Here is a 57,069-nt window from a genome sequence, read left to right on the forward strand (position 1 = left end):
GGCGCCTGACAGCCCCTAAGTGACCCGACGGTAACCGTGCTGGCTTACCGGTGGTAATAGGCCGGTAAGTTACGCGTGGGTAACGATCGGCGGCTCCGCCCCCGCCGTCCGCCCGTCCGGCAGGGTGACCCGGAAGACCGTCTTCCCCGGCCTGCTCGTCACCTCGATCGCCCCGCCGTGCGCAGACACCACGGCGCGCACGATGGCCAGCCCCAGACCGGTGCCGCCCGCGGCCCGCGCGCGGCCGGGGTCGGCGCGCGCGAAGCGCTCGAACACCTCCGGCAGCAGCGCCTCGGGGATGCCAGGACCGTCGTCCGTCACCGTCAGCTCCGCCGGCTCCGTTCGCCCCGCGCGCGCCGCCAGACGGATCGCCACCTCGGTGCCCGGCGGCGTGTGCGTACGGGCGTTGGCCAGCAGATTGGCCACCACCTGCTGTAGCCGGTGCTCATCACCCACGACGGTCACCGGCTCCTCGGACAGCTCCAGCGTCCAGCGGTGTTCCGGCCCCGCCGCCCGCGCGTCGCCCGCCGCGTCCAGCACCAGCCGCGTCAGGTCGACGGGGTCGCGGGCCAGCGGCCGGCCCGCGTCGAGCCGCGCGAGCAGCAGCAGATCGTCGACGAGCGTGCTCATCCGCTCCGACTCCGACTGGATCCGCTCCAGCGCGTGGCGCACCTCGCCGGGCACCGGCCCGGGGTGGCGCAGCGCCAGCTCGGCGTGGCCGCGCACCGAGGCCACCGGGGTGCGCAGCTCATGGCTGGCGTCCGCGGCGAACTGGCGCAGCCGCTCCTCGCTGGCGTGGCGGCTGGCCAGCGCGTCGCCGACATGCCCGAGCATCCGGTTCAGCGCGGCGCCCACCTGGCCGACCTCGGTGCGCGGATCGGTGTCCGGCACCGGCGCCGGCATCGCCACCTCGCCGCTGGCCAGCGGCAGCCGCGCCACCCCGGCCGCGGTGGCGGTCACCCGCCGCAGCGGGCGCAGCGACAGCCGCACCCACAGCGCCCCCGCCACGCCCGTCACCGCGAGCGCGGACCCGAAGACCACCGCCTCCACCAGCTCCACCCGGTGCACGGTCTCCTCCACCGGGCGCAGCGGCAGGCCGGTGATCAGGACGTCGCCGTCGTCCCCGCGCACCGCCAGCACCCGGTACTCGCCGATCGCCGACAGCCGGACGCCGTGCCCGCGGCCGTCGGCCGGCACCCCGGCCAGGGTGCGCCGATCGGCGCCGGTGAGCGGCACCGTGACATCCGTGTCGTCCCGCACCACCGCCGCCTGCGTGGCCTCGCCGCCCTTCAGCCGGGCGCCGAACGTGTACGCGGACTGGCCGCGCGTATCGGGCCGGTTGTCGGCGTCCGGCCGCCGCTCGCCGTGCTCCAGGCTCGCCGGGAAGCGCCCGCCCGCCGCGGTGAGCTGCTGGTCCAGGCGGCGCACCAGAAAGCCCTCCAGAGCGAGCACCGTGGCCAGGCCCACGGCCACGGAAGCGACCGCGAGCAGCACCACGAGGCCGGTGGTCAGCCGGGCCCGCAGGGTGCGGGGGAGCGCGGCGCGCAGCGCGCGCGGAAGCGACGGGCGGCTCAAGGTGTCTCCGATGCGCCGGGTTCGTTCGGCTTGAGCACATACCCGACCCCGCGCACGGTGTGGATCAGCGGGGTCCGCCCCGCGTCGATCTTCTTCCGCAGATAGCTGATGTAGAGCTCCACCACATGGGCCTGGCCGCCGAAGTCGTACGACCACACCCGGTCCAGGATCTGCGCCTTCGACAGCACCCGGCGCGGATTGCGCATCAGGAACCGCAGCAGCTCGAACTCGGTGCGGGACAGCTCGACCACCACCCCGCCACGGGTGACCTCCCGCGCCTTCTCGTCCATCACCAGATCGCCCACCACCAGCCGGTCGGCCTGGTGGACGTCTCGCCCGCGCGCCATCCCGGCCCGGCGCAGCACCCCGCGCAGCCTGGCCAGGACCTCCTCCAGGCTGAACGGCTTGGTCACATAGTCGTCGCCGCCCGCCGTGATCCCCGCGATCCGGTCCTCCACGGAGTCGCGCGCGGTGAGAAACAGCACACACACGCCCTCCAGCTCGGCCCGCAGCGCGCGCAGCACGGTCAGCCCGTCGGTGTCCGGAAGCATCCAGTCCAGCACGACCGCGTCGGGGCGGAACGCGCGCGCCTCGGCCAGCGCGGACGCGCCGTCGGCCGCCGTACGGACCCGCCAGCCCTCGCCGCGCAGGGCGCCCGACAGCACCTCCGTCAGATCGGGCTCGTCGTCGACGACGAGCACGCGGACGGGGGTGCCGTCCGGCCGACGGAGGAGGAAGGGGTCCGTGGTGTGGTTTTCCATGACACATCCAGCATCCCCCGGCGCGCGAAGCGGCGGGCCCCGGGGTCCCTCTGAGTTCGCTCTGAGTTTCCTCTGAATCGTGTCCGGAACCTCCCCTTCAAAGCCTTTTCAGAGGGTCTTCAGAAGTTGGCCTGTGAGGCTGAGCGCCCTGACCGCACCGTAACCCGGCTGTGCATCGCACGCCCCGCCGCGAAAGGACGACCCCGTGGCCACCACCGTCCACGACCGCCGCGCCACCGCGCCGCGCGCCCGGCCGCCCGCCCCGGGGGCGCCCCCGCACCCGCCCCTTTCCGTCGCGGCCCTCTCGCAGCTCGCGATCTGGGCGGGCGCCGCCGCCGTCCTGGCCCTGTGGTGGAGCGACACCACCTCCGTCGTCGGCACGGCGGGCTGGCTGACCGGCGCCGGGCGCATCACCGGGCTGCTCGCCGGATACGCGTGCGCCGTCCTGCTGCTGCTCATGGCCCGGGTGCCGGTGCTGGACCGCACCATCGGCAGCGACCGGCTGGCGCGCTGGCACGCGATGGGCGGCCGGTACGTCGTCTCCCTCGCCCTCGCGCACACCCTGCTGATCATCTGGGGCTATGCGCTGACCTCGCACACCGGCGTCGTGGACCAGACCACCACCCTGGTCTTCCACTACCCCGACCTCCTCAAGGGCACCATCGGCTTCCTGCTCTTCCTGGCCACCGGCGTCCTGTCCGCGCGCGCCGCCCGCCGCCGCCTCTCGTACGAGACCTGGCACCTGCTGCACTTCGCCACCTACCTGGCGGTCTTCCTGGTCTTCGGCCACCAGCTGTCCAACGGCGCCGACTTCGTCGGCAACCGCCCGGCCCAGCTGGCCTGGTACGCGCTGTACGGCGGGGTGGCGGCGCTGCTGCTGTGGTTCCGGTTCGCGGTGCCCGCGCGGCGGGCGCTGCGCCACCGGCTGTGGGTCTCGGAGGTCCGGCCCGAGGCGCCCGGCGTCGTCTCGGTGTATGTGACCGGGGACCGGCTGGACGAGCTGCGCGCCGAGCCCGGCCAGTTCTTCCGCTGGCGCTTTCTGGCGCCGGGCCTGTGGTGGGCCGCCAACCCGTACTCCCTCTCGGCCGCCGCCCACCCCTCCTTCCTGCGGATCACGGTGAAGGCGGCCGGCGGTCACAGCGAGGCGCTGGCCCGGCTCAAGCCCGGCACCCGGGTGCTCGCCGAGGGGCCGTACGGGGCGCTCACCGCCCGCCGCCGGCGCGCGGAGAAGGTGCTGCTGCTGGGCGGCGGGGTCGGCATCACCCCGCTGCGGGCGCTGTTCGAGACCCTGCCCGGCGAGGTGACGCTCATCTACCGCGCCCGGCGGCCCGAGGACCTGGCGCTGCGCGCGGAGCTCGACCAGCTGGCGGTGGCGCGCGGGGCGATCGTCCACTACGTCGTCGACGAGCCGGTCGAGTACTCCTCCCCGCTGACCACGCGCGCCCTGCGCCGGCTGGTCCCGGACCTCGCCGAGCGCGATGTGTACCTGTGCGGCCCGCCGGGGATGGCGGAGGCCGCCCAGCGGGCCCTGCGGGGGGCGGGGGTGCCGCGCCGCCGCATCCACCACGAGTCGTTCGCCTTCTGACCCGAACCGCAAAGGAGCCCCGGCCGTGCGAAAGGCCGCCCTCACCACCGCCTCGACCGTCGCGGGAGTGGTCCTGCTGCTGTCCCTCAAACCGCACCACACCCCCACAGTGGCGGTCGCGGCCCAGCCGCCGTCCCCGTCCCCCTCCTCGTCCTCCCCTTCTCCGTCCTCCCCTTCTCCGTCTTCTTCGTCCTCCTCCTCAAGCGGCTCGGCGGCGCCGTCGCCCTCGTCGCCGTCCGCCGCGCACACCACCCCGGCGGGCCCCACCGGCACCTACACCGGTTCCACGATCAACACCCGCTACGGCCCCGTGCAGCTCGCCGTCACCTTCTCCAAGGGGAAGATCACCGCGGTCAGGGCGGTGCAGACCCCGTCCGGCGACGGCCGCTCCCAGCAGATCGCCTCGTACGCGGTGCCGCAGCTCACCAGCGAGACGCTCACCGCCCAGAGCGCGCAGATCGACGCGGTGTCCGGCGCCACCTACACCAGCGAGGGCTATGTCCAGTCCTTGCAGAGCGCCCTGGACAAGGCCGGTGTCTGAGCCGCGGCACGGTGTGCGTCACGCCGAGCACGCCATGGGCACCGTCTTCTCCTTCGACATCCGCGACCCGGCCACGCCCGCCATCGGCCGGGCCCTGGAGGAGGCCGTGGCGTGGCTGCACCACGTGGACGAGGTCTTCTCCACCTACCGCCCGGCCAGCGCCATCAGCCGGCTCGGCCGCGGCGAGCTCGCCCCCGAACGGTGCGGGCCCGAGGTGGCGGAGGTGCTGGGCCTGTGCGAGGCGGCGGCGCGCGCCACCGACGGCTGGTTCAGCCACACGCCGGGCGGCCGGCTCGACCCGTCCGGGATGGTCAAGGGCTGGGCGGTGGAACGGGCCTCGGAGATCCTTTACGCGGCGGGGGCGCACAACACCTGCGTGAACGGGGGCGGGGACATCCAGCTGCGGGGCGAGGCGGCCCCGGGCGTCCCCTGGCGCATCGGCATCGCCCACCCGCTGCGCCCCGGGGCCCTGTGCGCCGTCGTCACGGGCCGCGACCACCTGGCCGTCGCCACCTCCGGCACGGCCGAGCGCGGGTCCCACGTCCTCGACCCGCACACCGGCGAACCCGCCACCGCCCTGGCCTCCCTCACCCTGACCGGCCACGGCCTCACCTGGACCGACGCCCTGGCCACGGCCGCCTTCGCCATGGGCGCGGGCGCCCACGCCTGGACCGAGGCCCTCGACGGGCACGAGGCCCTGGCGGTCACCGCGGCCGGCGAGATCTGGCGGACGCCCGGCTTCCCCGTCTGAGTTTGTGGTGATTATGGGACAGCGACACGCCGAAGCCACGGTGTGTCGCTGTCCCATATCCACCGCAAACGCGGTCAGTCCGCCTTGTGCGCGGCGCGCGGGCGCGAGGGCGGCGAGGTGGCGGCCTTGGTGACGTCCGCGACGACCTCGACCACGTCCGGGCCGTACGCCTGCGAGTTGACGATCTTCAGCAGCAGGCAGAAGGAGCCCTGCGTGCCGTACTTGCGGGCCAGCCGGGTGCGGTTGCGTACGAGGTGGCGGATCGCGGCGCGATGGGTGACCGGGCGCTGGCCGGCGGCCAGGAAGACGGGGCGGCCGCCCTCGGCCGCCGTGAGCCGGGCCAGCAGTACGTACTCCACCTCGCCGGGCTCCGGCCGGTACTCGGTGCCGCCTATCGTGAACGAGCCCCGCTCCTGGGTCTCGTCTCCCTGGTGGACCGCGACCCCCGGCAGCAGATTCGTCATATGGGCGGCGAGGCGGCGGTGCGCGGTCGGGTCGCCGACGCAGAACTCGGTGCGCGCGCCGAAGCCCTGGAGCCCGGTGTCGTGCGGGGCCACCTCCGCGTGCGCCCCGCAGTTCTCGACGACGGCGGCGATCCCGAGCAGCGCGAGCGCGTCATGGCGCGGGATGCTCCAGTGAGCGGAGGTGCTGTCCCGGTGCGTGACCAGGACGCACTCCGAGCCGTCGGGCAGCCCGAAGAAGAGTTGTTCGCGGGCGCGCTTGCGGCGCGTCTGGGCTGAGTGCACGGCCCATCCGAGGGCCAGGCCCACGACCAGGGCCGCGCCGGCGGCGATCAGGTCCTGCACTGTGTCATTCATGGCCGCGCATCGTAGCCTTGATGCGGGTGTTTGTTCGAGCTTGTGGGCGTGTTCGCCTTCTGTGCGCCCCCTGTCGTTTCCCGGACGCTCACCGGTAGGCTCCGGCCCCCGCCGTTAGCTTGGAGGCCCGGATGGCGCACCCCGCAAGACCAGCCGTAACGCCCGCAACGTCAGCCACGACACCAGCTCTTACCACCGCGCTGCGCCGACTCCCGGCCCTCGCCGCGACAGCCGGTCTCGTCGTGGCGCTCGGTGTCGCCCCGGCGGGGGCGCGAGGCGGCGCACCGGCCGGGGAGGCCCCGGCCGCGACGCCCGCCAAGTCCCCAGTGGCCGAGGGCTACGGCGGCGCGGTCGCCAGCGTGGACGCGGACGCCTCGGCGGCCGGAATCGAGGTGCTGCGACGCGGCGGCAACGCGGTGGACGCGGCCGTGGCCACCGCGGCCGCGCTCGGCGTCACCGAGCCGTACTCGGCGGGCGTCGGCGGTGGCGGATACTTCGTCTACTACAACGCCAAGCAGCACAAGGTGTTCACTCTCGACGGGCGCGAGACCGCGCCGCGCAGCGCGGACGAGAAGCTCTTCCTCGACAAGGACGGCAAGCCGATCCCCTTCGCCGACGCCGTCACCAGCGGCCTCAGCATCGGCACCCCCGGCACCCCCGGCACCTGGGACACCGCGCTCGACACCTGGGGCACCCGCTCACTCGCCCAGGTGCTGAAGCCCGCCGAGCGCATCGCCCGCGACGGCTTCACCGTCGACGCGACGTTCCGTCAGCAGACCGCCGACAACCAGGCCCGCTTCAAGGACTTCCCGGCCACCGCCGAGCTGTTCCTGCCCGGCGGCGAACTGCCGGTCGTCGGCTCCACCTTCACCAACCCCGACCTGGCCCGCACCTACGCCCTGCTGGCCAAGAAGGGCGTTGGCGCCGTCTACAAGGGCGAGCTGGGCCGCGACATCGTCCGTACGGTGCGCAAGCCGCCCGTGGACCCCGCCGCGCAGCGCACCGTACGGCCCGGCGATCTGACCGAGCAGGACCTGCGGGCGTACAAGGTCAAGCGCCAGGCCCCGACCAGGACCTCGTACCGCGGCCTCGACGTGTACGGCATGGCCCCGTCCTCCTCCGGCGGCACCTCGGTGGCCGAGGCGCTCAACATCCTGGAGAAGACCGACCTCACCAAGCTCAGCGACCGCGACTATCTGCACCGCTACATCGAGGCGAGCCGGATAGCCTTCGCCGACCGCGGGCGCTGGGTCGGCGACCCGGCCTTCGAGGACGTGCCGACCAAGGGGCTCACCTCGCAGCGGTTCGCCGACTCGCGGGCCTGCCTGATCAAGGCCGACGCGGTGCTGAGCAGCCCGCTCGCGCCCGGTGACCCCAGCCGGCCCACCGGCTGCGACACCGGCGGGACCGCGGCCCCCACCACGTACGAGGGCGAGAACACCACCCACCTGACGGTCGCCGACAAGTGGGGCAACGTCGTCGCCTACACCCTGACGATCGAGCAGACCGGCGGCAGCGGCATCACCGTGCCCGGCCGTGGCTTCCTGCTCAACAACGAGCTGACCGACTTCTCCTTCGCGCCCGCCAACCCCGCCGTCCACGACCCGAACCTGCCCGGCCCCGGCAAGCGGCCGCGCTCGTCCATGTCGCCGACGATCGTGACGGACAAGGGCCGCCCGGTGCTCGCGCTCGGCTCGCCCGGCGGCGCCACCATCATCACCACCGTGCTCCAGACCCTGCTGAACCACGTGGACCGCGGCATGCCACTGGTCGACGCGATCGCCGCGCCCCGCGCCAGCCAGCGCAACGCCGCGCAGACCGAGCTGGAGCCGGGGCTGTGGAACAGCCCGCTGCGCGGGCAGCTCACGGCGCTGGGCCACTCCTTCAAGCAGAACCCGGAGATCGGGGCGGCGACCGGCGTGCAGCGGCTGCCCGACGGGCGCTGGCTGGCTGCGGCGGAGACCGTACGGCGCGGCGGCGGCTCGGCGATGGTGGTGCGCCCGGCGAAGTGACGCCCCGCGGCGGCCGACCGTGATTCGGTCACGGTCGGCCGCCGTCGGCCGTGATCGGACGTGGTCGGGCGGTGTGTGCGGAGCCGGAAAAACTCCCGTAGCACGTTCGTAACCGTTCCCGTAACACAAAGGGTGTCGAATGCGTGCCCACTGGAGGGGGAATCGTCCACGGGTCCACGGGGAGAGGGATGACCATGTCCGGCGGTCAACTCCCGGCTGAGGTTGCGGAGTTCGCGCGCTATCTGCGTGCGCTGACGAGGCGTCTGGACGCGGAGAAGGGCTGGTACGGCGTCTTCGCGCAGCGCGACCCGGAGGGCATACGGGCCTGTCTGGACGGGCGGGAGGTGCCGCCCTGGGACGTGGTCCAGGCCCTGCTCCAGGACCTCTCCGCCCAGCGCGGCCCCGAGGTGGCCCAAGAGGCCGCCGCCCGCGCCGCGGGCCTCTACCGCGCGTCCGTCACCGCGTACGACACCACGGTCGGCGGCCGCCCCGCCCTCCGCGACCGGCTCGAGGCGATGCTCCGCGAGCAGCGGCAGGCGGCGCAGCGCGAACGCGAACTGCATGCCGCCGTACGCGACGCCACCGCCGAGGATGACGGTGATGCCGACGCCCGGGAGCGGCTCTCGACGGACCTTGCATGGGCCCGCGACGACTGGGAGCGGGCCACCGCCCGCTGCGAGGAGCTCCGCGCCCGCCTGGCCGCGCTGCCGCCTTCCGCGGGCGCGCCGGGTGGTCTCGCCGTGCCCGAGGGGTGGTTCCGCGACGAGGCGGCGGCAACGGGCTCCGGGCAGGGCGGGCCGGCGGGCGGAGCCGCGGCACGGATGCGGCGGCCGCGCGGGTCGCGGTTCGCCGCGGCGTACGAGGAGACGGGCGGCGGGCAGGAGCCCGCCGAGCCCGGCGGTCCCGGGGCCGCGCGCCCGGCGGGCATGCCCGGCGCGCCGGGCGGTCCTGGGAGCGGGGGGCCAGGCCAGGTCGGGGCGGCGGGAGCCGGACGGGGCGAGTGGGCCGCCGGGTCGGCGGAGCCGGGACGGACCTCACCCATGGGCGGTCGCTGGGCGGCCGGCGGCGGTCCCGGGGCCGCGGCGCCCGCCGGACCCGCCCCGTCGGCCGGGCACGGGCGCGTCCCGCGAGTGGGTGACGCCTGGGCGGTCGGCAGCGGTCCCGGGGTCACGGCTGACGCGCCGGGCGGTCCTGGGAGCGGGGGGCCCGGCCAGGTCGGGGCGGCGGGAGCCGGACGGGGTGAGTGGGCCGCCGGGTCGGCGGAGCCGGGACGGACCTCGCCCATGGGCGGCCGCTGGGCGGCCGATGGCGGCCCGGGAGGCGCGGCGGCTGAGGAATGGGGCGCTGGCGGTGGCGGTGGCGCACCTGCGACCGGGGCGGGCACGGAGTCCGGTGGCATGAGGGCCGCCGCAGGACCCGGGGGCGGCCCGGCCGGACCGGCTGCGGCGGCGGCAGGTGCGGGGCCCGGCGGCGCCGGACCCGCCCCGGGCGGGCGGGCCCGGCCGCGCGGGGCGCGGTTCGCGGGGCTGGAGGAGTCCGCGCCCGTGTCGCGGCCGCGCGGGGCCCGGTTCGCCGGGGCCGCGCCGGTCGAGGCCACCGCGGTCGAGGCCACCGCGGTCGAGGCCACCGCGGTCGAGGCCACCGCGGTCGAGGCCACCGCGGTCGAGGCCGCAGAAGTCGCCGAGGCCGGGGAGGCCGCCGAGCCGGGAGACAGGGCCACGCCCCGGGGCGCCCGGTTCGCCGGGGCGTACGAGGGCGGGGACGGCGCGAAGCGCCGCAGGCGTCTCAAGGCGCAGGAGGAGGACGCGCGGCGCGCCGCGCAGGAGGCGGCGCGGACCGCCGAGGCGCGGCAGGCCGCCGCCGAGGCCGTGGCCCGGCTGGCGCGGCTGCGCGCGACGGGCCGGGGCGGGGAGGCGCATGTCCTGCTGTGCGAGGCCGCCGCCTGGCCCGCACCCTGGCTCCCTTTACTGGCCGCCGAGCTGGAGCGCGCCGGTCTCGAGGCGGATGTGGCCACCCTGCTGTGGGAGGTGGCCTGTCTGCCGCCCACCGCCCTGGCCGCCGCCGCCGACGCGCTGGTCGCCTCGGGGCGCGGCGCGGACGGCGCGCGGCTGCTGCGGCAGAGCGTCGCCCGCCCCGTCACCGAGGTGGCGCAGACGGTGCTCGCGCTGCTGGCCGCGGGCAGCAGCGCGGAGGCCGCGTTTCTGCTGGAGGCCCTGGTGAGGGCCCGTAAGCCCGACGAGGCCGCGCAGGCCGCGGTGAACGCGCCGGCCGAGCTGGTGCCGCTGCTGCTGGACGCCGCGAGCGGCGTGTCGTCCAGCAGCCACCACGACCTGGCGCACGCGCTGCGCGTCGCGGGGCTGCCGGGAGTGCCCGGCCTTGCCTGACATAACACGAAACGTGAACGTCTTCGTTGAGTAACGGCCGCGGTATTGCCAGAGTGGTCGGTGCGCTTTTACGTTCTTTCCACAGCCGGAATCTACGTGCGTAGACGCCTGCGAAGGCGAAGGAGCTGACCATGCCCAACGTCGTACGTGCCGCGCTCGTCCAGTGCACCTGGACCGGCGATACCGAATCGATGATCGCGAAGCATGAGGAGTACGCCCGGCAGGCGGCCGCCCAGGGCGCCCAGGTGATCGGCTTCCAGGAGGTGTTCAACGCCCCGTACTTCTGCCAGGTGCAGGAGGCCGAGCACTACCGCTGGGCGGAGCCGGTCCCGGACGGGCCGACGGTCCGGCGCATGCGGGAGCTGGCCCGGGAGACCGGCATGGTGATGGTGGTGCCGGTCTTCGAGGAGGAGCAGTCCGGCTTCTACTACAACACCGCGGCGGTGATCGACGCGGACGGCAGCTTCCTCGGCAAGTACCGCAAGCACCACATCCCGCAGGTCAAGGGGTTCTGGGAGAAGTACTACTTCAAACCGGGGAACCTGGGCTGGCCGGTGTTCGACACGGCCGTCGGCAAGGTCGGCGTGTACATCTGCTACGACCGTCACTTCCCGGAGGGCTGGCGGGAGCTGGGCCTGGCCGGCGCCCAGCTGGTCTACAACCCCTCGGCCACCTCGCGCGGCCTCTCGGCGTATCTGTGGCAGCTGGAACAGCCCGCGGCCGCCGTCGCCAACGAGTACTTCATCGCCGCGATCAACCGCGTGGGCGTGGAGGAGTACGGCGACAACGACTTCTACGGCACCAGCTACTTCGTGGACCCGCGCGGCCAGTTGGTCGGCGAGGCGGCCGGCGACAAGGAAGAGGCGCTGGTCGTCCGGGACCTGGACTTCGGCCTGATCGACGAGGTGCGCCGGCAGTGGGCGTTCTACCGGGATCGGCGGCCTGACGCCTACGAGGGGCTGGTGAAGCCGTGAGTGACGATCTGTACGCCCGGCACAAGGCCGTGCTGCCCGACTGGCTCGCCCTCTACTACGAGCGGCCGATCGAGCTGACACACGGCGAGGGCCGCCACGTCTGGGACGCCGACGGCCACCGCTACCTCGACTTCTTCGGCGGCATCCTCACCACCATGACCGCCCACGCCCTCCCCGAGGTCACCAAGGCGGTCGGCGAGCAGGCGGCGCGGATCATCCACAGCTCCACGCTCTATCTCGACCGCCCCATGGTGGAGCTCGCCGAGCGCGTCGCCGAGCTGTCCGGCATCCCCGACCCGCGCGTCTTCTTCACCACCTCCGGCACCGAGGCCAATGACACGGCCCTGCTCCTGGCCACCACGCTCCGGCGCTCCAACCAGATCCTGGCGATGCGCAACAGCTACCACGGCCGGTCGTTCTCGACCGTCGGCATCACCGGCAACCGCTCGTGGTCGCCGACCAGCCTGTCCCCGCTTCAGACGCTGTACGTGCACGGCGGGGTGCGCGGCCGCGGCCCGTACGCCGGGTTGTCGGACGCCGAGTTCATCAAGGGGTGTGTCGCGGACCTGGAGGACGTCCTGGGCCAGGCGTACGGCCAGGTGGCGGCGCTGATCGCGGAGCCCGTGCAGGGCGTCGGCGGCTTCACCTCCCCGCCGGACGGGCTGTTCGCCGCCTTCCGTGAGGTCCTGGACCGGCACGGCATCCTGTGGATCAGCGACGAGGTGCAGACCGGCTGGGGGCGCACCGGCGACCACTTCTGGGGCTGGCAGGCGCACGCCGCCTCCGGCCCGCCCGACGTCCTCACCTTCGCCAAGGGCATCGGCAACGGCATGTCCATCGGCGGGGTCGTCGCCCGCGCAGAGGTCATGAACTGCCTGGACGCCAACTCCATCTCCACCTTCGGCGGCAGCCCGGTCACCATGGCCGCCGGCCTCGCCAACCTCACCTACCTCCTCGAACACGACCTCCAGGGCAACGCGCGACGCGTCGGCGGGCTGCTCATGGACCGGCTGCGCGCCGCGGCCGCCGGGCTCGACGTCGTACGCGAGGTGCGCGGCCGGGGGCTGATGATCGGCATCGAGATGGTCGAGCCGGGCAGCGGCCGGCCGTCGCCCGAGGCGGCCTCGGCCGTCCTGGAGGTGGCCCGCGAGGAGGGGCTGCTGCTCGGCAAGGGCGGCGGCCACAACAGCAGCGTGCTGCGCGTCGCCCCGCCGCTGAGCCTGACCGCCGCCGAGGCGGAGGAGGGCGCGGAGATCCTCGCGACGGCGCTCCGCGCGGCGCAGGCCATGGCGGACGGATCGGCGGAAGTGGCCGGCGAGGTCGGAAGGAGCGCACGCTGATGTCCCGCACCGTGATCCGTGGCGGCCTGGTCGTCACCGCCGCCGAGGAGACCCGGGCCGACGTCCTTGTCGAGGACGGCCGCGTCGCCGCCCTCGCGGCGCCCGACAGCGCGTACGCCCAGGGCTGGACGGCCGACCGTACAATCGACGCGACCGACAAGTACGTCATCCCGGGCGGGGTCGACGCGCACACCCACATGGAGCTGCCGTTCGGCGGCACGTCCGCCTCCGACACGTTCGAGACGGGCACCCGCGCCGCCGCCTGGGGCGGCACGACGACCATCGTGGACTTCGCGGTCCAGTCCGTGGGCCACTCGCTGCGCGAGGGCCTCGACGCCTGGCACGCCAAGGCGGCCGACCGGTGCGCGATCGACTACGCCTTCCACATGATCCTCTCCGACGTCAACGAGGGCTCGCTGAAGGAGATGGACCTCCTCGTCGGGGAAGGCGTCACGTCCTTCAAGCTCTTCATGGCCTACCCGGGCGTCTTCTACAGCGACGACGGGCAGATCCTGCGGGCCATGCAGCGCGGTGCCGTGGGCGGCGGGCTGATCATGATGCACGCCGAGAACGGCATCGCCATCGATGTCCTGGTCGAGCAGGCCCTCGCCGAGGGCAGGACCGACCCCCGCTACCACGGCGAGGTCCGCAAGGCGCTGCTGGAGGCGGAGGCGACCCACCGCGCGATCCAGCTGGCCCGGGTGGCCGGGGCCCCGCTGTATGTCGTCCACGTCTCGGCCGAGGAGGCCGTCGCGGAGCTGACCCAGGCCCGCGACAAGGGGCTTCCCGTCTTCGGCGAGACCTGTCCCCAGTACCTCTTCCTGTCCACGGACAACCTCGCCGAGCCGGACTTCGAGGGCGCCAAGTACGTCTGCTCCACCCCGCTGCGGCCCCGCGAGCACCAGGCCGCGCTGTGGCGGGGCTTGCGCACCAACGACCTTCAGGTCGTCTCCACCGACCACTGCCCCTTCTGCTTCGCGGGCCAGAAGGAGCTGGGCCGCGGCGACTTCTCCAAGATCCCCAACGGGCTGCCGGGCGTGGAGAACCGGATGGACCTCCTCCATCAGGCGGTCGTGGACGGTCATATCTCGCGCCGCCGCTGGATCGAGATCGCCTGTGCCGCCCCGGCCCGGATGTTCGGCCTCTACCCGAAGAAGGGCACCATCGCCCCCGGCACGGACGCGGACATCGTCGTCTACGACCCGCGGGCCGAGCAGACGATGTCCGCCGAGACCCACCACATGAACGTCGACTACTCGGCGTACGAGGGGAAGCGGATCACCGGACAGGTGGAGACCGTGCTCTCGCGCGGCGAAACCGTCATCGACCGGCGGCGGTTCACGGGGCGTGCGGGGCACGGCCAGTACATCGCGCGCGACACCTGCCAGTACCTGGACTGACCCGTATCCGGGCTGACCCTTACCTGGACTGACCTGGGAGCGAGTATGGACTTCGGACTCGTCCTTCAGACCGATCCGCCGGCGTCGGGGGTCGTCGATCTGATGAGGCGCGCGGAGGGCGCCGGCTTCACCTATGGCTGGACGTTCGACTCGGCCGTGCTGTGGCAGGAGCCGTTCGTCATCTACAGCCGCATCCTGGAACACACCGAGCGGCTGATCGTCGGCCCCATGGTGACCAACCCCGGGACCCGCACCTGGGAGGTCACCGCCTCCACCTTCGCCACCCTCAACGAGATGTACGGCAACCGCACCGTGTGCGGCATCGGCCGCGGCGACTCCGCCATGCGGGTGGCGGGCCGCAAGCCGAACACCCTCGCCCGCCTCGGCGAGGCCATCGACGCCATCCGCGACCTGGCCGAGGGGCGGGAGGCGGTCGTCGACGGCACCCCCGTGCAGCTCCCCTGGGTCGAGGGCGGCAGGCTGCCCGTCTGGATGGCCGCCTACGGACCCAAGGCGCTCGCCCTCACCGGCCGCAAGGCCGACGGCTTCATCCTCCAGCTCGCCGACCCGTATCTGACGGGGTGGATGGTCAAGGCGGTGCGGGACGCCGCCGCGGACGCCGGGCGCGACCCGGACTCCCTCACCATCTGCGTCGCCGCCCCCGCGTACATCGGGGACGACCTCGACCACGCGCGTGAGCAGTGCCGCTGGTTCGGCGGCATGGTCGGCAACCACGTCGCCGACCTGGTGAGCCGCTACGGCGAACACTCCGACGCCGTCCCCGAGGCGCTGACCGCGTACATCAAGGGACGCGCGGGCTACGACTACGGCCACCACGGCCGCACGGGGCACCCCAGCACGGGCTTCGTCCCCGACGAGATCGTCGACCACTTCTGTCTGCTCGGCCCGGCCGAGGCCCATATCGACAAACTGCGCGTGCTGCGCGGGCTGGGGGTCGACCAGTTCGCGATCTACGCCATGCACGACGCGAAGGAGGCGACCATCGACGCGTACGGCGAACGCGTCATCCCGGCGCTGACCAGCTGACCGTCCCCCTCCCCCTCCCCCTCCCCCCGACACCCGCACATGGTTCCCGTCCTCCTCACCGCTGTCGAAACCGCTGTCGAACGAAGAGGGGCCCCATGACCGCTGCCCAGATGACCCACCCGGACGGCCGCGTCGAGCTGCCCGTGGGCGCCGCTGCCCCCACCGGGCCGTACGCCAACGCGGACCTGCTGCCCGTACCCGTCGCCGGACGCACCTGGAACACCTACAACTTCACCGCCCTATGGGTCGGCATGGCCCACAACGCGGCCACCTGGACGCTAGCCTCCGGCCTCATCCAGCTCGGCATGGACTGGAAGCAGGCGGTGCTGACCATCGCCGTGGCCAATGTGATCGTGCTGGTGCCGATGCTGCTCACCGGCCATGCCGGCCCGCGCTACGGCATCCCGTTCCCCGTCTTCGCCCGCGCTTCCTTCGGCGTGCGGGGCGCGAACTTCCCGGCGCTGATCCGCGCGGCCGTGGCGTGCGCGTGGTTCGGCATCCAGACGTGGATCGGCGGGGCGGCCATCTTCCTCCTCGCGGGGAAGCTGTTCGGCGACCGGTGGACCGGCGCCGCCTCCTTCGGCGGCTATCCATGGACCCATTGGCTGTCCTTCGCGCTCTTCTGGGCCCTCCAGATCGCGATCATCGTGCGCGGCATGGAGACCCTGCGGCGCTTCGAGAACTGGGCCGCGCCGTTCGTCATCATCGGCGCGATCGCCCTGCTGATCTGGATATCGAACAAGGCCGGGGGCCTGGGCCCGCTGCTGGACCAGCCTTCCCGGCTCGGCTGGGGCGGCGACTTCTGGTCGGTGTTCTTCCCCGCCCTGATGCCGATGATCGGTTTCTGGTCGACCCTGTCGCTCAACATCCCCGACTTCACGCGCTACGGGGCCAACCAGCGCTCCCAGTTCTGGGGCCAGTCGCTGGGCCTGCCCACCACCATGACACTCTTCACCCTGCTCTCGGTCCTGGTGACCTCCGGTACACAGGCGGTCTACGGCGCCCCCATCTGGCAGCCGGAGCAGGTGGCCGCCAAGATCGACAACGGGGCGGGCGTCCTGTTCGCGCTGATCACGATCCTGATCGCCACCGTGTCCGTGAACATCGCGGCGAATGTCGTCTCGCCCGCCTTCGACCTGTCCAACATGGCGCCCGGAAAGATCACCTTCCGGGTGGGCGCGATCATCGCCGCGGTCGTCGGGGTCGTCATCTTCCCCTGGAAGCTGTACTCCAGCCCCGATGTGTACATCTTCACCTGGCTCGACACGGTCGGCGCGCTCCTCGGCACCGTCGCGGGCATCCTGATCGCCGACTACTGGATCATCCGCCGCACCTTCCTCCACCTCCCCGACCTCTACCGCGAGGGCGGCCGCTACTGGTACTCGGGCGGCTGGAACCGGCGGGCGCTCGCCGCCTTCGCGGCGGGCGGGCTGCTCGCGATCGGCGGCGCGCACACCGACCCCGGCACGGCGGGCCCGTTCCCGGCGGACGGGCTGATCCCGTTTCTGAAGCCGCTGGGCGACTACGGCTGGGCGGTCGGGCTCGGGACCTCCCTCGTCCTCTACACGCTGCTGATGCTGGGGCGGCGAGAGAGGCGGCGAGAGGAAACGGCCTCCGAGGCGTAATCCTCGGACCTTTTCAGGATAAGTCCTTGACCCTTGCCGCGGTCGCTCCCATCATCTGACGGCATGAAGCGACGACAGGCACTCACATTGCTCGGAGGTCTTGGCTTAGCCGGACCACTCGCCACTCTCACGCCCTCCGGCAGGGCATCGGCCGCCGATGACTTGCCGGAGGGCGTGTACTTCCAGAACCGAGGCAGCGTCGAGGGCTGGGACTACAGCTACGCCCAGAAACAGGGGTCGATCAGCACCATCGACACCCCGACCTACAAGGGCGCGCACTCACTGGACGCGACCCAGACCTACATCGACGAAACCGGGGGCTATCACTCCGAAGTCCTCCGGCGGGGCGCGCAGAGCGTCGGCCAGGACCGCTACTACGGCCAGGCCATCCGGCTGGCCCCCGACTGGCGGTTCCACGACCAGAACGTCACCTTCCAGCAGTGGTCCCCCGAGGACCCGGAGGGCCCCTGGCTGCTGATGTTCGTCCAGGGGGACGAGATCCGGTACGGCGGCCGCGCGGTCTCCGGGACGGTCGGAGCGATCACCGACCTGCGGGGCGCCTGGATCAGGCTGGTCGTACGGCTCAAGCTGGCCGGGGACGGCCAGGGCGCGTACGAGGTGTGGCTCAACGGCAGGAAGACCGTGAGCTCGACCGGCATCACCCTGCTGCCCTCCACCTCGCAGACCATCCGCTGGTCCAGCGGCATCTACTGCACGGCCTGGCGGGACGGCACACCCGCCGGGGCGTCCACGCTGACGATCCTCCACGACCAGCACCGGATCGCCTCGTCGTACGCCCTGGCGGAGCCGGCCAACTGGACCTGACCCCGCCGTCGTCACGGCACCCGGGTGGTCCACTCGCGCGAGCCGAACTTGTCCTCCGCCAGCCGCCGCGCCCGCGCCGCCTCCGCCTCCGTCACCGCGCCCTCCGCGAGCCCGTACCGCTCACGGAACGAGGCGATCATCCGGTCGATGACGGCGGCGCGCGCCAGCCCGGTCTGCCGGCGCAGCGGGTCCACGCGCTTCTTCGCGCTCCTGGTCCCCTTGTCGGACAGCTTCTCCCGGCCGATGCGCAGCACCTCCACCATCTTGTCCGCGTCGATGTCGTACGACATCGTCACGTGGTGCAGCACCGCCCCTGACCCGGTCACCACCCGCTTCTGCGCGGCGCCGCCGATCTTCCCGGCGTCGGTCGCGATGTCGTTGAGCGGCTGGTACCAGGCAGCGATACCCATGTCGCCGAGCGCGCCCAGCACCCAGTCGTCGAGGTACGCGTACGAGTCGGCGAAGGACAGTCCGGACACCAGCGACTCGGGCACATACAGCGAGTACGTGATGGTGTTGCCGGGCTCCACGAACATCGCCCCGCCGCCGCTGATCCGCCGCACCACCTCGACGCCGTGGCGCTCCGCGCCCTCGGGGTCCACCTCGTTGCGCAGCGACTGGAAGCTGCCGATGATCACGGCGGGGGAGGCCCACTCCCACACCCGCAGCGTCGGCGGCCGCCGCCCCAGCGCGACCTCCTCGGTCAGCACCTCGTCCAGCGCCATGTGCAGGGCGGGCGACTGCGGGCCCTCGTGGATCAGCTGCCAGTCGTAGTCCGTCCAGTCGGTGGCATGCGCCAGCGCCCGCCGCACCGCGACGCCCACGGCGTCGGCGGTGAACCCGAACATGACCGTGCCCTCCGGCAGCGCCGCCTCGACCCGGGCCGCGAGCCCGCGCGCGTCGGTGTCCGCGGGCGCGCCCTCCAGCGCGCGGTTCATGGCGAGCAGCGCCTCGTCGGGCTCCAGGAAGAAGTCACCGGCGACCCGGACGTCCCGCAGCCTCCCGTCCTCGACCTCGAGGTCCACGACCACGAGCTTTCCGCCCGGCACCTTGTACTCACCGTGCATTCGCGCACCTTCGTTCTTGTTGCTGCCTCTGTGTCCCCAGCTCCGGCGGCACCGAGGATTATTCCGCCACGGTGGGCTCAGCCGAGCGGGTGCGGCCGGGACAGGGGGTGTGGCGGGGCGAAGGACAGGCCGTTCTCGTCGAGGGCGTTGTAGACGGTGATCCGGCCGTGCGGAAAGACGAAGCCGACATCGACGGTTCCTCGGGCCGCGTCGGTGCCGGTCCATTCGAGGAGCTCGACGTTGCGCACGGGTTGGCCCAGGAGAGGCGCCGCCTCGGGGATGGCGTCGTCACGCCATCGGAGGGCGAAGCCCGGCCACTCGACGGGGCGGCGCGGATCGATGGCGTTCCAGGTGAGGGAGAGCTCGTCGAGCTTCCAGTGGTTGATCTCCACCTGCTCGCCGTCGAAGTCGAGCAACACGGGGCAGTCCGGAAACCACTCGTCGTCCTCCAGATCCCACACCACCCATAGCCGGGTCAGGGGGCGGCTGATGAGGGTCCGCAGCCGGGCTCCGTGGACCTGCCCGACCGCGCGGGGGCCGCTCATCCAGCGCGGCCGGTAGTCCTGGATCCCGAAGTCGAACACGCGATCAGTGTGGCAGTCGCCCGCCACGTCCTTTATGCGAGGCCGGAACTCGGGTCGACGCCGGTCAGCTCCCGGCTCGCGTCCCACAGGCGTGCCGCGACCGTGGTGTCGGCCAGGTGGTCCCAGAGGGGTTCGACCCGGGGCAGGCCACGCAGTCCGAACACCCGGGGAGCCCACAGCTGCCCGCCGGTCACGGACGGGTCGAGCACGGCGCGCACCGCGGGCCACGCGGCGGCCTCCTTGCCCTGGACGAGCAGGCCGGCGGGCAGGCCGCGCAGCCGGGCGGCGGTGGTGCGGAGGTGGACGGGTGGGCGCGAGGGGGTGAGGGAGTCCAGCGCGCCGCCGGGGTGGGTGACCACACTCAGCGCCGTGCCGCCCGCCGCCCGCAGGCGGCGGTCGAGCTCCAGGCCGAAGAGCATCTGCGCCAGCTTGGACCGTCCGTAGGCGCGTTTGGGCCGGTAGTCCCGGGTGCTCTGGAGGTCGTCGAGGTCCAGCCGCTCGGACTTCGCCGCGAAGCTGCCGGTGGTGACGATACGGGCCGCGGGGGCGGCCGCGAGCAGCGGCGCGAGCCACCACGTCAGCGCGAAGTGCCCGAGGTGGTTGGTCGCGAACATCAGCTCATGGCCGTCCTGGCTCTCGCGGCGCGGCGGGTGGTCGAACATCACCCCGGCGTTGTGGACGACCGCGTCGAGACGGTCCAGCGGCAGTGCGGCCACGGCGGCCTTGAGCGAGGAGAGATCGGCAAGGTCCAGCCGCAGGGAGCGCACCCGCGCGCCGGGGACCCGCGACCGGATCGAGGCCATCGCGGTCTCGGCCTTCGCCATGTCCCGGCTGCCGAGCACGACGGTGGCCCCCGCACCGGCGAGTTGCTCGGCCACGAAGTAGCCGATACCCGCGTTGCCGCCGGTGACCAGGACATTCCTGTCCTGGGCGGACGGCAGTCGATGAACGTCCCACGGCTGGGTCTGGGCTGCGGAGGGCATACGGGCTCCTTGCGCTCGGGATGATGCCGGACGCGTCCAGCGTCACGGCCGTCACCGATACGCCGCCGACAGATCGCCGATCGCGCTCTGTGCACACCCGAACAGTAGGGTCGCCTCATCTGTCTGCTCTTCTTCTTCCGAGGCGGCCCGATGAGTGACACATACTCACCGATACCCGAGCTGAATCTGCTCAAAGAGTTCGACGATCAATGCGCGGACTTCTACTCACCAGGGTTCGAACTGCGGGAGTACAACAACGACTCGTCCTGGCTGGAATCGGAGAATCCGGAGTTCGACGACCGCGTGATCCCCTTCGCCAAGGCCACCACATCCGGTTCCTTCTACGCGCTGTGGCGCTGCGACGACCGGGCGGACCTCGCCACCCTGCCCGTGCTCTTCTTCGGTGACGAGGGCGATCTCTACGTCGCCGCGCACGATCTGCGGGACCTGTTCTGGGACCTCCTCGACGAGGAGTTCGACGGCCCGCCTCCCACGCGCCAGACGTACGTCGACACGCGCCAGGCGTACCTCACCTGGCTGAAGCGGCACTTCGGTCCCGCACACCCCACCTACGACCACAGCCCCATGGAGGAGCACGGCCGGCGGTTCGCCGACTGGCTGCTGAGCGTGGGAGAAGAGGACGCTGCCGACGTCGTGATCGAGAATCTTGAGCCGATCAGGGGGGCGGCTGAACGCCCTCTTTAGTCAAAAGCCAACAAATCGGTCAAGTAATTGATGCATATAGTATCTCGGGTGTTGTCGCGAATAAATTGCAGAATCAACTTCGCCGCGTGGCGCCAACCGCGGACGATGCTGTGGGTCACGGCGGGTGTGGTGACCCTTGGATTCCTCATCGCGCTGGAGATCGTCGCGCGTCACTACGGCCTGCCGGGGCCGATGACCAGCCAAGCGCGCGAGGTCATATTTCCGCCCAAACCGGGGCCGCTGTATGCCGGTATGGCATTGATGATGGTGGTGCTCACCTGGCGGCAACGGTTTATCGCGGCCGGCGCCGCGATCGGCATCGACGTCGTCTTCGTGCTGGTGCGGTGGGCGGCCGGCGTCAAGGTGCCCGCTGATCATTTCTTCGGCAACGGCGCGTTGTGGGTGATGCTGGGCTGTGCGGTGATCGCCGTCACACGCCGCACCGGCCGGGAGCGTGTCCTGCTGCTGAAGGGGGTCGGTCTCGGCCTGCTGCTGGTGGCCGGCCGCAAGACCGGCGATACCTGGCTGCTCATCACGTCGAAGGCCCGCCCGGAGGTGCTCGACCAGTACGTGGCAACCGCCGATCACGCGCTGGGCAACCCGTCGTGGCTGGCGGGCCGGATCCTCAGGGCCACCGACCCGATCGGCACCCATCTTCTCGACTGGGTCTACGGTGAGCTCGCGGTGGCCGCGGTCGTCGTCGCGCTGTACCAGCTGCGCAACGTGGCGGCAGAGCGCCGCTTCCCGACCCACCATCTGGTGCGCACCTTTCTGGTGATCGGCCTCCTCGGGCCGGCCTTCTACATGATCTTCCCGGTGGTCGGGCCGATCTTCGCCTACGGCCCGGGCACCTCCGGCACCGGCGGCCTTCAGTGGGCGGTGGCCGACCTGTGGCCGCACACGTTGCCGACGATCAGTACCCCGCACCCGTTCACCTACGACGGGATCACCCCGCGGAACTGCATGCCCAGCCTGCACACGGCATGGGCCACCGCGATCTTCATCCATACCCGCAAGGGCCCACGGACTCTGCGCTACGCGGGCACCTTCTGGCTGATCGCCACGCTCGGCGCGACGCTGGGCTTCGGCTACCACTACGGCGTGGATCTCATCGCCGGCGTGGTGTTCGCGCTCACGATCGAGGCAGCGCTGCGCACGTTCGACCGCGGCTGGGACCGGTCGGGAATCCAGCTGGTCGCCTACGGCACCGTGGTCTTCGCCGCGCTCCTGGTGTCGTATCGCTATCTGCCGATGCAGATGGCCGCACATCCGTGGGTGTTTGGACCACTGCTCATGCTGGCGATGATCTCCGTGATCTACGGCTACGTACGGACCACCAGACTGTGGGAACCGAAGGCCGCACCCGCGCGCCAACCGGAACCGCAACCCGAACCGGCGTGAGTCACCCGGACGACACCGCCCGCAGCGCGCCCGGCCGGCGGCCCGTGAGGAGGTCGAGGGCGGCGGAGGTGGCGTCGTCGGCGGGGAGGTGGACGATGAGCCGCTGGTCGTCGTCGGCGGGCAGTTCGAGGGTCTCGTACGCCAGGCGCAGGTCGCCCACCTCGGGGTGGCGCAGCCGGGTAACCCCGCTGGACCTGGGGAGGCCGGGCAGGGTGGCCACCCGGCCGGTGAAGGCGTCTCCGGTCGTGACGGTCAACTCGTCGGCGAGCTGGGCGATATGGGGGTCGGCGCGGAACGGGCCCTGCTTGAGCGCGGCGACCTGTTCGTCGGCGACGGCGGCCCAGTCGGGGTAGGCGGTGCGGGCGCGCAGGTCGGTGAAGACGAAGCGGGCGACGTTCGGCGGGCTGCCGTCCAGCAGGCCGATGGGGCCCGCCAGCCGCTCGTAGCCCGCCGTGTGGGCGAGGATCTCGCTGAGGCGGTTGAGGAGTACGGCCGGGGCGGGCTCCAGGCGGTCGAGCAGGGCCCGCACGGTGGGGCGCACCGTACGGCCCGGGAGCGCGTCGCCCATGCAGCTGTAGCCGGGCTCGGCGCCCTTGGTCAGGCGGTGCAGATGGATGCGCTCGGCCGGGGTGAGGCGGAGCGCGTCGGCCAGCGCGGCGATCACCTGCGCGGAGGGGCGGCGGTCCCGGCCCTGCTCCAGCCGGGTCACGTACTCGACGCTCACCCCGGCCAGCGTGGCCAGCTCGGCCCGGCGCAGCCCCGGCGTACGGCGGCGGGGGCCGGTGGGCAGCCCCACCTCGGCGGGGGAGACCGCTTCCCGGCGCAGGCGCAGGAACATGCCCAGCTCGTTGTCGCTCACCGTACGAACTTAACAGCCGGGTTGAACGGGATCGTGGCCCTGCCACTACCAGTCTTGGCCCGGCCTTCCTGGCACTGGCGCGGCCCGGCAGGTTGGACGTCGTGGCCCTCACGGCCACTTCGTCACTTCACAAGGAGCGATCCCAGCCATGTCCAGCCAGACCCTCAAGCTCGCGGTGATCCTCGGCAGTGTCCGGGAAGGGCGGTTCGGCCCGACGGTCGCCAACTGGTTCGTCGAACAGGCCGAGGCGCACGGCCGGTTCGCCGTGGACCTCATCGACCTGGCCGATACGCCACTGCCGCTCGCCCTGCCGCCCATGCCCCCCGCCATTGACCCGAACCTGCCCCGCCCAGCCGAGATGGCGGACCTCACCGCGCGGCTCGCCGCGGCCGACGCGTTCGTCGTCGTGACGCCGGACTACAACCGCTCCTACCCGGCCGCGCTGAAGGCCGCGATCGACTGGCACTACGTCGAGTGGCAGACCAAGCCGATCGGCTTCGTCGGCTACAGCGGGGCCAGCGGCGGCCTGCTGGCCATCGAGGGCCTGCGGCAGGTCTTCAACGAGCTACAGGCCCACACGGTCCGCGACTACGTCTCCTTCCCCCGGTACTACGAGCTGTTCGGCCCCGACGGCACGCTCAAGAACCCCGAGGGCCCGAACACCGCGGCGAAGACGATGCTGGACCAGCTCGACTGGTGGGGCTCGGTGCTCCACGACGCCCGTCGCGACCGGCCGTTCGCGGCGTAGGCGGCCCGGCTCGCCTGAGGGATCAGCGGGTGCCGGGCGTCCCAGCCCCGGCCCTGGTCCCAGGGGCGGGCCCCGGCTCGCGCTCGGTCTCCGGCTCCGTGAGCGTGCCCGCGACGAGCCAGGCCAGGGCGCACAGGGCGATCAGCGGAGCCAGCGCGGTGCGCAGCCCCGCGGCATCGGCGAGGGCGCCGATGCCCGGGCTGGCCACGCCCCCGACGCTGACGGCCAGCCCCAGCGTGACGCCGCTGGCCGTGCCGATCCGGTTCGGCAGATAGTCCTGGCCCAGAGTGACGTGCAGCGAGAACGGCACGTACAGCGCGGCGGCCGTCAGGGCGGCGAAGGCGTAGAGCGCCGGTCCGGGGACGAACACCAGCCCGGCGACGGCGGGTACGGCCGCCCCGTAGGCGATGCGCAGCGTGCGGACCCGCCCCCAGCGCGCGGCCAGCGGCCCGCCCAGTACGGTGCCGACGGCGCCCCCGGCGAACAGCGTGAACAGCGCCGCGGACCCCGTCGCCGAGCCTCCGGGCACGCGCTCCTGGGCGTACAGGGCGATGAACGCGCTCAGGCCCACGAAGACGATCGAACGGCAGACGATGATCGCCGAGAGCCGCAGAAACACCGGCCAGTCGTCGCGGCCCGCGCCCCGCGCGGCGGCCTGCTCGGCCGCCGCGCGCCGGGCGAGGGACCGGATCACGGAGGCCGTCAGCACCACCCCGGCCACCGCGGGCGCCACCAGCCACGGAGACGCGCCCAGCCCGCCGGTGGACAGGACGGGGGCCACGGCGACCGGTGCCAGGGCGAAGCCGATGTTGCCGCCGAGGGAGTACCAGCCCATTGCCACATGGCTGCCGCGGCTCGCCGTCCGGGCCAGCCGGGCCGACTCGGGGTGGTAGGCGGCCACCCCGATGCCCGAGAGGGCCACCGCCAGCCAGGTGAGCAGATACGAGTCGCCGGGCCCGGACAGGGCGATGCCAAGACCCGCGCCGAGCGAACTCGCGGGGATCAGCCACGGCATCGTCCACCGGTCCGTCAGCGCCCCGAACAAGGGCTGCACGATCGAGGACAGCAGGGTGGCCGCCAGCACGATGCCGGACGCCGCCACATAGCCGTAGTGGCGCTCGGCCACCAGGAACGGCACCAGCGTGGGCACAGCGCCCTGGTAGAAGTCCACGGTCGCGTGGCCGATGGCCATCATCGTGATCGGTCGGGACACGGAGCGGTCGCGGGAGTGGTTTTTCGGGGTCACGCCGACGATCCTCCAGGCGCCGCGGGCTGGCGGGCTTCCGATAAACTGCCAAGTGATGTCGGTATCCCGCCAAGCGTCCCGCCGGACCATCCCGGCCCGCGCACACACGCCGACGACCACCCGCTTCCTGGACCCGGGCACCGGGCTGTCCGCACACCGCCATGACGTGCACCAGGTCGTCTACGCGGGGCGCGGCGTGCTCTCGGTCACCACCGAGGCCGGGAGCTGGGTCGCCCCGGCCACCCGGGCCATCTGGATCCCCGTCGGCACCCTGCACGAACACCGGGCCTTCGGGCACACCGTGCTGCACGGCGTCGGCCTGCCGGTGGACGTCAACCCGCTGGGACTTGACCGGCCCGCCGTGCTGGCCGTCGGGCCGCTGCTGCGCGAGCTGATCGTCGCGTACAGCCGCCCGGAGGCCGACCCGGGGACCGCCGAGTCCCGCCGGCTGCTCGCGGTCCTGCTCGACCAGTTGCGGCAGGCTCCGCAGCAGCCCCTGCATCTGCCCACGGCCCGGGATCCGCGGCTGGCCGCCGTGTGCGCGCTCCTCCAGCACGACCCCGCGGATCCTCGGCCGCTCGCCGAGCTGGGCGCCCGGGCCGGGGCGAGCGCCCGCACGCTCACCCGTCTCTTCCGCACCGAGATGGGGATGACGTTTCCCCAATGGCGCGCCCAACTACGGCTGCACCACGCGCTGCTGCTGCTCTCCGACGGCCTCACCGTCACCGCGGTCGCCCACCGCTGCGGCTGGGCCTCGGCCAGCGCGTTCATCGATGTCTTCCGCCGCGCGTTCGGCTGCACCCCCGGCGACTACCGCGCGCGGACCTGACGCTCAGCGGACCTGACGCTCAGCCGCAGCCGATCCGCGCGGTCCCGACGGCGACGTCGTCGTACCAGAGCGTGTCGTCGCCCTCGCCGTAGCTCTCCCAGCCCAGCCGCAGATCCGTGGGCGCCGGCCGCCAGCCGCCCCGGGCCAGCCACTGCTGGTCGACGTCCTGGGTCGGGGTGCCGTCCACGACCAGGCCGGTGACCAGGGAGCCGTTGACCCAGGTGTCGAGGCGGCCCGCGGAGCGGTCGAGCCGGAACTCCAGACAGGTCCAGGTGTTGAGCGGCAGCGGCGTGGACAGCGCCACGCCCGCCGGGCTCTGGGCGGGCAGGGTGGCGTCGTCGGACTCGCGGTTCCACTGGAGGGCCTTGTTCTGCCCGCCCATCCGCAGGTCCTTCGCGTTGTCGTTGGTGTCGCGCAGGGCGGCGAACGTGACGTGCTGGGCGGGCAGCGCGGTGGTGTGTCGGACCCAGAAGCGCGCGTACAGCTCCGAGCCGGCCGGGACGTCGGACAGGGAGGTGCCGGCGAAGGCGTGGTTGCAGTACCCGGCCTTGCCGGTGACCCGGACGGACTTGGTGCCGCCGTGGGCGACGGTGGAGTCCACGGTCGCGGTGCCGGTGCCGGAGCAGTTGGCCACCGTTGTGTTCCAGCGGCCCGCGGGGGCGGTGCCGGTCTGCGACTCGAAGTCCTCGCAGAAGCCGTTCGCCGAACACGCGGCGGCCGCGCGGGCGGGTGCGGACGAGGCGGTGGCGGTGGCGGTGGCGGTGGCGGTGGCGGTGGGGGTGATGGCCGCCGCCGCGGCCAGCGCGGCGGTCGCCGCCGCGAGGGCGCGGATGCGCTTGGACGTACGGGGGAGGGGGTGCGGGTCGGGTGCCATGGAGATCCTCCTAGAGGGTATGGGAGCGCTCCCATTGCCGAATGTAGCCGTGGGCATGACAGTCGGGAAGTCAACGGGAGGTCAACTCATCGGCCCTGTGGAAGCGGAGTTGAACTGAAGCCGCCGACCAGCCGTAAGGCATAACGGCGGACCCGACCTCCCGAGCCTGGTCCGCCGTGCCACCATCAGGCTTCGCAAGCACGGAAGGATCTTCGGGGTGTCGCTCTTCACGCGCTCTCGTCAACTGCCGGACAGGGACAAGGCGGACGCCGAGGAGGGCCCGGCCCCGGACGTCCCCTCAGCGCGGCCCGCGCCGGGTGAGGCCGCGAAGGGGGCGGCCGACGGTGACGCCGCCCCAGCCGCGAAGGGTGACGCCGACGACGGCGCCGCCAAGAGCGGCACCGACGGTGACGTCGCTGAACGCGACGCGACCGGCGACACCCCGCCGGACGCCGCTCCCTCCGCCGATAACGCCGCCGAACACTCCCCGGCCGACGCCCATGACGCCCGCGACGGCCGTGGCTGGCGGGACAAGTACCCCGTCGCGGCGCGGGCCTTGGCGTGGGGGACCACCGGCGTGTCCGTCGCGCTCGTGGTCATCGCGCTGCTGCTGCCGAACCAGCTGCCACTCATCACGCCCGGCGCGTTCATACGCATCCCCGTTGAGGCGGTCCTCGGCGCCGGTGCGGTGCTCCTTCTGACGCAGCTGCCGACGCCGGTGCCGAGGCGGGTGGCGGCGGTGTTCGCCGGGGTGTTCCTCGGGCTGCTGACGATCCTCAACCTCCTCGACATAGGCTTCAACGAATTCCTCGGACGCGGGTTCAACCTGGTGCTCGACTGGATCCTGCTCGACGACGCCCAGTCGTACCTCGAGGACTCGCTCGGCTCGACGACCGCGACGTTCGCCGTGGTCGGGGTCGTGGTGCTCGCCGTCGCGCTGCTCGCCGTGATGACGCTGGCGTGTCTGCGCATCAGCAACGTCATGGCCCGGAACAACGCCGTCGCGACCCGCGCCACCTTGGTGCTCGGGACCGCCTGGATCGTCAGCGCGGCGTTCGGGCTCCAGCTGTCGCACCTCCCGCTGGCGTCCCGGAGCACGGTCGCGCTCGTCGAGAACCGGGTGGACCGGGTGAAGGCGACGATGAGGGACGAGCGGGAGTTCGCCAAGGTGGCCGCCGTCGACTCGTACGGGGACACCCCGGGCGATCAGCTGCTGACCGGGCTGCGCGGCAAGGACGTCATTTTCACCTTCATCGAGAGCTACGGCCGCAGCGCCATCGAGGACCCGGTGATCGCGCCCGGGGTCGACGCGGTGCTCGACGAGAAGACCGAGGAGCTGCGCGACGCCGGGTACGCCGCCAAGAGCGGCTGGCTCACCTCCGCGACATACGGCGGCTCCAGCTGGCTCGGCCACTCCACTTTCCTCTCCGGCCTGTGGATCAACAACCAGAACCGCTACCGCACCGTGACCGCGAGCGACCATCTGTCCCTCACCCGCGCCTTCAAGCGCACCGGCGCCTGGCGGACGGTCGGCATCATGCCTGGGGTCACCAAGGAGTGGCCGGAGGGCAAGTTCTACGGCCTCGACCACGTCTACGACTCCCGGGACCTCGGCTACAAGGGCCCCAAGTTCAGCTGGTCGACCATGCCCGACCAGTACGCCCTGACGGCCTTCGAGCGGCTGGAGCACGGCAAGCGGCACGACAAGCCGCTGATGTCGGAGATCATCCTGACCTCCAGCCACCAGCCCTGGGCGCCCATCCCCAAGATGATCGGCTGGGACGAGGTCGGCGACGGCTCGGTCTACGGCGACATCAAGAAGGAGGGCAAGGACCCCAAGGACGTGTTCACGGACTCCACCGAGGTGCGCGAGGAGTACGGCAAGTCCGTTCAGTACTCGCTGAACAGCCTCATCGACTACGTGGTGAAGTACGGCAACAAGAACACCGTGCTCGTCTTCCTCGGGGACCACCAGCCCCTCGCGCGGGTGAGCGGAAACCACGCCAGCCGGGATGTGCCGGTCGCGATCGTCGCGCACGACCCGGATGTGCTGAAGCGGATATCCGACTGGGGCTGGCAGGACGGCCTGAAGCCCGGTCAGGACACCCCGGTCTGGCGGATGGACACCTTCCGGGACCGCTTCCTGAACGCCTACGGCCCGCAGCCGGGCTCCGAGGCGCCCAACTCGGGGTCACCCAACTCGGGGTCACCCGGCTCGGGTTCGTCCGGTTCCAAGCCGTCCGGTTCCGAGTCGTCCGGCTCCAAGGCCTCCGGTTCGTCCCGCTGACCGGATCAGCCCCCGATGTCGAGCACGGCCTTCCCCCGCACGCGCCGCCCCAGCAGCGCCGCCACCGCCTCCGGCGCCCGCTCCCACGAGCCGCGCCAGCCGATCTGCGGGTCGAGCCGGCCCGTGGCCAGCAGGCTCACCAGATACGCGAGGTCCGGGCCGAAGGGCGACCGTACGACGAAGGGTTCGAGGCGCCTGTCGCCGCCCGTCAGCCGCTCGCGCTCGAAGTCGATGGTGGTCGGTTCGAGCGACGCCTTGCCGATGGACTGGGCCGAGCCTCCGGGCTCGACCAGGGCGAACGCCTCGGCCAGCAGCGGGCCGCCCACGTTGTCGAGGACGCCGAAGACCGGCGCGGTGATGTGCTCGAGGCCGACGACGACCTCGTCGGCTCCGAGTTCGCGCAGCCCCTCGCCGCGCTGCGGGCTGCCCACCGCCGCGATGACGTACGCGCCGGCGAGGGCGGCCAGCTGCACCGCGAAGCGCCCCAGGCCGCCCGAGGCGCCGGTGATCAGCACCCGGCGGCCGATCACGGGGCCCAGCCGGCGCACGGCCTGGAGCGCGGAGACCCCCGCGCCCGGCAGGGCGGACGCCGCGCCGAGGTCGACCGCGTCCGGGACGACGGTGAGCTCGGCGGTGTCGACCGCCCGCCGCTCGGCCCACGCTCCCGGTGGTCCGAAGGACACCACGCGGGTGCCGGCCGCGGGACCGGTGCCGTCGGCGGCGGCGCGGACGACGATCCCCGCCGAGTCCCAGCCGAGCAGCTGCCCGGGGCGCGCTCGCTCTTCCCGGTAGGCGAGTTCGCCGAAGTTGAGGGAGGCCGCGTGGACCTCGACGAGGGCCTGCGCGTCGTGTGGCACCGGCTCCGGGGCCTCGCCGAGCCGCAGGCCTTGCGGGGCCCCGGGGTCGTACAGCAGAGCGCGCATCGCGGTCGCGTCCTTTCTGTTCGCTTGGCCCGGCGCCGGAGTCGGCGCCGTCGCGATTCACGCTGCCTCAGGGGTCGGGCCGTCGTCCAAGACCTGTCGTTATAGCCATCGGCTATCAAGGCGGCGGGGCGACTGCCGTCGGCCGTCCGGCATTCCGTCCATCCCCGGATTCGTCCCCAAGTGTCCGACCGGCCGGGTGAGTCCGAGTCCTCCGGCGCCCCTGCCCGGATGCGATTAAGTTCAGGTAACACCTATTTCTGCGGGCTGTTCCCCCGCTTGACCCTGCCTTTAGGTTCGGCGAGATCGTGATCTTCAAGCGGAGGGTACGGCTGTGGGCATATCACGCAGAAAGCTGATCCGGCGCGGCGGGCAGGCGGCTGCCGGCGCCGGAGGTCTGTGGCTGAGCGGCGGGCTGACCGGGCTCGCGCCGGCGGCGAACGCGGCCGAGCACGGAGAGAAGGCCGACAGCACGGGCAGCGCCGCGGACGAAGCCACCCGGCGGATCACCGTCACCCAGGCGACCAACGCCTCGGCCGCGCTCTCCCCGGACGGCCGGACGGTCGTCCTCGATCTGCTCAATCTGCTCTGGACGGTCCCGGCCAAGGGCGGCGAGGCGGGCCGGCTCACCGATATCGACCAGGAGGCGACCGAGCCCGACTTCTCGCCCGACGGCCGCCACCTGGTCTACCAGTCGTACACCGACGGCAACTTCCACCTCTGGCTCGCCCGCGCCGACGGCACCGGGGCCCGGCAGCTCACCAAGGGTGCCTCCGACCACCGCGAGCCGCGGTTCTCCCCGGACGGCAAGCGGATCGCCTACGCCGGGGAGGCGGACGGCCGGTACGCGATCCACGTACTCGACCTCGACAGCGGCGCCACCAAGGTGTGGGCGCCGGGCAAGGACGCCACCGCCCAGGAGGCGCAGCCCTTCTGGCACCCGGACGGCACCGCCATCGCCTTCACCAGCGGCAAGGGCGACGCCCCGCAGTCCATCGTCCGCGTCGACGCCGACGGCAAGCGCACCACGCTCGTCGCCGTCACCGAGGGGCGGGTGGCGGGCCCCTCCTTCTCGCCGGACGGCTCCCGCTTCGCCTATGTCCACCTCGCCTCGGCCGCCACCGCCCTCGTGGTCGACGGCCGGACCGTGTCCGACCCGGCGGAGGACGTTTTTCCGTTCGCGGCCCGCTGGCCGTCCAAGGACGAGGTGTTCTACACGGCCGACGGAAAGGTGCGCCGCCGCAAGGTCCCCGGCGGCAAGGCACAGGCCGGCAAGGCGGAGGACATCCCCTTCGCCGCGCACCTCACCGTCCCCCGCGTCCAGGAGCGGCCCGCAGCCCGCGACGCCGACGCAGCCCCAGCCTCCACCGCGCCCCGCCCCGTCAAGGGCATCGTCTCCCCGTCCCTCTCGCCGGACGGCGAGCGGATCGCCTTCGCGGCTCTCGGCGACATCTGGATCGCACCTGCGAGCCCGCTCAGAGGTAAGGGCTCGCCCAAGGCCGTCGTCTCCGACGGACACCTGAACACCGACCCCGCCTGGTCCCCCGACGGCTCCACCCTCGTCTACGTCAGCGATCGAGGCGGCAGCGGCAACGGCGGCGCCGTCGACCTGTGGACGTACGACATCGCCGACGGCACGACCCGCCGGCTGACCGACCTCCAGGACGCGGCCTCGGGACCGACGTTCAGCCCCGACGGCGCGAGCGTCGCCTTCGGCCTCGGGTCGGGCACCCTGCACACCGTGGACGTGGCCACCGGCGCCGTACGCAAGGTCGCGGGCCCCCTCAACGCGCCCGGCAGGCCCACCTTCTCCGCCGACGGCCGCAAGCTCTCGCTGGCCGCCCTGGCGCCCGTCACCGCCCGCTACCGCGAGGGCTTCAACCGCGTCCTGACCGTCGACCTGGCCAGCGGCGAGGCGCACTACGACGACCCGGTCCCCGGCAAGTCCCTGGTCAACCGGATCGACGCCGGGCCCGTCCACTCGCCCGACGGCAAGCACACCGCGTACGTCGTCGGCGGCACCCTGCACCTCAGCGCCCTGGACGCCGCCGGGCGGCCGACCGGGACCGCCCGCCGGCTGAACGGCGAGACCGCCGACTGCCCGAGCTGGAGCGCCGACTCCAGCTCGCTGCTCTACCTCTCCAACGGCAGGCTGCGCCTGGCCGACGCCCGCACGGGCCGCGCGCGCACCGTCCCGGTCAAGCTGACCTGGCGCCCCGCCAAGCCGTCCGGCCGCACGGTGGTGCAGGTGGGCGCGGTGTGGGACGGCACGAGCGAGTCGCTGCGCCACGACGTCGACATCGTCATCAAGGACGACCGCATCGAGTCCGTGGTGGCGCGCGGATCGGTCCGCGCCGGAACCGGCGGCCGCACCGTCGACGCCCGCCACCTGACCGCGCTGCCCGGCCTGATCGCCGTCCATGAACACGGGCCCTGGCAGCGGGCCGACACCATGAAGCTGTGGCTGTCCTTCGGCATCACGGCGGTGCGCTCGCCCGGCACCGCCCACTACGCGGCCGTCGAGGCCAAGGAGGCCACCGCCTCCGGGCGCCGCGTCGGCCCCCGGGTCTTCGCGGCCGGCGATCTGATCGACGGCTCGCGCATCTACTACTCCTCCGGCCGCCCCGTGACCGACACCGAGGAGCTGGAGCGCGAGCTCGACAAGGCCGAGGCGCTGGGCCACGACCTGGTCAAGACGTATGTGCGGCTGCCGTACGCGATGCAGCGCGCCGCCATCCGGGGCGGCCACCGGCGCGGGATGCGCGCCACCTCGCACTACCTCTTCGGCCCGCTCGGCCTCGGCGCCGACGGCACCGAGCACCTCGGCGGCACCAGCCGCTACGGCCGCCGCCAGAAGGAGACCCACCTGGGCCACGCCTACGACGACATGACCGAGCCGCTGATCGCCTCCGGCATGTCCTTCACCCCGACCTTCGGCCTGTCCGGCGCCGGACTGCCCGCCACCCGCGCGGCGCTCTACCGCTACGCCGAGTGGGCGGTCGGCGACCGGCGGCTCACCTCGCTGATGAGCGAGGCGGAGTACGAGGAGTTCCGTACGGGCGTGGCGGACGCGCGGCAGACGGTCCCCACCGACCTGCTGGCCTTCGTCGCCCGGCACGGGGCGACGGTGCGCAGGCTGCTGGAGGGCGGGGCGCACGTCGGGGTGGGCACCGACAGCCCGCTGGTGCCCCCGGCCATCTACTACCACCTGAACCTCCAGGCCATGGTGCGCTACGGCGCCACCCCCCACCAGGCGCTGCGCTCCGCGACCGTCGAGGGCGCGCGGACGCTGGGCATGAGCGCGCGGATGGGCACCGTGGAGCCGGGGAAGCTCGCCGACCTGGTGCTGGTCGAGGGCGACCCGCTGAGCGACATCAAGGCGGCCGCGGCGGTGCGGCGCGTGGTGCTGGGGGGTGTGGTGCACTCGGTGGACGACCTGGCCGGCGGGAAGTCCGCAAAGGCCGCGTCCACGGGCACGGCGTCCGCACGTAGCGCCGCGGCCGTACGGACCGCTTCCGCCTCCGCGGAGGTGGCCGACGTACCGCAGGGCCCCGCCCGGGAGCAGTACTGGTGGCACCGTGAGGAGCACGCCCACCACACCTGCTGCTGAGGTCGTTCACGCGGCGGCCATCCCATGGCCGCCGCGTGGACACCGGCCGTCGCCGGGGCATGGTTCGATAAGGGCATGATCGAGCAGTTTCTCGCCGGTGATCTGTCCGACGTCGAGGAGGCGGTGCGCAAAGCGGCCGCCGCCGAGATCATGCCGCGGTTCCGGCAGCTCGCCGACCACGAGATCGTGGAGAAGAACGGCCCCCACGACCTGGTGACGGTCGCCGACCGGCTGGCCGAGGAGCACCTGACCGCCTCGCTGACCGCGCTGCTGCCCGGCTCGGCCGTGGTGGGCGAGGAGGCCGTGCACGCCGACCCGGCCGTGCTCGGCGCGCTGGGCGGCGACGCGCCGGTGTGGATCGTCGACCCGGTCGACGGCACCCGGCAGTTCGTGCACGGCGACCCCGGCTTCGCGACCCTCGTCAGCCTCGCCCACCACGGCGAGGTGCTCGCCTCGTGGACCCTCGCCCCGGCCCTCGACCAGATGGCCGTCGCGCGCCGCGGCGGGGGAGCGGTGCTGAACGGCGAGCCGATACGCGCCGGACACCCGGAGCCCGGCAGGGATCTCGAAGTCGCCATCTCCCACTACGACTTCACCACCGACGACGAGAAGCGCGCCCTGTCCGTACTGCGGACACCCGGGGTCGCGCCGCGCCCGTGCGGCTCGGCCGGGCTCGAGTATCTGAACGTGGCCCGGGGCCAGCTCGACGCGGTGGCCTTCACCTGGGAGAACGTCTGGGACCACGCCGCCGGGCTGCTGCTGGTCGCCGAGGCGGGCGGCGCGAGCGCGACCCTGACCGGCGATTCGTTCCGCATCACGGGCGGAAACGCGCTTCCTTTCACCGCGGCGCGGGACGCGGCGACCGTACGGCATATCCTGAGCCTGCTGGCTGCCCCGGCCGACCGGGTCGCCGGCTGACCGATCCTCAGAAACCCTCGGGACGGGGAGGAGAGCCGACGTGCCGTCCATGCTCGACGCGGTCGTGGTGGGTGCCGGGCCGAACGGGCTGACCGCGGCCGTCGAACTGGCCCGCCGCGGCTTTGCGGTGGAGGTCTTCGAGGCCGCCGACACGATCGGCGGCGGCGCGCGCACCGAAGAGCTCACCCTCCCCGGCTACCGGCACGACCCCTGCTCCGCGGTGCACCCGCTGGGCGTGGGCTCCCCGGCCTTCCGCGCCATGCCGCTCGCCCGGCACGGCCTGGAGTGGCTGCACCCCGAGCTGCCGCTGGCCCACCCCTTCCCGGACGGCACCGCCGCCGTCCTGGCCCGCTCGGTCGGTGAGACGGCCATGTCGCTGGGTCCGCGCGACGCCGGTACGTACCGCCGGCTGGTCGCCCCGTACATCGGGAAGTGGGACACCCTCGCCCGCGACTTTCTGCGCACCGCGTGGGACGGGGTGCCCGCCGACCCGCTGACCTGGGCGCGCTTCGGGCTGCACGCCATCCAGCCCGTCACCCTCCTGGGCCGCCGCTTCCGCGACGAGAAGGCGCGCGCGATACTCGCCGGGATGGCGGGCCACGCCATCTCCCCGACCAGCGGCATCGCCACGGCAGGCCTCGCGCTGTTCTTCGCGCTCGCGGGCCACGAGGTGGGCTGGCCGGTCCCGCGCGGCGGCTCGCAGGCCATCTCGGACGCGCTCGGGTCGTATCTGCGCGAGCAGGGCGGCGCGATCCATGTGGGGGTGGAGGTCAAGCGGCTCGACGAACTGCCGCCCGCCCGCGCGTACATCTTCGACACCTCGCCGACCGCCCTGGCCCGGATCGCCGGGCTCGGCCACGCGTACCACCACTTCCGCTACGGGGCCAGCGTCTTCAAGGTCGACTACGCCCTGGACGGCCCGGTGCCCTGGACCGCGCCGGAGGCCCGGCGGGCCGGCACCGTCCACGTCGGCCCCACCGCCGGCGAGATCGCCACCGCACTGCGGGCCGCCACCGGGGGGCGCGCCCCCGACACCCCCTTCCTGATCACCGCCCAGCCCGGCGTGGTCGACGACTCGCGCGCCCCGGCGGGCAAGCATGTCTTCTGGGCCTACGGCCATGTGCCCCGCGGCTGGGACGGGGACGCGACCGACGCCATAGAGCGGCAGATAGAGCGCTTCGCGCCCGGCTTCCGGGACCTGGTGCTCGCGCGCGCGGTGGCCGGGCCGCCGCAGCTCGCCGCGCGCAACGCGAACTACGTCGAAGGCGACATCGCGTGCGGCGCCTTCGCGGGCCTCCAGACGGTGATCCGCCCCAAGCTGGCGCGTGTCCCGTACGCCACGGCGCACCCGTCGGTCTTCCTGTGCTCCTCGGCCACCCCGCCGGGGCCCGGGGTGCACGGGATGTCCGGGCACCACGCGGCGCGGGCGGTGTGGCGGCGGCTGAGCGGCCGCGACTGACCCCGGCCCCGCCGGAATGCTGAAGCCGCGGCCCGGCGTTGCACCCTGAAAGCCGTGGCCGAACCGACGATGGGACAGGAAGCCATGCCTCTACAGGGTGAGTACGAGCCGAGCCCCGAGAAGTGGGTGCGCGATCAGGTCGAGCGGATCGAGAGCTCTGGTGGCACCAAGGGAATGTCGATCCGCGGGCTGCCGGTCATCCTCCTGACCACCCGGGGCGCGAAGTCCGGCAAGATCCGCAAGTCCCCGCTCATGCGGGTGGAGCACGAGGGCGCCTACGCCGCGGTCGCCTCGCTGGGCGGCTCGCCCAAGAACCCCGTCTGGTACTACAACGTCGTGGCCGACCCCCGGGTCGAGCTGCGGGACGGCACGGTGAGCCGGGACATGACGGCCCGCGAGGTCCACGGGGAGGAGAAGGCCCAGTGGTGGGCGCGCGCGGTCGAGGCGTACCCCGACTACGCCGACTACCAGAAGAAGACGGACCGCGAGATCCCCGTCTTCGTGCTGGAGCCCGCGGCCGAGGACCACTGACGGACCGCTAGCCGTCTCCGTCTCCGAGGAGACGCGTCAGCTCGTCGGCGACCAGTTGGGCGGCGGGCGAGGTCCAGCGCCTGCGGTGCCGGGTGAGCTGCACCGGCACGGGCGGCACCGCGGGCCCGTCGACCCGGGCCAGCAGGCCGTCGCGCAGCTGCCGCTCCACGGTCGCCTCGGGCAGCAGCGTGAGCCCGAGCCCGGCGGCCACACAGGCGCGGGCGGCCTCGATGCTCCCGAACCGGGTCAGCCGGGGCGGCGGGCCGGGCAGCGCGAGCAGGGAGCGCGCCAGCCGGTCGCTGTACGAGCAGCCCTCCTCGTGGACGAAGAAGCTCTCCCCGGCCAGCTCCGCCCACCCCGCCTCGCGCCCGGCCAGCCGGTGGCCGGGCGCGGCCACGTACACCAGCGGTTCGTGTGCGATGGGCCGCGTCACCAGGTCGGCCGCGTCGATCTCCGGCTCCAGGAGGAGCACCAGGTCGAGCCGGCCCGAGCGCAGCCCCTCCATGGCCGTGGCGGTGTCGGCCGTGTGCAGATGGACGTCCACGCCCGGGTGGGTGCGCCGCAGCGAGGCGATCACCCGGGGCAGATGCGACGAGCACAGCGACTCTCCCGCGCCGAGCGCCACCTGCCCCTCCACCGCGCCGTCCGCCCCCTCGCCGTTCCCGGCCGCCGCGGTGGCCCGCAGCCGGGCCTCGGCGTCCAGCACCCGCTCGGCCTCCTCGAGCAGCCGCCGCCCGGACGGGGTCGGCGTCGTGCCCGCGGGCAGCCGGTCGAACAGGCGCGTGCCGAGCTCCCGCTCCAGCGAGCGGATCTGGACGGTCACGGTGGACTGGGCGAGGTGCAGCTCGGTGGCAGCGGAGGTGAAGCTGCCGGTACGGGCCAGGGCCACGAAGGTGCGCAGAAGTCTGGTGTCCATCGGCATCCGATCCTACCTGGGTGTATCGAGATTCTCGATGGACGTGAGCGAAAACAATCGTTGGACGCGATGGGGGAGGCGGTGACACGGTTACTCCATGACCACCGCACAGAGCACCGACAGCGCGCTCGACCACGTCCTCCGCTACTCCGCCTTCACCACCGACCCCTCCGGTGGCAACCCCGCCGGGGTGTTCCTCGACGCCGGGGCCCTCGACGACGCCGCGATGGTGGCCATCGCCGCCCACGTCGGCTACTCCGAGACCGCGTTCATCACGGCCGGGGACGAGGCCGCGCGCCGCTACGGGCTGCGGTACTTCAGCCCCCGCGCCGAGGTTGCCTTCTGCGGCCACGCCACGATCGCCACCGCCGTCGCGCTCGCCGAGCGCATCGGCCCCGGCGAGCTGGTCTTCGACACGATGGCGGGCGAGATCCGCGTGGCGACAACCCTGGGCGGAGGGGAGGGCGGGGGCGGCGATGCCGGTACGGCCCCGCAGGCCACCCTGACCAGCGCGCCCACGCACTCCCGCCCGGCCGACGAGGCCGTCACGGAGCAGGCGCTGAAGGCCCTGCGCTGGACCCGGGACGACCTGGACCCGGCCCTTCCGCCGCACATCGCCTTCGCGGGCAACGACCACCTCGTCCTCGCCGCCGCCACCCGCGAGCGGCTCGCCGACCTGGACTACGACTTCGACGCGCTGGAAGAGCTGATGCGGGTCCAAGGGTGGACCACCGTCCACCTGGTGTGGCGCGAGTCCGCGGACCGCTTCGACTTCCACGCCCGCGACCCGTTCCCGCCCGGCGGCGTCGTCGAAGACCCGGCCACGGGCGCCGCGGCGGCCGCCTTCGGCGGCTATCTGCGGGCGCTCGGGCTGGTGTCGGAGCCGGTGCGGGTGCGGATCCGGCAGGGGGAGGACATGGGGCGCCCCAGCGATCTCGTGGTGGACATCCGGCCCGACGACGAGCGCGTGCGGGTGACGGGGCGCGCGGTGCGCATCCCTGAGGCGTAGCTCGCGACGTTTGTGGTGAGTATGAGACGGCGACACGCCGCGCCGTCGGCGTGTCGCCGTCTCATACTCACCACAAATTCAGTGGCCGCTCAGTGCGGGATGGTGTCGATCACCTCGCGCGCCCCCTGGCGCAGCAGGGCCACCGCCACCGAGGTGCCGAGTGTGGCCGGGTCCAGCGGGCCGGCCCACTCGTGCGCGTCCAGCACCGTCTTGCCGTCCGGGCTGAAGACCCGGGCGCGCAGGGAGAGCCGGCCGTCGCGCTCGGCCCTGGCGTAACCCGCGATGGGGGAGTTGCAGTGGCCCTGGAGCACATGCAGGAGCATGCGCTCCGCCGTGATCTCCTTCCAGGCGTCCGCGTCGCCGAGCCCGGAGACCGCGTCGATGGTCGCGGTGTCGTCCTCGCGGCACTGAAGCGCCAGCACCCCGGCGCCGATCGGCGGGCACATCGTCTCGACGGGCAGGATCTCGCTGATCCGGTCTGTGCGGCCGATGCGCTCGAGCCCGGACACGGCCAGCAGCAGCGCGTCGGCCTCGCCCGCGTCCAGCTTCTCCAGGCGGCGGTTGGCGTTGCCGCGCATCGGCACGCACTCCAGATGCGGGTGGGAGACGGCCAGTTGCGCGATACGGCGCACCGACGAGGTGCCGACGCGCGCGCCCTCCGGCAGCTGATCGAGCGTCAGCCCGCCCGGGTGCACCACCGCGTCGCGGATGTCGTCCCGCTTGAGGTAGGCCGCGAAGACCGTGCCAGCGGGGAGCGGACGGTCGGCGGGCACGTCCTTGACGCAGTGCACCGCCAGATCGGCCTCGCCCGCCAGCAGCGCCGCGTCGACCTCCTTGGTGAACGCGCCCTTCCCGCCGAGCGCCGACAGGTCGCCCATCCACCGGTCGCCGGAGGTGGTGACCGGCACCACCTCGGTACGGATGCCGGGTCGCAGCTGGGCGAGTTCGGCGCGGACCCGCTCGACCTGCGCGAGGGCCATGGGGGAGGAGCGGGAGACAATGCGGATGAGGTCGGTGGACGACATGGCGTACACCATAGGCCCTCCGCAGCGCGCCCCCGGCACCGGCCGGTGGCACCCCCGTACGCTTCCCCCGTCCGGGCTGGTCAGCCCGGCGGACCGCCGTCCTGTGGGGTGAAGCCCTCGGCGAGGAGGGCGGCCAGGTCCCAGAGGGCGTGGACGGTCATCGGGTGCAGGGCGTTGAGGTCCAGCTGCTGGTCGCCCGCCAGGTGGGGGTCGTAGGGGATCAGCACCACGGCGCGGCACCTGCCGTCGAAGTGAGGTAGGACGCGGCCGTGTGGCGTGGTCTTGACGGTGTCGGGGCGCATGTCCGTGACGACGACGATGCTGCGGCGCAGCAGCTCCGTGTGGCCCTGTGCGCTGAGCCGGTCGAAGGTCGCGTCGGCGTCGCTCGGCGGTCCGCTGTGCTCCGCCGACCAGACGAGGATCAGCTGATCGGAGGCGTCGAGGGCGCGTAGCGCCGTCTCACTGGCGGCCGGACTCGCTGCCGCGTGGATGAGCGCGAGCGGGTACCGCATGCCGAGTGTGTCCATGACGCGCCGGTAGGCGGCGTCCTCGATGGGACGGCCGCGGGAAGCGGGGTTGTAAGTGAGGATGGTGAGACTGTCGTCGGCCCGCGAGGTGAACCGAAGGTTCCTGACAGCGAACAGACCGGGCAGCTGCCTGGCCAGATCGCTCAGCCGCGCACCGATCCCGCGCCGTGAGAGGCGGGTGAGGTGGCCCGCGCCCGGACCGACATCGACCGCGATGGCGTGCTGCTGCAGTGTCCGGGCGAAGACCCAGCCGAGCGCGAGGATGGTCCTGGCCGCGTCATCGGTGCCCTCGCGGAGACCGAGCGCCGCGATCCGGTGGCCGGAGGCCGAGGGAGTACGAATCGGCTCGGGCCTTCCTTCCGGTTCGCCGCCGTCGCTGGGCTGCGTATGCCCGATTACCTGGGAGAAGGCGTGCGCGACCGTGCGTGCCGTCGGCCGCTCCCGGGGCGGGGTGAACATGCAGGCGGCAATCAGGGTCCGTAGCGGCACCCAGGCCGTGCCCTCCCAACGGGACTCCCCGACGATGTTGATCCCGAGCCGCTCGTCGGTGGTCAGCTGACCACCGCCCAGGGCTAGCAGGATCTCGCCGAGTGCGTAGATGTCGTCGTCGAGCGTGAGATGCCTGCTCAGCGACGGGTACTCCTGGTGGATGACGGCCGTCTGCCAACCGATCAGCTTCACCGTACCGTCGACGATGAGCACCGTGTCCGTCGTCAGATGGCCGTGCTCCATCCCCTCGGCCGAGCAGACGCTCACCGCCTCCGCCAACTGCATACCGAGGATGGCCGCCGTCCGCGCGTCCCATCCGTCGGCCGTGCCGTCGGAGAGCAGGGCGGTGAGGGTGCGGGCCGGGGAGCCGTCGGGGGCGACGATCAGCTCCTCGGCGATCCACGGAGGTTCGCCTTCGAGGTCTTGCCCCAGCAGTCTCGGCGCATATCGGCCCGCCATCCGGCGCAGTGCCTCTACTTCCGTACTCAGAGCGAGCAGCGTGCTCCGCCGCTTGGTCCTAGAGCCCATCGTGCGCAGCACGGCGGACTCCCCGTTGGGGTCCCGTCCGAGATACGCGGTCGTGCCGTTGTCGGTGCGGACGTGGCCGTGCAGGGTGAACGGGCCGAGCCGGCGAGGGTCCTGGTCCGACAGGGGCGTCCAGCCATGGGCCCGTTGCTCTCTGCTGAGCTCCGGGGCGGATTCCGACACGGGCACGGGCGGCGGTGTGGCCGGATCGGACCCTCCGAAGGCCTCCCACACCTCCCGCGCCGTCGGCCGGTCGCGCGGATCGGGCGCCAGAGCGGCCAGCACCACATGGCGCACCGACCGCCAGGGGCCGCGCCAGTGCGACAGGTCGTATGCCACCTCCGAGCCGCTGAACCGGGCCCCGCCGCCGAGGTTCAGCAGGATCTGGGCGAGCTCGAGGACGTTGTCCTGGGGGGCCGGTACCAGGACCGGGTTGGCCGGTGACGGGACGCCGTCGACGCAGGCCGCGGACCAGGCGGTCAGGTAGAGCCCGTCGTCGGAGACATAGACGGTGGACTGCCGGAGGTCCCCGTGCGCCATGCCCTCCGCGGCGCACACCCGCACCGCGTCCGCGAGTTGCCGGGCGATCGCGAAGGCCCGGTCTCCGTCGCCGCTCAGTGGGACCTCGCTCAGCCGCTCCGCGGTGAAGGGCTCTTCGGCGATCCATGGCGTCGCGCAGTCCAGGTCCTGCCGCAGCAGCCTCGCCGCGTACCGGCCGTCCATCCGGCGCAGCGCCTCCGCCTGCACGCGGAGCAGGTCGGCCGCCTGCGGCCCGTTCGCCGTGAGCGCGGTGTGGATGACGACCTGTTCGCCGTACGCGTCCTCGTCCCCGATGTAGGTGGTGACGCGGAACCCCGACGGGTCGGCCATCCGCAGCGTGTACGGACCGATGGTGCGCGGGTCCTCCGGCCTCAGCGGACGCCAGCGGTGCGCCGGCAGTGACACTGCCCTCGCGACCGGCGACGCGCCCAGCCGGGCCGCCAGCCGCTGCTCCACCGTGCCGAAGGGCCGGGCCCGCGCCGGGAGGTGGTCGGCGCCGGACGGGTGGGCGAGCCAGGCCGGGAAGTCGGGGGAATTGCCCGCGAGTTCCTTCAGACGGCGACCGATCAGCTCGCGGGTCTCGTCGAGTTCGGGCAGCGGCACGGCGCCAAGCAGCGCGCGCCGGACGGTGTCGGTGAAGGTGAAGGGGCGGTGCTGCGGCGGGAACGGCCCCGGGCCCGCCGAGGCCGGCGGCTCGGCCGGGCGCATCAGCCCGCCGAGGAAGACCTCGGCCAGATGTCCCGTGTCCGCCCGCCACTCCACCGCCTCCTGCACCAGCCGCATCACGGGCACCGGCAGTGGAGCGACCGCGGCCAGGTGGGCCGCCAGGCGGTACGCCTCCGGCGAGGCCGCCTCCCGGAAGCGCAGAAGACGGCTCAGGTCGTCCCCGGGCCTGGCAGGGCCGGGCGGCGCGGCGGCCGGGCGGCGCGGGCGTGGCGGGGCCAGCAGCGGGAGTACGGCCGTGCCGCTCGCGGAGGCGATCAGCCGGGCCCAGTCGGCGAGCGGCCCGGCGTCCGGCTCCAGGACGGGCACCGGGACGCCGTCGAAGCGCGCGAGCTCCGGGGGCAGGACGGGGTCGGTGACCGCCCAGTCCGCGCCCGGCGAACCGGGCCTGCGGGTGCGCACCTGCCAGCGCTGCGCGCGGATCCCGGTCCCCTCCCACAGGCGCGGCGGCAGCGCGTGCATCACGGCCGTCGGCCCGTGGCCCGCCCAGCGCTCCAGTACGGCGGACATCCGGCCGTCCCGCCACGCCGCGCCCACCCCGTCGCTCAGCACCAGCACCAGCGAGTGCCCCGACGGGTCGGACACGGCAGTGACGGGGAGGACGGGCGCCTCGGGGACGTACGGCTTGGCGCGCAGCACGGGCGCGTCGCCGCCCCGCGTGTGCAGGCCCAGGACCCGTACGACGCGGAAGGCCCCGGCGCGCTGGAGCAGGGTGCGCAGCTCGACCGCCAGCCGCCGCCACAGCAGCATCGACATCCCGTCGTCGACGACGAGCGCCAGATCCAGCCAGCGCTCGCGGGCCGGGCGGGTGACCACGTCAGGCAGGCCGGTCTCGGCGAGCGCCGTCGCGGTGGCGACCTCGTCCACCTCCCGCTTCAGCGGGTTGGGCCGGTGCTGCTTGAGCGGGCGCAGCGCCCGGCCGATGGGCAGCTCGGCGCGCAGCGCCTTGGCCTCCGGCACGCGCAGCGGCAGCGCGCGCCGCGTGGCGGGCGGCGGGGGAGCGCCGGGGGCGGGGGACGCCTCGATCGCGCCGTACAGACCGCTCGTGCCGCCGGCCGGCCCGCTCTGTCGTGACGGCGTCCGCCGTGGCGGCGTCTGTTGTGACGGCGTCTGCCGTGACGTCGGCGAGGGCACGGTGGGAGCGTCCGGCCGTGGCGGGGGCGAGGCGGCGGGGCCCGGCGCCGGGGTGCTGGGGACGGCCCCGGCGGCCGTACGGGCGCGCTCCAGCGGCGCCCCCGTCCTGGCGGCCCCAGCTGGCAGCCGCGTGGCCAGCCAGAGCGCGTCGAGCAGCTGCTCCTGGGACAGCTCCGCCCCGCTGTCCGACAGGATCGCGAGCGCGTCATCCAGCTGCCCGAGCGCCTCCGGCCCTCGCCCGCCCCGACCTTCCCCCGCCACGGGTCACACCACCCCGCCCAGCCGGTGCAGCACCGCGTCCAGCAGCCCGTCCGCCGACAGGTCCACGCCGCTCGCGCGCAGGAACACCGCGTTCAGCAGCTGGTCGGTGGCCAGTTGGCGGGCGGAGCGGCGGCGCAGGAAGGCCTCCAGCAGGCGGTCCACGTCGTCCAGCGCGTCCTCGCCCAGATGCGCGGTGACGATCTCCCGCAGCCTGGCCTCGTCGGGGGTGGGCAGCTCCAGGCGTACGCAGCGGCGCAGGAAGGCGGGCGGGAAGTCCCGCTCGCCGTTGCTGGTGATCACGACGACGGGGAACTCCTGGCAGCGCAGCCGCCCACGCCGTACCGTGGCCCGCTCCTCCGCGCGCTCGGTGAGCACCTCGACCACCGACTGCTCCTCGGGCAGCCGGGCCAGCTCCGGGATCTCGAACTCTCCCTCCTCGAAGACCGTCAGCAGGTCGTTCGGCAGATCCACATCGCCCTTGTCGAGCTCGTCGACCAGCAGCACGCGGGGGCGCGGGCCGGGCACCAGCGCCGTGCCGAGCGGCCCGAGCCGTACGAAGCTGCCCAGGGGAGGCTCGGCGTCGCCGCGGTCGCGGCTGAGCGCGGTCTCCCGCAGCCGCCCGATCGCGTCGTAGCGGTAGAGGGCGTCCTGCACGGTGGAGCGGCTGTTGACCGGCCAGTGCAGGACCTCGCCCAGGCCGAGCTCGTGGGCGATGGCGCGCGCCAGCGAGGACTTGCCCGTGCCCGGGTGGCCGGTGACGAGCAGCGGGCGGCGCAGATGCAGCGCGGCGTTCACCACGTCGGCGTGTTCCGGCGAGATGAGGTACGGCCGGGTGGGGGCGGGGCCCTCGGCCGGGCCGCCGTCGGGCGCGACGGGGCCGAAGGTGCGCCAGGGCGGGGCGGGCGGCATCTCGACCGGGCGCTGTCGGCCGTCTCCGTGGAACAGCCGCCAGTCGTCGTACGTGGTCACCATGCGAAATCCTCCGGGTCGGAGTCGGTCGGGTCTGCCAGTTCCAGCACGGGCAGCGGCCGGCCGGCGTTCGGCGGTGGCCCGCCGGTGTCGGGCGGCGGGGGCTCGGGGTCCACGGACAGCCATGGGTCCACCACCCGTTCGTCGGCCGAGCCGTCCGACCACACATCGTCCGACGGGGGCCCAGTTGCTCCCGGTGGCGGCGGCTCGTCGAGACTCTCCGCTTCCGTCGGGAGAGACCTCGACTCCAGGCCGAGACGCACCCACGTCGGCCGCAGGCGCGAAGGCGTCTCCTCGATAACCACTAGGGAGGGCCCGTCGGTGGCCATGTGCGACAGGGTCCCGCCCACCACCAGCTCCTCGGGCTCCTCCTCCGGCACCGGCCGCCCCGCGCCGTCCGGCGGCAGCAGGGCGGGGTCGGCCCACGCCAGCACCGGGCGGCCGGGGCAGGTCAAGGGGCGCTGAAGCGCCATGGCCCGGTAGATCCGCACCTGCTCCGGCAAGTGCCCGCGCGGGTCGGTGAAGTGGCCGAGGGCGGGGGAGCCGGGCTTGTCGCCGCGGTCCCACAGCACCACCGGCACACCCGCGGCCAGACACGTCTGCACGGCGGCGGAACGGCGCTGCCCGGACGCCACGATGTTCGCCCGGCCCGCGAACCGCCGCTCCATCAGCAGCCCGTACAGAGCCCGCGGGCTCTCGGCCGCCTCGTCATCGATGTGCAGGGGCTCCTCGCTGTCCAGCCGCCGCCACCGCTCCCGCCAGTCGGACAGGATCCCGTCGCCGCCCCGCTCGCGCAGCTCGGGGCAGTTGACCACCACCGGGTACTCCGCGCCGAGCACCCGCGGCAGCGGCTGGTCCGGGTCCTCCCAGTCGTCGAGGGGCAGCTCCAGCGAGTCGCGGTCCACGACCAGTTCGACGACCGGGAGCACACTGTCGTCCGCCCGGCGCAGCGGACCGACGACCGCCAGGATCTCCCGGGCCACTTCGCCCGATGTCCGCGGCCGCTGGTCCTGCTCCGAGACCGGCTGCGGGCCGGATCCGTCGTCGCACCACAGCCGCATGCGATAGCGCTCGGCGCCGTCTTCGCGGGAGGGCAGCGCGCGTAGTTCGACCAGCACGCGCGGCGGGTTCAGCCGCCACTTCCTCGCCCAGTCCGCGGCGTCCCTGCGGCGGTCCAACAGAGCCGTCTCGGACACGCCGAGCCGCTCGGCGACCCGGTCGCACCACTGCCGCAGTGCCGTGTCCCCTCCACCGGCCCGGGAGCAGGCCGCCGCCACGTACTCGACGGCACGCAGCAGCCTCGGCACGGCCACACCGCCGTACGGGGCCGACGCGATGTCGCCGTGCAGTGTCTCCAGGTGTTCGACGAGCGCGGCGTGGCTCCCGCCGCCGTTGAACAGCGCTGCCGGCAAGGCGGCCAGCGGCAGCGCAGCCCGTACGGCGGCGGGGACGCGGGCCGCCGCGGGCGCGGGCAGCGCGTCAATGTGCTCGACCAGCCGTTTGTACTCATGGGGCGAGAGCAGCCGAGCCAGCCCGTGTCGGCCTGCCACGGCCAGCAGTTGGTCCGCCAACTCGTGAGCGGTGCGGCGCGCCGCCTCCACCAGGGCGGGCAGCGCCCGCTCATGGGTGAGCAGCAGTCGGGCGAACTCCTCGGCCGACGGCGCCCCGTCGGCGCGGTGGCCGAGGCCGCACTGGCGGGCGACGGCCCGCCCGCAGCGCGCCCAGCCATCGACCGCGGGCAGCGGCCCGTCCAGCAGGGTGACCAGCTCCCAGTAGGCGGGGTGATCGCGCACGCCGTCCTCGGGACCGGCGGCGAGATGGGCCAGCCCCCTGTCGTCCAGCTCCCGCCGGACGCGCTGCCAGGGGATGCCCCAGGCGCGGCGCACGGGACCCCCACGAATATCCAGCTTCGCGGTGACGAGCCCGACGACGGCGCTCTCGTCGTTCGTCCACAGCGGCCCGCCGCTGTAGGACTCCTCGATGTCGAGGGAGCGGACGCCCCCGTCGAAGTAGCCGAAACGGCCGTCGCAGTTGGTCACCTCGGCGTCGGCGAAGACGCCCGGCTCCCCGCTGCCGTGCCAGGCGCGGACCCGCTGCTCCTTGACCATGGGGTGCCAGGGCGGCGGCTGGAACGCGGGCGGCAGCGCCCCGGTCACGCGCAGCACCGCGAGATCGCCGTTCCATTCGTAGCCGCCGAGCCCGCCGTCGTCCGTCCGCGGCGGGATCCAGGCCGTCAGCTCGGCCTCGCGCTCGACGGTGACCCCCGGGGCGATGATCCGCACCCGGACCGTGACCGGGCCCGGGTGGTCAGAGGCCAGCGGATCGGGCCTGCCCAGGGCGCTGTTGACGACATGCGCGCAGGTCAGCAGGTGCCGGCCGGGGAGCAGCACTCCGGAGCCGGCCGGTTCGCCGTCGGCCTCGGCCAGGACGGAGACCGCGGGCCGCGAGGAGGGCCCGCGGGTGTGGAACCACCCCATGGCTCAGGCGGCGGGGCCGGAGCCGTTGCCCGGCCCGGCGGCGGCGACCTGGCCCTGGCCGCCGACCCCCTGGCCGCCAGCCGCCTGGCCGGCCCCCTGACCGCCATCCGCACCGGACAGCTGCCAGGTGGCCGAAACGGTCAGGCTGGCCTGTCCGTTGGCGCCCACGATGCCCAGCTTGAGGTCCTGCCCCACCTGCACACCGAACTGCACATTGATCTCGTGGGGCGGGTTCGGCGCGGCGCACACCGCGTCGTGCACCTCCTGGAGCAGGGGGCCCAGCGGCCGCAGCACCGTACGCAGCCCCTCCGCGGCCAGCGCCGCCGCGGCCCGCGACCCGCGCCCCACCGGCGTCACCCCGCCCACGCCGCCGATCCCGCCCGGTCTGCCGGGCCGCGAGCCCCCCGCTTCGCCGCCGGGTCCGCCGCTCGGGGCCGTGCCCACGGGGGCCAGCTCCAGGCGTACGGAGGTGTCGTCGGCAAGCACTATCTCGGCGTAGTCCGTCACCCTCCCATGATGCCGATCACAGCGCCGCTGGTCTGCCCTTTCACCCCAATGCGCCGTAGCTCGGCAAGGCGGGCGAACCCGTCGAGGGCGGCTCCGACCTCGATGTCGGATTCTCGCGAGCCCCGCCCCTCCCGATGTCCGATGCTGGAGTCATGCATACCGACACCGACCGGTGCCTACGGGCCGCGCAGGCCAAGGACGAGCGCTTCGACGGCTGGTTCTTCGTGGCGGTCGTCACCACGCGCATCTACTGCCGCCCCAGCTGCCCGGTCGTCGGCCCCAAGCCCGAGAACATGCGCTTCTACCCGAGCGCGGCGGCCGCCCAGCAGGCCGGTTTCCGGGCCTGCAAGCGCTGCCGCCCCGACGCCAGCCCCGGCTCGCCGCAGTGGAATGAGCGCGCCGACCTGGTCGCCCGCGCCATGCGGCTGGTCGCCGACGGGGTCGTCGACCGCGAGGGGGTGCCGGGCCTCGCCGCCCGCCTCGGCTACAGCACGCGCCAGGTCGAGCGGCAGCTGCGCGCCGAGCTCGGCGCGGGCCCGCTGGCCCTGGCCCGGGCGCAGCGCGCGCAGACCGCGCGGCTACTGATCGAGACCAGCGGGCTGCCGATGGCGGACATCGCCTTCGCGGCCGGGTTCGCCAGCATCCGGGCCTTCAACGACACCGTCCGCGAGGTCTTCGCGCTCTCGCCCACCGAGCTGCGGCAGCGGGCCAAGCGCGGCGGGCGGCCCGCGGCGCCGGGCGCGCTGACCCTGCGGCTGCCCTTCCGGGCGCCCCTGTGCCCGGACAACCTCTTCGGCCACCTGGTCGCCACCGCCGTGCCCGGGGTGGAGGAGTGGCGCGGCGGCGCGTACCGCCGCACGCTGCGCCTGCCGTACGGGCACGGGGTCGTGGCGCTGCGCCCTGAGCCGGACCACATCGCCTGCCAGCTGTCCCTCACCGACATGCGCGACCTGGCCGGGGCGATCAGCAGATGCCGGCGGTTGCTTGACCTGGACGCCGACCCCACCGCGGTCGACGAGCTGCTGCGCACCGACCCCGACCTCGCCCCGCTGGTCGACAAGGCACCGGGGCGGCGGGTGCCGCGTGCGGTGGACGCCGACGAGTTCGCGGTGCGCGCGGTGATCGGACAGCAGGTGTCCACGGCGGCGGCCCGTACACACGCGGCCCGGCTCGTGACGGCGCACGGCGAGCGGATCGAGGACCCGTCGGGCGGGCTCACCCACCTCTTCCCGACCGCGCAAGCCCTGGCCGGCCTGGACCCCGAGGCGCTGGCCATGCCGCGCACCCGCCGCGCCACGCTGATCGGGCTGATCGACGCGCTCGCCTCGGACCGGGTCGTCCTCGGTGTCGGCAGCGACTGGGACGAGGCGCGGGCGCGCCTCACCGAGCTGCCCGGGATCGGGCCGTGGACCGTCGAGGTCATCGCGATGCGCGCGCTCGGCGACCCGGACGCGTTTCTGCCGACCGACCTCGGGGTGCGGCGCGCCGCCACCGGGCTGGGGCTGCCCGCCACGCCGGGGGCGCTGACCCGGTACGCGGCGCGGTGGCGGCCCTGGCGCGCGTACGCCGTGCAGTACCTGTGGGCCACCGACGACCACCCCATCAACTACATGCCCGAACCGTAAGCGACCCGGAACCGCAAGAAACCCGGAACCGTAAGCAACCAGGAATCGAAAGAAACCCACCATGTCCCGCACCCACACCGTCATCGACAGCCCGTACGGGCCGCTCACCCTGGTCGCCGACGAAGACGCCCTGGCCGGGCTCTATATGACCGACCAGCGCCACCGCCCGGCCGAGGAGACCTTCGGCGCCCCCGGCGACCCCGACGAGTCCCCGTTCGCCGAGACCATCCGCCAGCTGCGCGCCTACTTCGCGGGCGAGCTGACCGAGTTCGACCTGCCGCTGCGGCTGTCCGGCACACCGTTCCAGCGCCGCGTCTGGTCCGAGCTGCGGCAGATCCCGTACGGCGAGACCGTCTCGTACGGGCAGCTCGCCGACCGCCTCGGCTCGCCGACCGCCTCCCGGGCCGTGGGCCTGGCCAACGGCAAGAACCCGGTCGGCATCATCGTCCCCTGCCACCGCGTCGTCGGCGCCACCGGCAGTCTCACCGGCTACGGCGGCGGTATCGACCGCAAGCGGCGGCTGCTGGACTTCGAGGCGCGCGGGCGGCAGCCGGGTCTCCAACTTTTTTGACGGACCCGACATAGCGGGGCGGCCCCGCACACGTCCAAGGAGGTGACAGACGACCGCGAGACGAAGACGACCGATCACGGGGAACCATGAATGACGAGGAAGAGCGCCGCTTCCGCGAATTCGTCGCGGCGCGCTCGCCCGCGCTGATGCGCACGGCGACCCTCCTGACCGGCGGCGACACCCACGCCGCCGAGGATCTGTTACAGACGGCGCTGGCGAAAGCGGCGGGGCGCTGGGGCAGGCTGGAGAGCCCCGAGGCGTATCTGCGGCAGGTGCTCTACCGGCAGCAGGTGAGCCTGTGGCGGCTGCTGCGCACGCGCCGTGAGACCACGGTGGCCGAACTCCCCGACGCCGCCGGGCGCGAGGATGCCGCCGACGCGGCCGAGCTGCGGATCCTGGTGCGCCGGGCGCTGGCCCGGCTGACGGCGCGTCAGCGCACCATGCTGGTGCTCCGCTACTTCGAGGACTGCCCCGAAGGCGAGGTGGCCGAGCTGCTCGGCTGCTCGGTGGGGACGGTCCGCAGCACCACGCACCGGGCGCTGGCCAAACTGCGCGCGCTGGTACCGGAGTTGGACCCCGCCGCCGCGCCCGGCGGCGGCCTCGGATTCGGCAACTCACCTGTGGAGGTGTGGAAGTGAACGCTGAACAGCTGGTGCGGGACACCCTCCACGAGTGGGCCGACGAGAGGACACCCCCGGTCGGGGCCGACCTGGCGGGGCGGGCCCTGCTGCGGCGCCGCCGGCGCCGGGCGACCGCGGTGACGGTGGCGGCCGCCGCCTTCGCGCTGCTGGCGGGCGGGGTGGTGGTGCCGGAGCTGGCGGAGCGCGATCAGCCCGGCCATTCGGGGCCGGGGCGGATGATGACCGGCGACGTGTCCGCGTATCCGGGCGAGTCGCCGCCGCGCCACCTGATCGCCGCCGGGGACGTCGCGGTGTCCGCGTACCAGGCGGACCGGAAGACCCACAACCAGGACGGGATGAAGCGGACCACCTACACCTGGCATCTCTACAGCCCACGGACGCAGCGCTACGAGAAGACGAACTGGGGCTGGCTGGATGTCGCCCCCGGCATGAAGCAGGCCGCCGTCCTGGAGAAGACGCTGCCCGCGTCCCGCGTCGGGATCCTCGATCTGGACACCGGGAAGGTGACGAAGTGGATCCCGCTGGAGCACAAGGCGGGCGGGGTGCAGTGGTCGCCGGACGGCAAGCGGCTGGCGGTCACTACGTACAGCGGCTATCCGGATATCGAGACCACCGCCCGCGATCGGTTCACGCCCCATGCGAGGACCGGCTATTACCTGGTCGACGTCGACTCGGGCCGGAAGGAATACCGTCCGATGGGCGTCGACATGGACGACGGGTTCGTCGGGGTCGGCCGTATCGACGTGCGGTGGAGCCGGGACGGCACGCTGCTGGTGGTGCTGGGACCGCCGGGCGGCGCCATCGAGACGTGGTACGACCTGGAAGGACGGGCGAAAGAGAAGGCCCCCCCGTACGAGGGCCTGGACGCGGCGCCTTCAAGCCTGTCGCCGGACGGGCGCTACTACACGGTGGGCGACGGGTGGACGGCGACCGTGAAGGAGACGGGGACGCACCGGACGGTTGGTCCGTCGAGCGGCATGGCACTCGCCTGGGCCGACAACGACCGCCTGGTGCGCTGGGAGTGCCCGCCGGATCGGCGCTGCACACGCGATTGGGGCGAGCGGCTGGTGCTGACCGACCCGACGGGGCGCATCAAGACCCCGCTCACCGGCTACCGCTACAACGACACCCCCCAGGACTGGGACCCGCGGATCACCCGCCGCTGACCGATGGCCCGGCGCCCGTCCGCTCCGCACGGACGGGCGCCCTCGCATCAGCCCTCAGCCCTCCGCCGCGATCCGCTCCAGCAGCGCGGGCAGGGCGGTGCCGATGGGCTCGCGGATCAGCTCGTCCGCGAGCTCGTCGTACGGCGTGGGCTCGGCGTTGACGATGATCAGCCGGGCGCCCGACTCGGCGGCCATCCCGGCGAGCGAGGCCGCGGGCTGGACCTGGAGGCTGGTGCCGACCGCGATGAAGATCTCGCATGCCTTCGCCACCGCGACCGCGCCCGTCAGCACCTCCGGGTCGAGGCTCTCCCCGAACATCACCGTGGCCGACTTCAGGATTCCGCCGCAGGCCAGGCACGCCGGGTCCGGATCGCCGCCCGCCACCCGCTCCAGGGCCTCCGCCATCTCGGAGCGCGCCTTGCAGCGCGTGCACACCACGGCCCGCGCCGTGCCGTGCAGCTCCAGCACCTTGCGCGCGGGCAGCCCGGCGAGCTGGTGCAGCCCGTCCACGTTCTGTGTGATCACCCGGACCGGGGTGCCCGACCGCTCCAGCCGGGCCACGGCCTCGTGTGCCCGGTTGGGCTCGGCGCGCAGCGCCTGGCTGTCCCGCCGCATCTGCCAGGAGCGGCGCCGGATGTCGGGGTCGGACATGTAGTACTCGTACGTCACCAGCTTCTCGGCTTCCGGATCGCGCCGCCACAACCCCTGCGGGCCGCGGTAGTCGGGGATCCCGGAGTCCGTGGAGATGCCCGCCCCGCTCAGGATCGCCACGAGCGGCCGGCGTGTCGCTTCGGTGCTCATGCGGCGAGCCTACGCACCAGAAACGGACGGAGGCGAGCGCGTTTATGCGGAGAGGTAGAGTCCGGCTCCGTATGTGATCGGCGCGGTGGAGGCGGAGAGTTCCGGATGACGCGGTCTGTGTGGCTGAGCGATACGAGTGTGACGACGTCGGCCAAGAAGGGGGATCCGCCGCCTCAGGACGGGCGTCTCACCCGGGAGATACGCGTCTCCGACGGCCCCGACCGCGCCGGCGGCCGGACCATTCGGACCGTGGCCTTCCCCGAGCGGCGATTTCCGCCCGGCGGTGGCCTCGCCGAGTACCGCGCCGCCCGCAAGCAGGGCGCCCGCGCCTTCACCCTCTGGGCCGACGCGCACCGCACGGAGGTGTTCGCCCAGGTCGTGACCAAGTCGGCGGCCAAGGGCAGCCCCGCCACGTACGAGGTGCTGGGCGCCGAAGGCGAGCCCCTGGCCCTCATCACCCGCGAACCGGCCATGAGGGGTGGCAGGGTCCGCAGCCGCTGGACCGTCCAGCAGGCCGGGGCACAGCCCGTCGTCGGGCTCAAGGGGCGGCCCTTCTGGTGGGGCGTGTGGTGGCTGCTCTTCCCGGTCCAGCTGGTCATCGTGGCCGGCAGCTTGGTCGCGGGCAGCGGCGACGTCGCGCGCACACCGCGCCGTACGAAGTGGCGCGCGGGGGGCCGGATCGTCCTCGACTTCCACAGCGGGGCGGGGGACAACTTCGAGCTCGACGTGGAGGAGGACGGGTGGGACGAGCGCGTCACCGCCTCGCTCCTCGCGGTGCTCGACAGCCACGAGGGCTGGCTGGGCAGCCCCTGGGACACGGAGTAGCGGTCGGGACATCGCGCGCGAATCGTCAACAACCGTGCCGGGATTGACAACGCCGGGTGCGGTCGCTCTCGCCATCCTGAGAAGCGTTCATGGGCCCGACGGGCGCTGAGGCGCCCAGTCGTGTCCGTTCGGGAAGCGAATGCTTCGGATGGGGAGTAACTCAATGCGTCTTCGTCATTCTCTGGCCACCGCGGGGATCGGTGCCGTACTGCTGATGGGCGGCACGAGTGTGCCTGCCCACGCCGTGTCCGCCGCTCCCGGCGTGTCCGCGGCTTCCAGCGTGTCCGCGGCCCCCTACGAGTCCGCGGCGCCCAACGAATCCCGGGGGTCCGCGGTGACCTGCTATCTCTACGTGGACCGGCGCCGCGGTTACTACAACGTGCGGAAGACCAAGAACCCCAGGGGAGGGCTGATCAAGACCTACCGCGGCAAGCGTCTGCGCGTGTGGGACAGGTGCGGTGAGACGGTGGGCAAGAGCTACCGGTGCGCGCAGGGTGAGGCCAAGGACAAGTACTGGGTCGCGGTGAACTACCGGGGCCGCAAGGGCTACGTCGGCTCGGCCTGTGCGGGAGGCCTGGGGCGCTGACCCCTGGGCCGCTGACCCGGGGCCGGCGCTGACCCGCGGCCGGCGCGGACCGATCACGCGCCTGCCGTGGCACCCCCGCTCAGCCCACCGGCCACCCGCGCCCCCGCCATCGCCAGCCGGTGCGTACGCGCCGCCAGGTCGCTGATCCGCGACCCGTCGAAGCCGAACACCGCGCTGCGCACCCGGTCCCGCAGCGGCTCGGTCCACTGCGGCGGGATGGCCGCCGCGCCGCACAGGACACCGGCGGCCGACCCGGCGGTCGCGCCGTTGGAGTCGGTGTCCAGGCCGCCGCGCACGGTGAGGGCGATGGTCGTGGTGAAGTCACCCTCTCCGTAGAGCAGTCCGGCCGTGATGACGGCGGCGTTGGGCACGATGTGGATCCAGTGCAGCCCGCTGGTCTCCCGCTCCAGCTGGTCCAGCGTGTCCGCCCAGGCCACCCCCGCCTCGTACAGGGCGGCCACCTTGCGGACCGTACGGGCCAGGCGGCAGCGCGGCGGGATCCGCACCAGCGCGGCCTCGATCGCCTCGCGCGGCCCGTCGGCCGTGAACGCGGCGGCGATCAGCGCGGCCGCCCACATCGCCCCGTACACCCCGTTTCCGGTGTGCGACAGCACGGCGTCGCGCCGGGCCATCGCGGCGGCGGCGCGCGGGTCGCCGGGGTTGACCCAGCCGTGGATGTCGGCGCGGATGAGGGCGCCGATCCACTCCTGGTAGGGGTTGTCGAGGGTGGCGGTGAGCGGTGGCTTCACTCCGGCGGTGAGATTGCGGTAGGCGACCCGCTCGGCGGTGAAGGTCTGGAGATAGGGCAGGCGCAGCAGCCACAGATCGCCGACCTGCTCGGTGGTGAAGGCGAAGCCGTGGGTCTCCAGGAGGTGCAGGCCCAGCAGGGTGTAGTCCACGTCGTCGTCCCGGCAGCTGCCGTGGATCCGGCCCCGGACGCACTCCTGCCACTCCGGGCGCAGCTCGAACTCCACGGGGTCGGGCGGGGGCTCCAGCGCGGGGACGTAGTCGGTCAGCGGCAGGGCGTCCGCGCGGCGCAGATAGCGGTCGATGCGCTCACGGGTCCAGTGATCGCCCCGCTCGACCGGTTTGCCGAGCATGTTCCCGGCGATGCGGCCGAGCCAGCCGCCGAGGATCCGGTCCGCGAGTGCGCTCCCGCCAAGGGCCATGAGTCAGGTGTACCCGAGCCGGGGCCCCGCCGCAGGCCGACACCGCGTCGCTGGGCAGGAGGAAGGCCGTCCGGATAGGGTCACCGCGGGGTGGCTGGACAGGCTGGGGGACGAGAGCGAGGGGTGACGACGGTGGCGGATGCTGCGAAGGCAGAGGCACGCGACGGGATACGGCCGGGAGCGCCGAGGCGGGTGCTGATCGCCGCGGACAAGTTCAAGGGCTCGCTGACGGCCGTGCAGGTCGCCGCTCATGTGACGGCCGGGCTGCGGCGCGGCGCGGCGGGCGGGGCCGGGGCGGTGAGCGTCGAGGCGCTGCCCGTCGCGGACGGCGGGGACGGGACGGTCGACGCGGCCGTCGCGGCCGGGTTCGAGCGGCGCGAGGCGCGGGTGACCGGGCCGTTGGGCGATCCGGTGACCGCGGCCTACGCGCTGCGCGGCGAGGTGGCGGTGGTCGAGATGGCCGAGGCGTCCGGGCTGCGCCATCTGCCGGAGGGGCTGTTCGCGCCGCTGGCCGCGACCACGTACGGCAGCGGGGAGCTGCTGCGCGCGGCGTTGGACGCGGGCGCCCGTACCGTCGTCTTCGGGGTCGGCGGCAGCGCGACCACCGACGGCGGCGCGGGCATGCTGGCCGCGCTGGGCGCCCGGCTGCTCGACGCCGCGGGCGAGCCCGTGGGGCCCGGGGGCGGCGCGCTGCGGGATCTCGCCACGGCGGATCTGAGCGGCCTGGACCCGCGCCTGGCGGACACCGAGATCGTCCTGGCCAGCGATGTCGACAATCCGCTGACCGGGCCGAAGGGCGCGGCGGCGGTGTACGGCCCGCAGAAGGGCGCGACCATGGCCGATGTCGTGCTCCTGGACGGCGCGCTCGCCCACTTCGCGGAGGTCCTGGAACGGTCCGTGGGGCCGCGGGCCGCGGAGTACGCGCAGGCGCCCGGCGCGGGCGCGGCGGGCGGCATCGGCTACGGCGCGCTGATCGGCCTCGGCGCGGCCTTCCGTCCCGGTATCGAGGTGATGCTGGACGTGCTCGGCTTCGCCCCGGCGCTCGAACGCGCCGATCTGGTGATCACCGGCGAGGGCTCACTCGACGAGCAGACCCTGCACGGCAAGGCCCCGGCGGGAGTGGCGGCCGCGGCGCGGGCGCGCGGGGTCGAGGTGGTCGCGGTCTGCGGCCGTCTCGCGCTGCCGGAGGCGGCGCTCGCCGGTGCGGGGATCAGCCGCGCCTACCCGCTGACCGCCCTGGAGCCGGACCCGGCCCGCTGTATCGCCGAGGCTGGCCCGCTTCTGGAGCGCGCGGCGGAACAGCTCGCGGCGGACTTCCTGTCCTGAGCGCGTCCCGCCTCGTCGCGGTTTTTTGCACGGAAACGGGGTGGCCCGAGCGAAACGCTCGGGCCACCCCGTTTCGGCCACACCAGTGGGCTGTCCCCACCCGCCCCTTCCCGACCCAGGGGCTCCGCCCCTGGACCCGGGGTCTGGGGCGAAGCCCCGGTTGGGGGAAGGGGCGGGGTGGGGAATGAGCCAGTAGCCCGTCCCGCCTCGCCGGCGCGGACACGCGGCACGGAAACGGGGTGGGCCCGAGCGATCGCTCGGGCCCACCCCGTTTTGTCTGCCTGATCGCCGCGCTACGGCAGCTGCGCCGCCCGGGACTCGCGGCGGTTGTCGCGGAAGGCGTTGACCCGGCGGGCCGTGGCGAAGAGGGGGATCACCGCGCCGAGGACCACCTGGAGCGCGCAGGCCGTCTGGAGCAGCAGCTCGCCGCCGGGGGCCTCGAAGGCCCAGGCCGCCAGGAGCCCCATGCTGGTGACGATCCAGCTCAGCATGGCGACCGCGAGCCGCCCGCGGGGCTTGGGGTACTCCACCCGGCTCACCATCAGCCAGGCGACGCCGATGATGGCGAGCAGCGTGGGGACGAAGGGCAGGCCGAGCA

General features: G+C 73.3%; 47 protein-coding genes (1 of these 47 cut by a window edge). 28 read left to right on the forward strand and 19 right to left on the reverse strand.

Going from position 1 to position 57,069, the window contains the following annotated elements; genetic code table 11:
* Positions 1 to 69: 69 nt before the first annotated feature.
* Entirely contained in the window at positions 70 to 1,548 is a 1,479-nt protein-coding gene (locus ACH4S9_RS24440; protein WP_398374012.1) for a sensor histidine kinase, read from the reverse strand.
* Between the two features lie 23 nt (positions 1,549 to 1,571).
* The gene (locus ACH4S9_RS24445) at positions 1,572 to 2,336 is read right to left on the reverse strand and encodes a response regulator transcription factor (RefSeq protein ID WP_361188575.1); all 765 of its coding nucleotides are present in this window, start codon (positions 2,334 to 2,336) and stop codon (positions 1,572 to 1,574) included.
* Between the two features lie 205 nt (positions 2,337 to 2,541).
* Here ACH4S9_RS24445 and ACH4S9_RS24450 point away from each other — a divergent pair, with 205 nt between their 5' ends.
* Genes ACH4S9_RS24450 through ACH4S9_RS24460 form a run of 3 tightly spaced genes read left to right on the forward strand, consistent with a single transcriptional unit; the run spans position 2,542 to position 5,213 of the window.
* On the forward strand, positions 2,542 to 3,921 hold the full coding sequence (locus tag ACH4S9_RS24450) for a ferric reductase-like transmembrane domain-containing protein (protein ID WP_398373835.1): 1,380 nt from the start codon (positions 2,542 to 2,544) through the stop codon (positions 3,919 to 3,921).
* A gap of 25 nt (positions 3,922 to 3,946) precedes the next feature.
* Entirely contained in the window at positions 3,947 to 4,462 is a 516-nt protein-coding gene (locus ACH4S9_RS24455; RefSeq protein ID WP_398373836.1) for an FMN-binding protein, read from the forward strand.
* Between the two features lie 34 nt (positions 4,463 to 4,496).
* The gene (locus ACH4S9_RS24460) at positions 4,497 to 5,213 is read left to right on the forward strand and encodes an FAD:protein FMN transferase (protein ID WP_394816730.1); all 717 of its coding nucleotides are present in this window, start codon (positions 4,497 to 4,499) and stop codon (positions 5,211 to 5,213) included.
* Between the two features lie 74 nt (positions 5,214 to 5,287).
* Here the strand turns inward: ACH4S9_RS24460 and ACH4S9_RS24465 are convergent, their stop codons facing one another.
* Positions 5,288 to 6,031, reverse strand: coding sequence for a hypothetical protein (locus ACH4S9_RS24465; RefSeq protein ID WP_311723415.1), 744 nt, complete (start codon positions 6,029 to 6,031; stop codon positions 5,288 to 5,290).
* A gap of 131 nt (positions 6,032 to 6,162) precedes the next feature.
* Between ACH4S9_RS24465 and ggt the strand changes: the two genes are divergently transcribed.
* From ggt to ACH4S9_RS24505, 8 genes are all read left to right on the forward strand, one after another.
* Positions 6,163 to 8,043 carry a gamma-glutamyltransferase gene (ggt, locus tag ACH4S9_RS24470; RefSeq protein ID WP_385341140.1) on the forward strand — a complete coding sequence of 627 codons (1,881 nt, stop codon included), beginning with the start codon at positions 6,163 to 6,165 and terminating at the stop codon, positions 8,041 to 8,043.
* A 194-nt stretch (positions 8,044 to 8,237) separates the two neighbouring features.
* The gene (locus ACH4S9_RS24475) at positions 8,238 to 10,427 is read left to right on the forward strand and encodes a hypothetical protein (protein WP_398373837.1); all 2,190 of its coding nucleotides are present in this window, start codon (positions 8,238 to 8,240) and stop codon (positions 10,425 to 10,427) included.
* Between the two features lie 131 nt (positions 10,428 to 10,558).
* Positions 10,559 to 11,401 carry a nitrilase-related carbon-nitrogen hydrolase gene (locus ACH4S9_RS24480; RefSeq protein WP_311723412.1) on the forward strand — a complete coding sequence of 281 codons (843 nt, stop codon included), beginning with the start codon at positions 10,559 to 10,561 and terminating at the stop codon, positions 11,399 to 11,401.
* Positions 11,398 to 12,741: an aspartate aminotransferase family protein gene (locus ACH4S9_RS24485; protein ID WP_311723411.1), complete on the forward strand. Its 1,344-nt coding sequence runs from the start codon at positions 11,398 to 11,400 to the stop codon at positions 12,739 to 12,741. The genes ACH4S9_RS24480 and ACH4S9_RS24485 overlap by 4 nt, the downstream gene beginning before the upstream one ends.
* Positions 12,738 to 14,141, forward strand: coding sequence for a dihydropyrimidinase (gene hydA, locus ACH4S9_RS24490; protein WP_385341288.1), 1,404 nt, complete (start codon positions 12,738 to 12,740; stop codon positions 14,139 to 14,141). The genes ACH4S9_RS24485 and hydA overlap by 4 nt, the downstream gene beginning before the upstream one ends.
* A gap of 45 nt (positions 14,142 to 14,186) precedes the next feature.
* The gene (locus ACH4S9_RS24495; protein ID WP_385341134.1) at positions 14,187 to 15,188 is read left to right on the forward strand and encodes a TIGR03842 family LLM class F420-dependent oxidoreductase; all 1,002 of its coding nucleotides are present in this window, start codon (positions 14,187 to 14,189) and stop codon (positions 15,186 to 15,188) included.
* Positions 15,189 to 15,283: 95 nt separating this feature from the next.
* The gene (locus tag ACH4S9_RS24500; RefSeq protein WP_385341132.1) at positions 15,284 to 16,813 is read left to right on the forward strand and encodes an NCS1 family nucleobase:cation symporter-1; all 1,530 of its coding nucleotides are present in this window, start codon (positions 15,284 to 15,286) and stop codon (positions 16,811 to 16,813) included.
* A gap of 174 nt (positions 16,814 to 16,987) precedes the next feature.
* On the forward strand, positions 16,988 to 17,638 hold the full coding sequence (locus ACH4S9_RS24505) for a polysaccharide lyase (RefSeq protein WP_398373838.1): 651 nt from the start codon (positions 16,988 to 16,990) through the stop codon (positions 17,636 to 17,638).
* Between the two features lie 11 nt (positions 17,639 to 17,649).
* Here the strand turns inward: ACH4S9_RS24505 and ACH4S9_RS24510 are convergent, their stop codons facing one another.
* From ACH4S9_RS24510 to ACH4S9_RS24520, 3 genes are all read right to left on the reverse strand, one after another.
* Positions 17,650 to 18,705: a biotin/lipoate A/B protein ligase family protein gene (locus ACH4S9_RS24510; protein WP_385341128.1), complete on the reverse strand. Its 1,056-nt coding sequence runs from the start codon at positions 18,703 to 18,705 to the stop codon at positions 17,650 to 17,652.
* 77 nt (positions 18,706 to 18,782) lie between these two features.
* Positions 18,783 to 19,289, reverse strand: a complete 507-nt coding sequence (locus tag ACH4S9_RS24515; RefSeq protein ID WP_398373839.1) for a hypothetical protein — start codon at positions 19,287 to 19,289, stop codon at positions 18,783 to 18,785.
* Between the two features lie 32 nt (positions 19,290 to 19,321).
* Positions 19,322 to 20,272, reverse strand: a complete 951-nt coding sequence (locus ACH4S9_RS24520; protein WP_398373840.1) for an SDR family NAD(P)-dependent oxidoreductase — start codon at positions 20,270 to 20,272, stop codon at positions 19,322 to 19,324.
* 150 nt (positions 20,273 to 20,422) lie between these two features.
* On the opposite strand from ACH4S9_RS24520, the gene ACH4S9_RS24525 reads away from it, so the two are divergent.
* Both ACH4S9_RS24525 and ACH4S9_RS24530 read left to right on the forward strand, forming a co-directional pair.
* Entirely contained in the window at positions 20,423 to 20,977 is a 555-nt protein-coding gene (locus tag ACH4S9_RS24525; RefSeq protein ID WP_398373841.1) for a hypothetical protein, read from the forward strand.
* Between the two features lie 105 nt (positions 20,978 to 21,082).
* Positions 21,083 to 22,378 (forward strand): phosphatase PAP2 family protein, encoded by a 1,296-nt coding sequence (locus tag ACH4S9_RS24530; RefSeq protein ID WP_311723849.1) that lies wholly within the window; start codon positions 21,083 to 21,085, stop codon positions 22,376 to 22,378.
* 1 nt (position 22,379) lies between these two features.
* Here ACH4S9_RS24530 and ACH4S9_RS24535 read toward each other — a convergent pair whose 3' ends face one another.
* A complete protein-coding gene (locus ACH4S9_RS24535) occupies positions 22,380 to 23,237 on the reverse strand; it encodes a helix-turn-helix domain-containing protein (protein ID WP_398373842.1) in 858 nt (285 codons plus the stop codon).
* A 148-nt stretch (positions 23,238 to 23,385) separates the two neighbouring features.
* On the opposite strand from ACH4S9_RS24535, the gene ACH4S9_RS24540 reads away from it, so the two are divergent.
* Entirely contained in the window at positions 23,386 to 23,985 is a 600-nt protein-coding gene (locus ACH4S9_RS24540; RefSeq protein WP_385341120.1) for an NADPH-dependent FMN reductase, read from the forward strand.
* Between the two features lie 22 nt (positions 23,986 to 24,007).
* On the opposite strand, the gene ACH4S9_RS24545 is transcribed toward ACH4S9_RS24540, so the two are convergent.
* The gene (locus ACH4S9_RS24545) at positions 24,008 to 25,180 is read right to left on the reverse strand and encodes an MFS transporter (RefSeq protein WP_311723848.1); all 1,173 of its coding nucleotides are present in this window, start codon (positions 25,178 to 25,180) and stop codon (positions 24,008 to 24,010) included.
* A 106-nt stretch (positions 25,181 to 25,286) separates the two neighbouring features.
* On the opposite strand from ACH4S9_RS24545, the gene ACH4S9_RS24550 reads away from it, so the two are divergent.
* Complete coding sequence (locus tag ACH4S9_RS24550; protein WP_358844241.1) at positions 25,287 to 26,060, forward strand: helix-turn-helix transcriptional regulator; 774 nt, start codon at positions 25,287 to 25,289, stop codon at positions 26,058 to 26,060.
* A gap of 19 nt (positions 26,061 to 26,079) precedes the next feature.
* On the opposite strand, the gene ACH4S9_RS24555 is transcribed toward ACH4S9_RS24550, so the two are convergent.
* Entirely contained in the window at positions 26,080 to 26,934 is an 855-nt protein-coding gene (locus tag ACH4S9_RS24555; protein WP_398373843.1) for a hydrolase, read from the reverse strand.
* Between the two features lie 217 nt (positions 26,935 to 27,151).
* Between ACH4S9_RS24555 and ACH4S9_RS24560 the strand changes: the two genes are divergently transcribed.
* Positions 27,152 to 29,221: a sulfatase gene (locus ACH4S9_RS24560; protein WP_398373844.1), complete on the forward strand. Its 2,070-nt coding sequence runs from the start codon at positions 27,152 to 27,154 to the stop codon at positions 29,219 to 29,221.
* Positions 29,222 to 29,226: 5 nt separating this feature from the next.
* On the opposite strand, the gene ACH4S9_RS24565 is transcribed toward ACH4S9_RS24560, so the two are convergent.
* Entirely contained in the window at positions 29,227 to 30,144 is a 918-nt protein-coding gene (locus ACH4S9_RS24565) for a zinc-binding dehydrogenase (protein ID WP_398373845.1), read from the reverse strand.
* Between the two features lie 331 nt (positions 30,145 to 30,475).
* Here ACH4S9_RS24565 and ACH4S9_RS24570 point away from each other — a divergent pair, with 331 nt between their 5' ends.
* The 4 genes from ACH4S9_RS24570 to ACH4S9_RS24585 all read left to right on the forward strand — a co-directional run bounded on the left by ACH4S9_RS24570 (position 30,476) and on the right by ACH4S9_RS24585 (position 36,659).
* Positions 30,476 to 33,751 carry an amidohydrolase family protein gene (locus tag ACH4S9_RS24570; protein WP_398373846.1) on the forward strand — a complete coding sequence of 1,092 codons (3,276 nt, stop codon included), beginning with the start codon at positions 30,476 to 30,478 and terminating at the stop codon, positions 33,749 to 33,751.
* A 75-nt stretch (positions 33,752 to 33,826) separates the two neighbouring features.
* Positions 33,827 to 34,669 carry an inositol monophosphatase family protein gene (locus ACH4S9_RS24575; protein ID WP_311723388.1) on the forward strand — a complete coding sequence of 281 codons (843 nt, stop codon included), beginning with the start codon at positions 33,827 to 33,829 and terminating at the stop codon, positions 34,667 to 34,669.
* A 49-nt stretch (positions 34,670 to 34,718) separates the two neighbouring features.
* Positions 34,719 to 36,128 carry an NAD(P)/FAD-dependent oxidoreductase gene (locus ACH4S9_RS24580; protein ID WP_361188631.1) on the forward strand — a complete coding sequence of 470 codons (1,410 nt, stop codon included), beginning with the start codon at positions 34,719 to 34,721 and terminating at the stop codon, positions 36,126 to 36,128.
* 84 nt (positions 36,129 to 36,212) lie between these two features.
* Entirely contained in the window at positions 36,213 to 36,659 is a 447-nt protein-coding gene (locus ACH4S9_RS24585; protein ID WP_311723846.1) for a nitroreductase family deazaflavin-dependent oxidoreductase, read from the forward strand.
* A gap of 7 nt (positions 36,660 to 36,666) precedes the next feature.
* Here the strand turns inward: ACH4S9_RS24585 and ACH4S9_RS24590 are convergent, their stop codons facing one another.
* The gene (locus ACH4S9_RS24590; RefSeq protein ID WP_398373847.1) at positions 36,667 to 37,575 is read right to left on the reverse strand and encodes a LysR family transcriptional regulator; all 909 of its coding nucleotides are present in this window, start codon (positions 37,573 to 37,575) and stop codon (positions 36,667 to 36,669) included.
* Between the two features lie 97 nt (positions 37,576 to 37,672).
* On the opposite strand from ACH4S9_RS24590, the gene ACH4S9_RS24595 reads away from it, so the two are divergent.
* Positions 37,673 to 38,584, forward strand: coding sequence for a PhzF family phenazine biosynthesis protein (locus tag ACH4S9_RS24595; protein ID WP_398373848.1), 912 nt, complete (start codon positions 37,673 to 37,675; stop codon positions 38,582 to 38,584).
* Between the two features lie 89 nt (positions 38,585 to 38,673).
* Here the strand turns inward: ACH4S9_RS24595 and hemC are convergent, their stop codons facing one another.
* From hemC to ACH4S9_RS24620, 5 genes are all read right to left on the reverse strand, one after another.
* Entirely contained in the window at positions 38,674 to 39,609 is a 936-nt protein-coding gene (gene hemC / locus ACH4S9_RS24600; protein ID WP_398373849.1) for a hydroxymethylbilane synthase, read from the reverse strand.
* Between the two features lie 80 nt (positions 39,610 to 39,689).
* A complete protein-coding gene (locus ACH4S9_RS24605) occupies positions 39,690 to 43,808 on the reverse strand; it encodes an SAV_2336 N-terminal domain-related protein (RefSeq protein WP_398373850.1) in 4,119 nt (1,372 codons plus the stop codon).
* Between the two features lie 3 nt (positions 43,809 to 43,811).
* Complete coding sequence (locus ACH4S9_RS24610) at positions 43,812 to 44,780, reverse strand: AAA family ATPase (protein WP_398373851.1); 969 nt, start codon at positions 44,778 to 44,780, stop codon at positions 43,812 to 43,814.
* Positions 44,774 to 47,254 (reverse strand): trypsin-like peptidase domain-containing protein, encoded by a 2,481-nt coding sequence (locus ACH4S9_RS24615; RefSeq protein WP_398373852.1) that lies wholly within the window; start codon positions 47,252 to 47,254, stop codon positions 44,774 to 44,776. The genes ACH4S9_RS24610 and ACH4S9_RS24615 overlap by 7 nt, the downstream gene beginning before the upstream one ends.
* Before the next feature lie 3 nt (positions 47,255 to 47,257).
* Positions 47,258 to 47,761, reverse strand: a complete 504-nt coding sequence (locus ACH4S9_RS24620; protein WP_361193971.1) for a CU044_2847 family protein — start codon at positions 47,759 to 47,761, stop codon at positions 47,258 to 47,260.
* 152 nt (positions 47,762 to 47,913) lie between these two features.
* Between ACH4S9_RS24620 and ACH4S9_RS24625 the strand changes: the two genes are divergently transcribed.
* The 4 genes from ACH4S9_RS24625 (at position 47,914) to ACH4S9_RS24640 (ending at position 51,764) form a co-directional block, all read left to right on the forward strand.
* A complete protein-coding gene (locus tag ACH4S9_RS24625; RefSeq protein WP_398373853.1) occupies positions 47,914 to 49,386 on the forward strand; it encodes an AlkA N-terminal domain-containing protein in 1,473 nt (490 codons plus the stop codon).
* 61 nt (positions 49,387 to 49,447) lie between these two features.
* Complete coding sequence (locus ACH4S9_RS24630) at positions 49,448 to 49,957, forward strand: methylated-DNA--[protein]-cysteine S-methyltransferase (protein WP_398373854.1); 510 nt, start codon at positions 49,448 to 49,450, stop codon at positions 49,955 to 49,957.
* 86 nt (positions 49,958 to 50,043) lie between these two features.
* Positions 50,044 to 50,595: a SigE family RNA polymerase sigma factor gene (locus ACH4S9_RS24635; RefSeq protein ID WP_398373855.1), complete on the forward strand. Its 552-nt coding sequence runs from the start codon at positions 50,044 to 50,046 to the stop codon at positions 50,593 to 50,595.
* Positions 50,592 to 51,764 carry a TolB family protein gene (locus ACH4S9_RS24640; RefSeq protein WP_398373856.1) on the forward strand — a complete coding sequence of 391 codons (1,173 nt, stop codon included), beginning with the start codon at positions 50,592 to 50,594 and terminating at the stop codon, positions 51,762 to 51,764. Before ACH4S9_RS24635 ends, ACH4S9_RS24640 begins: the two co-directional genes overlap by 4 nt.
* A gap of 54 nt (positions 51,765 to 51,818) precedes the next feature.
* Here ACH4S9_RS24640 and ACH4S9_RS24645 read toward each other — a convergent pair whose 3' ends face one another.
* Positions 51,819 to 52,565: an SIR2 family NAD-dependent protein deacylase gene (locus ACH4S9_RS24645; protein WP_398373857.1), complete on the reverse strand. Its 747-nt coding sequence runs from the start codon at positions 52,563 to 52,565 to the stop codon at positions 51,819 to 51,821.
* A 105-nt stretch (positions 52,566 to 52,670) separates the two neighbouring features.
* On the opposite strand from ACH4S9_RS24645, the gene ACH4S9_RS24650 reads away from it, so the two are divergent.
* Together ACH4S9_RS24650 and ACH4S9_RS24655 are read left to right on the forward strand one after the other, a co-directional pair.
* On the forward strand, positions 52,671 to 53,390 hold the full coding sequence (locus ACH4S9_RS24650; protein WP_311723373.1) for a hypothetical protein: 720 nt from the start codon (positions 52,671 to 52,673) through the stop codon (positions 53,388 to 53,390).
* A 163-nt stretch (positions 53,391 to 53,553) separates the two neighbouring features.
* Complete coding sequence (locus ACH4S9_RS24655; RefSeq protein ID WP_311723372.1) at positions 53,554 to 53,976, forward strand: hypothetical protein; 423 nt, start codon at positions 53,554 to 53,556, stop codon at positions 53,974 to 53,976.
* A 53-nt stretch (positions 53,977 to 54,029) separates the two neighbouring features.
* Here the strand turns inward: ACH4S9_RS24655 and ACH4S9_RS24660 are convergent, their stop codons facing one another.
* Positions 54,030 to 55,145, reverse strand: coding sequence for an ADP-ribosylglycohydrolase family protein (locus tag ACH4S9_RS24660; RefSeq protein ID WP_398373858.1), 1,116 nt, complete (start codon positions 55,143 to 55,145; stop codon positions 54,030 to 54,032).
* A gap of 132 nt (positions 55,146 to 55,277) precedes the next feature.
* On the opposite strand from ACH4S9_RS24660, the gene ACH4S9_RS24665 reads away from it, so the two are divergent.
* Entirely contained in the window at positions 55,278 to 56,471 is a 1,194-nt protein-coding gene (locus tag ACH4S9_RS24665; RefSeq protein WP_398373859.1) for a glycerate kinase, read from the forward strand.
* A 293-nt stretch (positions 56,472 to 56,764) separates the two neighbouring features.
* On the opposite strand, the gene pssA is transcribed toward ACH4S9_RS24665, so the two are convergent.
* On the reverse strand, positions 56,765 to 57,069 hold the 3' end of the coding sequence (gene pssA, locus ACH4S9_RS24670; protein WP_311730829.1) for a CDP-diacylglycerol--serine O-phosphatidyltransferase. It continues 562 nt past the right edge of the window; only the last 305 of its 867 coding nucleotides appear in the window; the start codon falls outside the window, past its right edge — the gene reads right to left on this strand; the stop codon is at positions 56,765 to 56,767.

The organism is Streptomyces sp. NPDC021225 (assembly GCF_044332865.1).
In the GTDB taxonomy this organism is placed as follows: domain Bacteria; phylum Actinomycetota; class Actinomycetes; order Streptomycetales; family Streptomycetaceae; genus Streptomyces.

Bases quoted from the DNA above. Each gene is read 5' to 3' on its own strand.
- ACH4S9_RS24445 (WP_361188575.1), bottom strand. From the start codon at position 2,336: ATGGAAAACCACACCACGGACCCCTTCCTCCTCCGTCGGCCGGACGGC.
- ACH4S9_RS24460 (WP_394816730.1), top strand. From the start codon at position 4,497: ATGGGCACCGTCTTCTCCTTCGACATCCGCGACCCGGCCACGCCCGCC.
- ACH4S9_RS24465 (WP_311723415.1), bottom strand. From the start codon at position 6,031: ATGAATGACACAGTGCAGGACCTGATCGCCGCCGGCGCGGCCCTGGTC.
- ggt (WP_385341140.1), top strand. From the start codon at position 6,163: ATGGCGCACCCCGCAAGACCAGCCGTAACGCCCGCAACGTCAGCCACG.
- ACH4S9_RS24475 (WP_398373837.1), top strand. From the start codon at position 8,238: ATGTCCGGCGGTCAACTCCCGGCTGAGGTTGCGGAGTTCGCGCGCTAT.
- ACH4S9_RS24480 (WP_311723412.1), top strand. From the start codon at position 10,559: ATGCCCAACGTCGTACGTGCCGCGCTCGTCCAGTGCACCTGGACCGGC.
- ACH4S9_RS24495 (WP_385341134.1), top strand. From the start codon at position 14,187: ATGGACTTCGGACTCGTCCTTCAGACCGATCCGCCGGCGTCGGGGGTC.
- ACH4S9_RS24500 (WP_385341132.1), top strand. From the start codon at position 15,284: ATGACCGCTGCCCAGATGACCCACCCGGACGGCCGCGTCGAGCTGCCC.
- ACH4S9_RS24510 (WP_385341128.1), bottom strand. From the start codon at position 18,705: ATGCACGGTGAGTACAAGGTGCCGGGCGGAAAGCTCGTGGTCGTGGAC.
- ACH4S9_RS24520 (WP_398373840.1), bottom strand. From the start codon at position 20,272: ATGCCCTCCGCAGCCCAGACCCAGCCGTGGGACGTTCATCGACTGCCG.
- ACH4S9_RS24525 (WP_398373841.1), top strand. From the start codon at position 20,423: ATGAGTGACACATACTCACCGATACCCGAGCTGAATCTGCTCAAAGAG.
- ACH4S9_RS24530 (WP_311723849.1), top strand. From the start codon at position 21,083: ATGCTGTGGGTCACGGCGGGTGTGGTGACCCTTGGATTCCTCATCGCG.
- ACH4S9_RS24540 (WP_385341120.1), top strand. From the start codon at position 23,386: ATGTCCAGCCAGACCCTCAAGCTCGCGGTGATCCTCGGCAGTGTCCGG.
- ACH4S9_RS24545 (WP_311723848.1), bottom strand. From the start codon at position 25,180: ATGATGGCCATCGGCCACGCGACCGTGGACTTCTACCAGGGCGCTGTG.
- ACH4S9_RS24550 (WP_358844241.1), top strand. From the start codon at position 25,287: ATGTCGGTATCCCGCCAAGCGTCCCGCCGGACCATCCCGGCCCGCGCA.
- ACH4S9_RS24555 (WP_398373843.1), bottom strand. From the start codon at position 26,934: ATGGCACCCGACCCGCACCCCCTCCCCCGTACGTCCAAGCGCATCCGC.
- ACH4S9_RS24565 (WP_398373845.1), bottom strand. From the start codon at position 30,144: ATGCGCGCTCTGCTGTACGACCCCGGGGCCCCGCAAGGCCTGCGGCTC.
- ACH4S9_RS24575 (WP_311723388.1), top strand. From the start codon at position 33,827: ATGATCGAGCAGTTTCTCGCCGGTGATCTGTCCGACGTCGAGGAGGCG.
- ACH4S9_RS24580 (WP_361188631.1), top strand. From the start codon at position 34,719: ATGCTCGACGCGGTCGTGGTGGGTGCCGGGCCGAACGGGCTGACCGCG.
- ACH4S9_RS24585 (WP_311723846.1), top strand. From the start codon at position 36,213: ATGCCTCTACAGGGTGAGTACGAGCCGAGCCCCGAGAAGTGGGTGCGC.
- ACH4S9_RS24590 (WP_398373847.1), bottom strand. From the start codon at position 37,575: ATGGACACCAGACTTCTGCGCACCTTCGTGGCCCTGGCCCGTACCGGC.
- ACH4S9_RS24595 (WP_398373848.1), top strand. From the start codon at position 37,673: ATGACCACCGCACAGAGCACCGACAGCGCGCTCGACCACGTCCTCCGC.
- hemC (WP_398373849.1), bottom strand. From the start codon at position 39,609: ATGTCGTCCACCGACCTCATCCGCATTGTCTCCCGCTCCTCCCCCATG.
- ACH4S9_RS24610 (WP_398373851.1), bottom strand. From the start codon at position 44,780: ATGGTGACCACGTACGACGACTGGCGGCTGTTCCACGGAGACGGCCGA.
- ACH4S9_RS24615 (WP_398373852.1), bottom strand. From the start codon at position 47,254: ATGGGGTGGTTCCACACCCGCGGGCCCTCCTCGCGGCCCGCGGTCTCC.
- ACH4S9_RS24625 (WP_398373853.1), top strand. From the start codon at position 47,914: ATGCATACCGACACCGACCGGTGCCTACGGGCCGCGCAGGCCAAGGAC.
- ACH4S9_RS24630 (WP_398373854.1), top strand. From the start codon at position 49,448: ATGTCCCGCACCCACACCGTCATCGACAGCCCGTACGGGCCGCTCACC.
- ACH4S9_RS24635 (WP_398373855.1), top strand. From the start codon at position 50,044: ATGAATGACGAGGAAGAGCGCCGCTTCCGCGAATTCGTCGCGGCGCGC.
- ACH4S9_RS24645 (WP_398373857.1), bottom strand. From the start codon at position 52,565: ATGAGCACCGAAGCGACACGCCGGCCGCTCGTGGCGATCCTGAGCGGG.
- ACH4S9_RS24650 (WP_311723373.1), top strand. From the start codon at position 52,671: ATGACGCGGTCTGTGTGGCTGAGCGATACGAGTGTGACGACGTCGGCC.
- ACH4S9_RS24655 (WP_311723372.1), top strand. From the start codon at position 53,554: ATGCGTCTTCGTCATTCTCTGGCCACCGCGGGGATCGGTGCCGTACTG.
- ACH4S9_RS24660 (WP_398373858.1), bottom strand. From the start codon at position 55,145: ATGGCCCTTGGCGGGAGCGCACTCGCGGACCGGATCCTCGGCGGCTGG.